General features: G+C 69.5%; 38 protein-coding genes, 1 tRNA gene and 1 pseudogene. 30 read left to right on the forward strand and 10 right to left on the reverse strand.

Annotated features, from left to right (window positions below; genetic code table 11):
* A partial coding sequence (locus ACRVYW_RS13455; protein ID WP_431805253.1) for a methionyl-tRNA formyltransferase occupies window positions 1–634 on the forward strand: 634 nt, incomplete at its 5' end.
* A gap of 101 nt (window positions 635–735) precedes the next feature.
* The gene (locus ACRVYW_RS13460; RefSeq protein WP_431805290.1) at window positions 736–2,046 is read left to right on the forward strand and encodes an RsmB/NOP family class I SAM-dependent RNA methyltransferase; all 1,311 of its coding nucleotides are present in this window, start codon (window positions 736–738) and stop codon (window positions 2,044–2,046) included.
* A 190-nt stretch (window positions 2,047–2,236) separates the two neighbouring features.
* On the opposite strand, the gene ACRVYW_RS13465 is transcribed toward ACRVYW_RS13460, so the two are convergent.
* Entirely contained in the window at window positions 2,237–3,718 is a 1,482-nt protein-coding gene (locus tag ACRVYW_RS13465) for a hypothetical protein (RefSeq protein ID WP_431805254.1), read from the reverse strand.
* A gap of 87 nt (window positions 3,719–3,805) precedes the next feature.
* Here ACRVYW_RS13465 and rpe point away from each other — a divergent pair, with 87 nt between their 5' ends.
* Complete coding sequence (rpe, locus tag ACRVYW_RS13470; RefSeq protein ID WP_431805255.1) at window positions 3,806–4,471, forward strand: ribulose-phosphate 3-epimerase; 666 nt, start codon at window positions 3,806–3,808, stop codon at window positions 4,469–4,471.
* A 17-nt stretch (window positions 4,472–4,488) separates the two neighbouring features.
* Here rpe and glsA read toward each other — a convergent pair whose 3' ends face one another.
* Window positions 4,489–5,652, reverse strand: coding sequence for a glutaminase A (gene glsA / locus ACRVYW_RS13475; RefSeq protein WP_431805256.1), 1,164 nt, complete (start codon window positions 5,650–5,652; stop codon window positions 4,489–4,491).
* A 103-nt stretch (window positions 5,653–5,755) separates the two neighbouring features.
* On the opposite strand from glsA, the gene ACRVYW_RS13480 reads away from it, so the two are divergent.
* The 5 genes from ACRVYW_RS13480 to ACRVYW_RS13500 are packed head-to-tail and all read left to right on the forward strand — an operon-like array spanning window position 5,756 to window position 8,680.
* Entirely contained in the window at window positions 5,756–6,019 is a 264-nt protein-coding gene (locus ACRVYW_RS13480; RefSeq protein ID WP_431805257.1) for a phosphoribosyl-ATP diphosphatase, read from the forward strand.
* Between the two features lie 43 nt (window positions 6,020–6,062).
* Window positions 6,063–6,905: an ATP phosphoribosyltransferase gene (gene hisG, locus ACRVYW_RS13485; RefSeq protein WP_431805258.1), complete on the forward strand. Its 843-nt coding sequence runs from the start codon at window positions 6,063–6,065 to the stop codon at window positions 6,903–6,905.
* A 1-nt stretch (window position 6,906) separates the two neighbouring features.
* Window positions 6,907–7,671, forward strand: coding sequence for an imidazole glycerol phosphate synthase subunit HisF (gene hisF, locus ACRVYW_RS13490; protein ID WP_431805259.1), 765 nt, complete (start codon window positions 6,907–6,909; stop codon window positions 7,669–7,671).
* Window positions 7,668–8,057 carry a phosphoribosyl-AMP cyclohydrolase gene (gene hisI / locus ACRVYW_RS13495; protein ID WP_431805260.1) on the forward strand — a complete coding sequence of 130 codons (390 nt, stop codon included), beginning with the start codon at window positions 7,668–7,670 and terminating at the stop codon, window positions 8,055–8,057. The genes hisF and hisI overlap by 4 nt, the downstream gene beginning before the upstream one ends.
* On the forward strand, window positions 8,054–8,680 hold the full coding sequence (locus tag ACRVYW_RS13500) for a Trp biosynthesis-associated membrane protein (RefSeq protein WP_431805261.1): 627 nt from the start codon (window positions 8,054–8,056) through the stop codon (window positions 8,678–8,680). The genes hisI and ACRVYW_RS13500 overlap by 4 nt, the downstream gene beginning before the upstream one ends.
* Window positions 8,681–8,707: 27 nt before the next feature.
* On the opposite strand, the gene ACRVYW_RS13505 is transcribed toward ACRVYW_RS13500, so the two are convergent.
* A complete protein-coding gene (locus ACRVYW_RS13505) occupies window positions 8,708–9,994 on the reverse strand; it encodes a lipase family protein (protein ID WP_431805262.1) in 1,287 nt (428 codons plus the stop codon).
* A gap of 171 nt (window positions 9,995–10,165) precedes the next feature.
* Between ACRVYW_RS13505 and ACRVYW_RS13510 the strand changes: the two genes are divergently transcribed.
* The 10 genes from ACRVYW_RS13510 to ACRVYW_RS13555 all read left to right on the forward strand — a co-directional run bounded on the left by ACRVYW_RS13510 (window position 10,166) and on the right by ACRVYW_RS13555 (window position 22,848).
* Window positions 10,166–10,396, forward strand: coding sequence for a DUF6704 family protein (locus ACRVYW_RS13510; RefSeq protein WP_431805263.1), 231 nt, complete (start codon window positions 10,166–10,168; stop codon window positions 10,394–10,396).
* A 2-nt stretch (window positions 10,397–10,398) separates the two neighbouring features.
* Window positions 10,399–11,169 (forward strand): indole-3-glycerol phosphate synthase TrpC, encoded by a 771-nt coding sequence (gene trpC, locus ACRVYW_RS13515; RefSeq protein WP_431805264.1) that lies wholly within the window; start codon window positions 10,399–10,401, stop codon window positions 11,167–11,169.
* Between the two features lie 2 nt (window positions 11,170–11,171).
* Window positions 11,172–12,464 carry a tryptophan synthase subunit beta gene (gene trpB, locus ACRVYW_RS13520; protein WP_431805265.1) on the forward strand — a complete coding sequence of 431 codons (1,293 nt, stop codon included), beginning with the start codon at window positions 11,172–11,174 and terminating at the stop codon, window positions 12,462–12,464.
* Window positions 12,461–13,243, forward strand: coding sequence for a tryptophan synthase subunit alpha (trpA, locus tag ACRVYW_RS13525; RefSeq protein WP_431805266.1), 783 nt, complete (start codon window positions 12,461–12,463; stop codon window positions 13,241–13,243). Before trpB ends, trpA begins: the two co-directional genes overlap by 4 nt.
* Before the next feature lie 97 nt (window positions 13,244–13,340).
* Window positions 13,341–13,640, forward strand: a complete 300-nt coding sequence (locus ACRVYW_RS13530; protein WP_431805267.1) for a GIY-YIG nuclease family protein — start codon at window positions 13,341–13,343, stop codon at window positions 13,638–13,640.
* Window positions 13,641–13,876: 236 nt separating this feature from the next.
* Window positions 13,877–14,845, forward strand: coding sequence for a prolipoprotein diacylglyceryl transferase (gene lgt, locus ACRVYW_RS13535; protein ID WP_431805268.1), 969 nt, complete (start codon window positions 13,877–13,879; stop codon window positions 14,843–14,845).
* A 92-nt stretch (window positions 14,846–14,937) separates the two neighbouring features.
* Window positions 14,938–19,509, forward strand: coding sequence for a glutamate synthase large subunit (gene gltB, locus ACRVYW_RS13540; RefSeq protein ID WP_431805269.1), 4,572 nt, complete (start codon window positions 14,938–14,940; stop codon window positions 19,507–19,509).
* Window positions 19,502–21,019, forward strand: a complete 1,518-nt coding sequence (locus ACRVYW_RS13545; protein WP_431805270.1) for a glutamate synthase subunit beta — start codon at window positions 19,502–19,504, stop codon at window positions 21,017–21,019. Before gltB ends, ACRVYW_RS13545 begins: the two co-directional genes overlap by 8 nt.
* Complete coding sequence (pyk, locus tag ACRVYW_RS13550; RefSeq protein ID WP_431805271.1) at window positions 21,016–22,458, forward strand: pyruvate kinase; 1,443 nt, start codon at window positions 21,016–21,018, stop codon at window positions 22,456–22,458. The genes ACRVYW_RS13545 and pyk overlap by 4 nt, the downstream gene beginning before the upstream one ends.
* 3 nt (window positions 22,459–22,461) lie before the next feature.
* Complete coding sequence (locus tag ACRVYW_RS13555; protein WP_431805272.1) at window positions 22,462–22,848, forward strand: hypothetical protein; 387 nt, start codon at window positions 22,462–22,464, stop codon at window positions 22,846–22,848.
* A gap of 10 nt (window positions 22,849–22,858) precedes the next feature.
* Here the strand turns inward: ACRVYW_RS13555 and ACRVYW_RS13560 are convergent.
* Window positions 22,859–22,939 (reverse strand) — tRNA-Leu (locus ACRVYW_RS13560).
* A gap of 57 nt (window positions 22,940–22,996) precedes the next feature.
* Here ACRVYW_RS13560 and ACRVYW_RS13565 point away from each other — a divergent pair.
* The gene (locus tag ACRVYW_RS13565; RefSeq protein WP_431805273.1) at window positions 22,997–23,626 is read left to right on the forward strand and encodes an ANTAR domain-containing response regulator; all 630 of its coding nucleotides are present in this window, start codon (window positions 22,997–22,999) and stop codon (window positions 23,624–23,626) included.
* Window positions 23,627–23,888: 262 nt separating this feature from the next.
* Here ACRVYW_RS13565 and ACRVYW_RS13570 read toward each other — a convergent pair whose 3' ends face one another.
* Complete coding sequence (locus ACRVYW_RS13570) at window positions 23,889–24,329, reverse strand: hotdog fold thioesterase (RefSeq protein WP_431805274.1); 441 nt, start codon at window positions 24,327–24,329, stop codon at window positions 23,889–23,891.
* 57 nt (window positions 24,330–24,386) lie between these two features.
* On the opposite strand from ACRVYW_RS13570, the gene polA reads away from it, so the two are divergent.
* From polA to ACRVYW_RS13595, 5 genes are all read left to right on the forward strand, one after another.
* Window positions 24,387–27,032: a DNA polymerase I gene (gene polA, locus ACRVYW_RS13575; RefSeq protein WP_431805275.1), complete on the forward strand. Its 2,646-nt coding sequence runs from the start codon at window positions 24,387–24,389 to the stop codon at window positions 27,030–27,032.
* 90 nt (window positions 27,033–27,122) lie between these two features.
* Window positions 27,123–28,796, forward strand: a complete 1,674-nt coding sequence (locus ACRVYW_RS13580) for a DUF885 domain-containing protein (protein WP_431805276.1) — start codon at window positions 27,123–27,125, stop codon at window positions 28,794–28,796.
* 81 nt (window positions 28,797–28,877) lie between these two features.
* Window positions 28,878–29,912, forward strand: a complete 1,035-nt coding sequence (locus ACRVYW_RS13585) for an LLM class flavin-dependent oxidoreductase (RefSeq protein ID WP_431805277.1) — start codon at window positions 28,878–28,880, stop codon at window positions 29,910–29,912.
* Window positions 29,913–29,947: 35 nt separating this feature from the next.
* A complete protein-coding gene (locus ACRVYW_RS13590) occupies window positions 29,948–31,414 on the forward strand; it encodes an MFS transporter (protein ID WP_431805278.1) in 1,467 nt (488 codons plus the stop codon).
* 68 nt (window positions 31,415–31,482) lie between these two features.
* On the forward strand, window positions 31,483–32,244 hold the full coding sequence (locus ACRVYW_RS13595; protein WP_431805279.1) for an SGNH/GDSL hydrolase family protein: 762 nt from the start codon (window positions 31,483–31,485) through the stop codon (window positions 32,242–32,244).
* Here the strand turns inward: ACRVYW_RS13595 and ACRVYW_RS13600 are convergent.
* Window positions 32,231–33,577: an MFS transporter gene (locus ACRVYW_RS13600; protein WP_431805280.1), complete on the reverse strand. Its 1,347-nt coding sequence runs from the start codon at window positions 33,575–33,577 to the stop codon at window positions 32,231–32,233. The genes ACRVYW_RS13595 and ACRVYW_RS13600 overlap by 14 nt on opposite strands.
* Before the next feature lie 122 nt (window positions 33,578–33,699).
* On the opposite strand from ACRVYW_RS13600, the gene ACRVYW_RS13605 reads away from it, so the two are divergent.
* On the forward strand, window positions 33,700–33,957 hold the full coding sequence (locus tag ACRVYW_RS13605; protein WP_431805281.1) for a DUF6458 family protein: 258 nt from the start codon (window positions 33,700–33,702) through the stop codon (window positions 33,955–33,957).
* Between the two features lie 134 nt (window positions 33,958–34,091).
* Here the strand turns inward: ACRVYW_RS13605 and ACRVYW_RS13610 are convergent, their stop codons facing one another.
* Together ACRVYW_RS13610 and dld are read right to left on the reverse strand one after the other, a co-directional pair.
* A complete protein-coding gene (locus tag ACRVYW_RS13610; protein ID WP_431805282.1) occupies window positions 34,092–34,532 on the reverse strand; it encodes an IS5 family transposase in 441 nt (146 codons plus the stop codon).
* A 113-nt stretch (window positions 34,533–34,645) separates the two neighbouring features.
* Window positions 34,646–36,361, reverse strand: a complete 1,716-nt coding sequence (gene dld, locus ACRVYW_RS13615; protein WP_431805283.1) for a D-lactate dehydrogenase — start codon at window positions 36,359–36,361, stop codon at window positions 34,646–34,648.
* A gap of 408 nt (window positions 36,362–36,769) precedes the next feature.
* On the opposite strand from dld, the pseudogene ACRVYW_RS13620 reads away from it, so the two are divergent.
* The 3 genes and pseudogenes from ACRVYW_RS13620 to ACRVYW_RS13630 form a co-directional block, all read left to right on the forward strand.
* Window positions 36,770–37,069: pseudogene (locus tag ACRVYW_RS13620) on the forward strand (ISL3 family transposase); the annotation flags it as partial.
* Between the two features lie 86 nt (window positions 37,070–37,155).
* Complete coding sequence (locus ACRVYW_RS13625) at window positions 37,156–37,806, forward strand: GntR family transcriptional regulator (RefSeq protein WP_431805284.1); 651 nt, start codon at window positions 37,156–37,158, stop codon at window positions 37,804–37,806.
* Window positions 37,803–39,038 (forward strand): MFS transporter, encoded by a 1,236-nt coding sequence (locus ACRVYW_RS13630; protein ID WP_431805285.1) that lies wholly within the window; start codon window positions 37,803–37,805, stop codon window positions 39,036–39,038. Before ACRVYW_RS13625 ends, ACRVYW_RS13630 begins: the two co-directional genes overlap by 4 nt.
* Before the next feature lie 93 nt (window positions 39,039–39,131).
* Here ACRVYW_RS13630 and ACRVYW_RS13635 read toward each other — a convergent pair whose 3' ends face one another.
* Window positions 39,132–39,914 carry an acetoin reductase gene (locus ACRVYW_RS13635; protein WP_431805286.1) on the reverse strand — a complete coding sequence of 261 codons (783 nt, stop codon included), beginning with the start codon at window positions 39,912–39,914 and terminating at the stop codon, window positions 39,132–39,134.
* 278 nt (window positions 39,915–40,192) lie between these two features.
* Here ACRVYW_RS13635 and ACRVYW_RS13640 point away from each other — a divergent pair, with 278 nt between their 5' ends.
* Complete coding sequence (locus ACRVYW_RS13640) at window positions 40,193–40,678, forward strand: hypothetical protein (protein ID WP_431805287.1); 486 nt, start codon at window positions 40,193–40,195, stop codon at window positions 40,676–40,678.
* Here the strand turns inward: ACRVYW_RS13640 and ACRVYW_RS13645 are convergent.
* Window positions 40,664–41,047, reverse strand: a complete 384-nt coding sequence (locus tag ACRVYW_RS13645; RefSeq protein WP_431805288.1) for a DUF6226 family protein — start codon at window positions 41,045–41,047, stop codon at window positions 40,664–40,666. The two genes, ACRVYW_RS13640 and ACRVYW_RS13645, sit on opposite strands and share 15 nt — an antisense overlap.
* A 40-nt stretch (window positions 41,048–41,087) precedes the next feature.
* Between ACRVYW_RS13645 and ACRVYW_RS13650 the strand changes: the two genes are divergently transcribed.
* Window positions 41,088–41,282 (forward strand): transposase (locus ACRVYW_RS13650; RefSeq protein ID WP_431805289.1); only part of this gene is annotated, 195 nt, incomplete at its 3' end.

Here is a 41,282-nt window from a genome sequence, read left to right on the forward strand (position 1 = left end):
CTCGCGTGGGCGCGGCGCCGCCCCGGTGCAGCACGCGCTCATCGCCGGTGACCGCGTGACCGGCGCGGCCGTGTTCCAGCTCGTGCCCGCCCTCGATGCCGGCGACGTCTACGGCGAGGTCCGCTACGACGTGCCGCGCGGGGCGACCGCGGGGGAGGTGCTCGCCAACCTCGCCGACGTCGGCGCGGCGCTCCTGACCGAGGTGGTCGACGCCATAGATGCGGGCACCGCCCGCGCCGCGGCACAGACGGGAGAGCCGACGCTCGCCCCGAAGCTGACCCTCGCCGACGGCGCGCTCGACCTCACGGCATCCGCCGACCGCGTGCTCGACCGCTACCGGGGCACGACGCCCGAGCCCGGGGCGTTCGTGACGATCGACGGGCAGCGCCTCAAGATCCTCGCCGCACTGCGTGGCCCCGACGGCGCGGCGGCAGCGGGCGAGTTCGCGCTCGTCGGGCGCGATGTGGTCATGGGCACAGGCGACGGCACGATCCTGCTGAAGAGGGTCCAGCCCGCCGGCAAGGCGGCGATGGGTGCCCCCGACTGGTGGCGGGGGCTCCGCGGCGCGACCCCGCGCGCCGACCTTCCACGCGAACACGACGACAGCGACGCCGCCGACGGGGGTGAGTCGTGAGCGCCCGCGACGCGTCGGGCGCCGAGGCGCACGCGCGCGGCCGCGCGCAGGAGGCATCCGGGCGGTCGCCGCGCTGGGTCGCCTATGACACGCTCCGCGCCGTGCACACCTCCGACGCCTACGCGAACCTGCTCCTGCCGCGGGCGATCGCCCGCGCGGGACTGAGCGGCGCCGACGCCGGGCTCGCGACCGAGCTGACCTACGGCACGCTCCGCCGCGAGGGCACGTACGACGCGATCATCGCGGATGCCGCAGGTCGCTCGGTCTCGGCCATCGACCCGGCCGTCCTCGACGCGCTGCGCCTCGGCACGCACCAGCTCCTGTCGATGCGCACGCCCTCGCACGCCGCGGTCAACGAGACGGTGCGCCAGGTGCGGCAGGCTGCGGGAAAGCCCGCGTCGGGCTTCGCGAACGCCGTGCTCCGGCGCGTGTCGGAGAGGTCGATCGACGAGTGGCTCGCTCGACTCGACGCAGCCGCCCGCTCGGAGGACGAGCGCCTGGGCCTGCGCTACGCGCACCCCGTCTGGGTGATCCGCGCGTTCCGCCGCGCCCTCGCCGCGGAGGGGCGCGCCGACGAACTCGAGTCACTTCTCGAGGCCGACAACGTCTCACCGGTCGTGACGATGAGCGCTCTCCCCGGGCTCGCCGATGTCCCCTCGGATGCCGAAGCCACCCCCTACTCGCCGATCGGCTTCCGCTCGCCCGGCGGCGACCCGGGCGCCCTCGTCGTCGCCTCGGAAGGGCGCGTGCGCGTGCAGGACGAGGGCTCGCAGCTCGCCGCACTCGCGCTCAGCCGGGTTGCGCCGGTGCGTGCGGGGGAGCGGTGGCTCGACCTGTGCGCCGCTCCCGGCGGCAAGACCGCGGTCCTCGCCGCGGAAGCGCTCGCGGGAGGCGCCCTGCTGGAAGCCAACGAACTGTCCCCGGCGCGCGCCGGTCTCGTCCGCGACTCGGTGGCCGGCGTGCCACTCGACGTGCCGGTCTCGGAAGAGGACGGACGCACGCGCGCGGGGAAGGGGCGGTACGACCGCATCCTCGTCGACGCGCCCTGCACCGGTCTCGGCGCGCTGAGGCGACGCCCCGAAGCGCGCTGGCGCAAATCGCCGGCCGATGTACCTGCTCTCGCCGCGCTCCAGTCGGAGCTGCTGGATGCCGCGCTCGCGGCGCTCGCGCCGGGAGGAATCGTCGCGTACGTCACCTGCTCGCCGCACCTCGCCGAGACGGCCGCAGTCGTGTCCGAGGCGCTTCGTCGTCACGGCGACGCGGTCGAGGAGCTCGACGCGCGGGCCGTCGTCGCGGAGATCTCCCGGCATCCGATCGACCTCCCGGAATCGGGGGGTAGCGGACGTGCCCAGCTCTGGCCGCACCGCCACGGCACCGACGCGATGTCAATCTCGCTCTTGCGGCGACGCTGACACTCCCGCCGACTCATCCGAACCCGAAGCGGAACGCGGTTCGCCGCGGGTCGGGTTCACGGGGCCGGGTTCACGGGGCCGGGTTCACGGGGCCGGGTTCACCGGGTCGGGTTCACGGGGCCGGCTTACGCGAACGGGCGCCGGGGCGCTCCGCGAAGGAGTGCCCCGGCGCCCGTCGGCGCGTGATGCGTCAGTCCCAGCGCACGGTGAGCGGCGTCGTCGTGAAGTCGACGAGCGGCGAGCCGATCGACGGTGTGAAGAAGAACTCGCACCCCGTCATCGTCTGGCCATCGACGATGCAGTCGGCCACGACATCGACCGAACCGATGTAAGGCCCGCTCACCTGCATCGGGTCGCCGTAGATCTCATCGGGCTGCAGGTTCGCGAGCTTCGCCTGGGCATCGGCGCTGAGCGTACGCGTCAGGGTGCCGTCAACGATCTGGGTGCCGTCACTGAGTGTTCCGGGAACGGTGAGCCCGCAACCCGCCTCGAGCGTCTTGGAGGCCACGCAGGCGTTGACCGAATCGTTGACTGCCGTACGGAAAGCGGTGAGGCCCGACTCGCTCAGGCCGACGGTCGCTTCGAGGTCTCCCTCCGTGTAGTCGGCGGGGTCGCTCACGACGGCCGACGTGGTCCCGCTGAGCGCGTAGTTCTCGTTCGAGACGGCCAGCTCGTACGTGCCCGGGAAGACGGTGACGCTCTCCGCGTCATCGATATCGATGCCGTTGATCGTGGAGCCGAGCCCCTTGTAGCGGTCGCCCAGGTAGATGTCGATCGTGCCGACGTAGATCTCCCACTCGCCCTTGCCCGAGTAGTCGGCCACCCGGAACGTGCCCGAGACCGGCTCGCCGCCGACCGTGAAAGACGCCTCGACATCAGCCGAATAGGAGTCCTTGTCGGTCTTCGGCGCGGTGACGTCGATGTCCGCGATCTCACCGAGCTCGTTCGACGCGGCGAGCGCCTCATCGGTGAGGAGCGTCGTATCGGACGGCTTGCTCTCCATGAGCCCGAGAGCCGTCTTCGCATCGCCGTCGGCGATCGCCTCGAGGTACGACGTGACCACTTGTTCGGGGCTGGACTTCTTCGTGTCGTCACCGCCGCCACCACCGGAGGGAGACGAGCCGCCCGCTGCGCCGACGAGTGCGACGATGCCGAGCACGATGAGCAGGAGGAGGACGACGCCACCGGCGATGATGCCGATGATCGCGCCTGTGCCGAGCTTCTTCTTGCTGGTGGTGTCGGTCTGCGTCGGGTACGCCTGCGAGCCGTACGGCTGGGCAGGGGATGCCTGCTGCTGGCCCGGGTAGGCCTGCTGCCCGGGGTAGGACTGCTGGCCCGGGTGGGCCTGCTGACCGGGGTAGGGCTGCTGACCCTGAGCGGGGTAGGCCTGCGGAGACGTCTGCTGACTCGCGTACGGCGTCGCCGGAGCCTCTGCGCCGGTCGTCGGCTGCGAGGGCGTCTGCGGCGTGGCGGGCGCCTCGGACTCCGCAGCGGGCGCCGCGTCGCTCGCGGGCGCGGCGTCGCTCGCGGGCGCCTGCGGCGCGGGCGGGGTCTGAGCGGCGGTGTCGCGCGCGACCCATTGGCCGCTCGCGGCATCCCACCGGTGATCTCCGGACACCCATTGTCCGGCCTCAGCGTCCCACTGCGGCTGCGGTGCGCCGTCGTTGCTCATGGCTCTCCTTCTCGATACCTGTGAGGACCCTATCGGTTTCGACGCGCCCACAACGCCGTTTCCCGCGGCGGTGTGGATAATGGGCGCGTGAGCGAGCCGCGCATCAACCCCAGCATCCTTTCCGCCGACTTCGTGAACATGCAGGCCGATCTGGAGCGGATCGCGAACGCCGATTTCGTGCACGTCGACGTCATGGACAACCACTTCGTGCCGAACCTCACCTTCGGCCCCCAGATGGTCCAGCGCATCCAGGAGACCAGCCCCGTCCCGCTCGATGTGCACCTCATGATCACCGACCCCGACACCTGGGCGCCGGGGTATGCGGAGCTCGGCGCGGCCTCGGTGACCTTCCACCTCGAGGCGGCCGCCGACCCGCTCACCCTCGCGCGCCGCCTCCGTCAGATCGGCGCGCGGGCGGGCGTGGCCGTCAAGCCGGCGACACCCGTCGAGGGGCTGTTCGAGGTGCTCGACGAGTTCGACCAGATCCTCGTGATGACCGTCGAGCCGGGCTTCGGCGGGCAGAGCTTCATGGCCGACCAGATGCCCAAGCTCGCGCTCCTGCGCGACGAAGCACGACGTCGCGGCTCGCAGGTGTGGCTGCAGGTCGACGGCGGCATCTCCGATTCGACGATCGCGCAGGCCGCCGAAGCCGGAGCCGACACGTTCGTCGCCGGGTCGGCCGTCTTCGGCGCCGACGACCCCGGGCGGGCGATCGAGGCGCTCCGCTCCGAGGCATCCGCGCATACCCACTGACGCAGACGGCCAGCCGGTCAGCCTTCGACGCGCACGCGTCTGTCCGAGTCGGATACCTGCCGGCGTAGCACGTCGATCGCCATCGGGTGCACCTGGGCGAGGCCTCCGGCGTCGATCACGATCGACCGACCCGGCAGGTCGATGTCCCTCAGGCGCGTGAGCACCCGCTCGACGCCGCTGAAGGAGAGCTCACCGCCGAGGATGACCCGCAGTTCGTCGCCGTCCTCCCGAATGGCGACCTCGGGCGTCGCAACGGCTTCGTGAGCCTCGAAGACGTGCATGCCGAATCGCTCCGACAGCTTCTCGAGGACCATCTGCCCGCGCACCGTGTTGCCGCGCGCGTTCAGACGCGGACTGAACACGCCGACACCGAACTGCGACGGCGAGATCGCGATCAGCCCGCCCGCGACGCCGCTCTTGGCCGGGAGGCCGACACGCAGCAGCCATTCGCCGGAGTTGTCGTACATGCCGCACGACGACATGACCGCGACGGTGTCACGCGCACTGCGCTCGCTCACCACCCGCTCCCCGGTGAGGGGGTTTCGGCCCCCGAAGGCGAGGGTTCCCGCCATGACGCAGAGGTCCTGCACCGTGACGAGGGCCGAGCACTGTCGGAAGTAGGTCTCGACGACGTCGTCCACCTCGTCGGTGAAGATCCCGTACGAGCGCAGCAGATGCCCGAGCGCACGATTGCGGTCACCCGTCGCCGACTCCGATCGGTACACGTCTTCGTCGACGGCCAGGTCGCGCCCCGCGAACGCCGAGAAGCCCGCGAGGATCGTCGCCGACCGCTCGACGATGTCTGCACCCGGGATGAGCGACGTGACGGCGAGCGCGCCCGCGTTGATGAGCGGGTTCGCGGGGCGCCCCGTGCCCTTCTCGAGGCTGATCGCGTTGAACGGCTCGCCGCTCGGTTCGACGTCGACCTTCTGCATCACGGCATCCGGACCCCACCGGTCGACGGCGAGCGCGAACACCATCGCCTTCGAGATCGACTGGATGGTGAACGCCGCGTCCGCGTCGCCGACGGCGCTGATGCCCGCGCGCGGGCCGATGATCGCCAGTCCGAGGCGGTCCGGATCGGCGGAGGCGAGCTGCGGGATGTAGTCGGCGACCGCGCCGGAGGCGTCGGGGCGGACCTCGTCGAGAACGTCGCAGAGCAGCTGACTGATGGCATCCATGTCTCGACCCTAGCCAGCGCCCCTGCGCGCGTGTCCCCGTGCCCGCGCCCCGCAGCGCACCGTCCGTGCGTCCGACCCGGGCGGGGACCGGTAGCCTGTCAGGGTGAAGACGTTCGAGGGCCTCTTCGCGGAACTGACCGCGACCGCAGCCTCCCGCCCCGAGGGCTCGGGCACCGTCGCGCAGCTCGACCGCGGCGTGCACGCGATCGGCAAGAAGATCGTCGAAGAGGCCGCCGAGGTCTGGATGGCCGCCGAGTACCAGACGGATGCCGAGACGGCCGAGGAGATCTCGCAGCTGCTCTACCACCTGCAGGTGCTGATGCTCGCCAAGGGCCTGTCACTCGAGGACGTCTACCGACATCTCTGAGCGCGCCTCGTCCTCCACACACTCCGACACGAAAGCTCCCGCCATGCTGCGCATCGCCGTGCCGAACAAGGGCTCCCTCGCCGACACCACCGCCGAGATGCTCGCCGAGGCCGGGTACACCGGTCGTCGCGACCCGAAGGACCTGCACGTCATCGACCCCGTGAACGAGGTCGAGTTCTTCTACCTGCGCCCGAAGGACATCGCCACCTACGTCGGCTCGGGCGCGCTCGACGTCGGCGTGACCGGTCGTGACCTACTGCTCGACGCACGGATGCCGGGCGCGCGGGAGATCGAGCAGCTCGGCTTCGGTGGCTCGACGTTCCGCTTCGCCGGCCCTCCCGGTCGGTTCCGCGACGTCACCGACCTCGAGGGGCTCCGCGTCGCGACGGCCTACCCGGGCCTGGTCGACGCATTCCTCGACGAGCAGGGCGTCGCCGTCGATCTCGTGCCGCTCGACGGCGCCGTCGAGTCGGCCGTCCAGCTCGGTGTGGCAGATGCCGTGGCCGACGTCGTCTCGACCGGGACGACCCTCAAGCAGGCGGGCCTCGAGATCTTCGGGCCCGTGCTCCTCGAATCCGAGGCCGTCCTCATCGGCGCACCCGTCGAGGCCGACGGCGTCGAGACGCTGCTGCGGCGCCTGCGCGGAGTCATGGTCGCGCGCCGCTACGTGCTGATCGACTACGACCTCCCCGCCGACCTCGTCGACGAGGCGGTCGTGCTCGCACCCGGTATCGAGTCGCCGACGATCTCTCCGCTGCGCGACCCCGCCTGGGTCGCTGTGCGCGTCATGAGCCCCCGGAAGACCGTCAACCAGGTCATGGACGCGCTGTACGCGATCGGCGCGCGGGCGATCCTCGTCACTCCCATCCACAACGCGAGGCTCTGAGATGAGTCTCGCGTGCCGGGTGATCCCGTGCCTCGATGTCGCCGCGGGCCGCGTCGTCAAGGGCGTCAACTTCGAGAACCTCCGCGACATGGGCGACCCGGTCGAACTCGCCGCGCTGTACTTCGCGCAGGGGGCCGACGAGCTGACCTTCCTCGACGTCACGGCGACGGTCGATGACCGTGCGACGACGTACGACGTCGTCCGCCGCACCGCGGAGGAGGTGTTCATCCCTCTGACCGTCGGCGGGGGAGTGCGCACCGCCGACGACGTGGCGCGCCTGCTCGCCGTCGGCGCGGACAAGATCGGCGTGAATTCCGCCGCGATCGCCCGCCCCGAGCTCGTCGGCGAGATCGCCGACCGCTTCGGCTCGCAGGTGCTCGTCCTCTCCCTCGACGTCAAGCGCGCCCCCGGCACCCGGTCGGGATTCGTCGTGACGACCCACGGCGGACGCACCCTGACCGACCTCGATGCGCTCGACTGGGCGAGCGAGGCGATCGACCGGGGCGCCGGCGAGCTGCTCGTGAACTCGATCGACGCCGACGGCACGAAGGACGGGTTCGATCTCGAGCTCACCTCCCTCATGCGGGAGATCTCTTCCGTACCCGTGATCGCGTCGGGTGGTGCGGGCGCGGTGGGCGATTTCGCCCCGGCCCTCCACGCGGGAGCCGACGCGGTGCTCGCGGCATCCGTCTTCCATTCCGGCGAGCTCACGATCGGCGAGGTCAAGAACGCGCTCGCCGCCGACGGGATCGAGGTGCGCCGATGAGCGACGTCGACGACCGCATCGCCCGGGTGGCCTTCAACGCCGATGGCCTGGCGCCCGCGATCATCCAGCAGCACGACACCGGCGAGGTGCTCATGCTGGGGTGGATGGATGCCGAAGCCTTGCGGCGCACGCTCACCGAAGGCCGCGTGACCTTCTGGTCGCGCTCACGTCAGGAGTACTGGCGGAAGGGCGACACCTCCGGCCACGCCCAGTACGTCAAGGGCGCGCGCCTCGACTGCGACGGCGACGCGCTGCTGATCGCCGTCGAGCAGATCGGTGCCGCGTGCCATACGGGCGACCGCACGTGCTTCGACGCCGACGATCTGCACCCGGTGGCTGGCGATCTGCACCCGGTCTCCGGCGACGAGCCCGAGGGCGTCTCGTGACGGCGAAAGGACGTCTGTACGCCGTTCTCACGATCGTCCTGGGCGGCGCGCTCGCGCTCATCGCGTCGACGCAGACGTGGCTGACCGTCACGCTGCAGGCGGGAACGGACGAGGCGCTCGAGGTCGCGGGTGCCGACGCGTTGCCCCTGCTCGCGCCCCTCGCCCTCGCCGCGCTCGCGCTCGGGCTCGCGCTCACGGTCGTCGGGCGCGTGCTGCGCTACGTGTTCGGCGTCCTCGCCGCGGTCATCGGCGGCACGATCCTCGTCGGCGCGCTCCGCATCGCCCTCGGCCATCCGCTCGACGCGGTCGCTCCGGCCGTCACCGCCGCGACCGGCCTCTCGGGAGGGCAGGCGATCGCCGACCTCGTGACCGCGATCGAGGGCACCGTGTGGCCCTTCGCCGCCGCGCTCGGCGGCCTCCTCATCGCGGCGGGGGGCGTGTTCACCCTCGCCACGGCGCACCGGTGGCGCAGCGGCGGGCGCCGCTACCGGCAAAGCGGCGAGTCCTCTCCCGGGCGAGGGCAGACGGCGAGCGCCGGCCCCCGCCCGTATGACTCGATCAGCGACCGCGCGATCGACTCGTGGGACGAGCTGTCGCACGGCGACGACCCGACGGCGCGCTGACCTCGACCGGCGTCATCGCGCGACCGATCACGGCAGCCAGCCGAGATGGCCGCAGTTGCCGAACGCGGGGAGGCCGACGAGCCGGTCGACCAGCCACTGCTGGCTCGGCAGCGCCCGCGTCACGGCCGGACCGAGGTGGTTGACCGATGTCTTCACCGGCTGGATCACCGGCACGTAGGTGACTTTCGCCCCGCGCGCGCACCAGTCCGCCGCGAGCTGCTTGGCCTGGGCGTGCTGGACGACGTCGTCCTTCGTGCCGGTGAGCACCTGCACGGGGGCGTTCGGAACACCGAGACCGATGCGCTGGTCGGCGATCGCCTGCTGAGCCGCCGGCGAGCGGCCGACGACCTGCGCGAACGACTCACCGGTCGTCGTCCACTGCGACGTCGTGACGCCGCGGTAGGTGAGGGCGGCGTCGACCGTGCACGCGCGGGAGAGTCCGTCGAGGGCCGCGCGCCCGGCGTCGTTCAACGCGCCGTCGAGCTCCGCCTTCGCCGCGGGGTAGTAGCTCAGGATGCCGTTGAACGCGTAGCCGACCGCCGCGGTCAGTCCGCCGTCCGCGGTCTGCAGCACGCCGAACAGGTCGGCGGGGGGAGCGCCGGCGAAGGTGCCCTTGATGTTGAGCTCTGGCGCGTAGGACGAGGCGAGCTCCGCCGCCGCGGCGACCGCGCCGCCGCCCTGCGAGTAGCCGTACAGCCCCACCGGCGAGGACGCGTTCACCGACGCACCCGGCACCGTGAGCGCGGCGCGCGCGGCATCCAGCACAGCGTGGGCGAGATCTAGCCGCACACCGTACGTGTGCACGCGGTCGGGCGTTCCGAGACCGACGTAATCGGTCACGACGACCGCGATGCCGCGGGCGAGGAACGCGTAGATGTTCGGGATCTCGTAGTTCAGGGAGATCTGCGTGTCGTCGACGACGATGAGCGACTCGAGCGACTTCGACGGCGCGCACGCGTCGCCCTGGCCCTGGGTGCCCGCGGCGAGGACGACGAGGGGGCGTTGCCCGTGCGCCCACGGGGCCGTCGGCTCGATGTACGCCCCCGTCACCGCGACGGGGGCGCCGAGGGCGTCCGTGGAGCGGTACGCGATGCGGGTCGCGGTGCCGGGGAGCGAGGTCGCGCCGCCGTTCTTGCGCACCTGGGCGAACAGGTTCATCGGTTCGGACTTCACGAGCGCGCCGTTGGCAGCGGGCAGCTGCGCCGGCGGGTCGTAGAAACCCGGCGTGGGCGCGGCGCTCGCGGGCGTCGCGAACAGGGCGGACAGGGACAGTGCCACGATCGCGGCAGCGGCGGACATCGTCGTTCGACGCATGCAGACCTCCATTGGTGTGCGGATTCGGCGTCACCCTAGCGCCACCCGGAGCGGCGCGCGCGGATTGTCCACAGCCGCACCCGAGACGGCGTCCCCCGCGTACCGGCCGCAGCGCGCCCGCCCGCTAGACTGGGCGCGACCCGCCCACGCCCGCCTTTCCAGAGGAGCATCATGAGCTACGACATCGAAGATCCCGGCCACGGACACTCGCCGGCCGCCTGGACCTCGGTGGTCATCATGCTCGTGGCGATCTCGCTGGGAACGCTCTTCTTCTTCCTCGACAAGCCCGCGCTCGTCTGGGCGTCGGTCGTCCTCCTCGTCATCGGCGCCGTCGTCGGCGTGCTGATGTCGAAGGCCGGCTACGGCGCGCACGGGCCCAAGTACACCCCGAAGCAGCACTGATCATGCTGGCAGGCCTCACCGCCGGTGCGGTGGAGGATGCCGAGGCCCGCGCCGTCGCCCGGCCGCTCGCCGATGTCGAGCGCGCCGCGCTCGCGCAGGCGCACGCGCGCGATGCCCTCGCCGCCCTCGCCCCGGCTGACCGCGTGAAGATCATCGCGGAGGTGAAGCGCGCGAGCCCCTCGCGGGGAGACCTCGCCGCCATCCCCGACCCCGCACGGCAGGCATCCCTGTACGAAGAAGGCGGCGCCTCGGCGATCTCCGTCCTCACCGAGGGACGGAAGTTCAAGGGCTCGCTGGCCGACCTCGAGGCCGTCAAGGAGCGCGTGTCGCTGCCGGTCCTGCGGAAGGACTTCATCGCGACGCCGTACCAGGTGCTCGAGGCCCGCGCGTCCGGCGCCGACCTCGTGCTCCTCATCGTCGCGGCGCTGGAGCAGCCGCTCCTCGGCGAGCTCCACGACCTCGTGCGCGAGCTCGGCATGACGCCGCTCGTCGAGACGCACTCACGTGACGAGCTCGACCGCGCCGCCGACATCGGCGCGCAGCTCATCGGCGTGAACGCGCGGAACCTCTCCACGTTCGAGCTCGACCGCGACCTGTTCGGATCCCTCGCCGAGCACTTCCCGGCGGATGCCGTGAAGATCGCCGAGTCCGCCGTCCTCACCCCCGCCGACGTCGCGCACTACCGCCGCGCGGGCGCCGACGTGGTCCTCGTCGGCGAAGCGCTCGTGACGAACGATCCCGTCTCGACCCTGCACGCGTTTCTGGAGGTATGAGCATGTCGACCAGCCCCGACGTTCAGAGTCCCGGCATCCAGAGTCTGCGGGACCAGCACGGCCCGTTCTTCGGCGAGTTCGGCGGGCGGTACATGCCCGAGTCCCTCATCGCCGCCATCGACGAGCTGACAGCCGTCTATGAGGCCGCCGTCGTCGACCCCGCCTTCCAGGCCGAGTTCGAGGGCCTGCTGCGCTCCTACGCGGGGCGGCCGTCGGCCCTCACCGAGGTGCCGCGCTTCGCCGAGCACGCCGGGGGGGCGCGCGTGTTCCTCAAGCGCGAAGACCTCAACCACACCGGCTCGCACAAGATCAACAACGTCATCGGGCAGGCCCTGCTCACGAAGCGCCTCGGCAAGACACGCGTCATCGCCGAGACCGGAGCCGGCCAGCACGGCGTCGCGACGGCGACCGCCGCAGCCCTCTTCGGCTTCGACTGCACGATCTACATGGGCGAGGTCGACACGGAACGCCAAGCGCTGAACGTCGCCCGCATGCGCCTGCTCGGCGCCGAGGTCATCCCGGTGACGACCGGATCGCGGACCCTCAAGGACGCGATCAACGAGGCGTACCGCGACTGGGTCGCCTCGGTGGAGACGACGAACTACATCTTCGGCACCGCGGCGGGCCCGCACCCGTTCCCCGCGATGGTGCGCGACTTCCAGAAGATCATCTCCGAAGAGGCGCGCGCGCAGCTGCTGGAGGAGACCGGCAAGCTGCCGGATGCCGTCGTCGCCTGCGTCGGCGGAGGCTCGAACGCGATCGGCATGTTCGACGCGTTCCTCGACGATGCCGGCGTGCGCCTGTACGGCGTCGAGGCGGCCGGCGACGGCGTCGACACGGATCAGCACGCGGCATCCATCGAGCGCGGCCGACCGGGGGTGCTGCACGGCGCGCGCACCTACGTGCTGCAGGACGAGGACGGGCAGACGATCGAGTCGCACTCGATCTCGGCGGGCCTGGACTACCCGGGCGTCGGCCCCGAGCACGCGTGGCTCGCCGACATCGGCCGGGCGAAGTACATCCCCGCGACCGATACCGAGGCGATGGAGGCGCTCCGGCTGCTTTCGCGCACCGAGGGGATCATCCCCGCGATCGAGTCGGCACACGCCCTCGCGGGCGCCCTTCGGATCGGACGCGAGCTGGGTCCGGATGCCGTCATCGCGGTCAGCCTGTCCGGCCGCGGCGACAAGGACATGGACACCGCCGCGCAGTGGTTCGGACTGTACGACGGGGAGAGCCCCGTCGAGGCGCCCGCTCCCGAAGAGGGCGCCAAGGGCGAGGGAGTCGAACTGTGAGCCGCGTCGCCGCCGCCATCGATGCGGCGCGCGCCGAGGGACGCGGCGCCTTCGTCGGGTACCTGCCGCTCGGGTACCCCGATCTCGAGACGTCGATCGAGGCCGCCGTCGCGCTGGCCGAGGCGGGCGCCGACATCCTCGAGCTCGGACCGCCCTACTCCGACCCCGTGATGGACGGCCCCGTCATCCAGGAGGCCACGCACGCGGCACTCGAGGCGGGATTCCGCCTGCGCGACACCTTCACCGCCGTCCGCGCGATCACCGAGCGGGTCGACGTGCCGGTGCTCGTCATGACGTACTGGAACCCTGTGCTGCAGTACGGCGTCGACCGCTATGCCGATGATCTCCTCGCCGCCGGGGGAGCGGGCCTCATCACGCCCGACATCACCCCGGACGCCGCCGCCGACTGGATCGCCGCATCGGAGCGCACGGGCCTCGACCGCGTGTTCCTCGCCACACCGACCTCGACCGACGAGCGCCTGCAGATGATCGCCGATTCCTCCACCGGTTTCGTCTACACGGTGTCGACGATGGGGACCACGGGCGAGCGGGCGGAGCTGGATGCCGCGGCGCGCACCCTCGTCGAACGGCTGCGGACGCACGGCGTCGACCGGGCGTGCGTCGGCATCGGGATCTCGACCCCCGAGCAGGTGCACGACGTCGTCGCCTACGCCGACGGCGCGATCGTCGGGACGGCGCTCGTCCGCGCGCTCCGCGACGGCGGTATCGAGGGGCTCACCGCCGAGGCGCGCGCCCTCGCCTCCGGCACCACCCGCTGACCCCCGGTCGTTGAGCGAGCCGCGCCAGCGGCGAGTCGAAACGCCGCCCTGTGGACAACGCCGACACCGCCAGGCATCCCACAGCTATGATCCCGACATGGCGTTCGTGTACATGCTGAGATGCGCCGACGGCACGCTCTACATCGGCAGCACGCTCGACCTCGAGCGTCGGCTGGCGCAGCATCAGGCGGGCGAGGGCGCCGAGTACACGCGACGGCGGCGCCCCGTGACCCTGCTGTGGTCGGAGCAGATGGACCGCATCGACGATGCGTTCGCCTGGGAGAAGCGCATGCAGGGGTGGAGCCACGCGAAACGCCTCGCGTACGCGGAAGGCGGTCTCAACGCGATCAAAGGCTGGAGCGCTCGCCACCACGGGCCTCCGACCCCCGGCCGTTGAGCGAGGGAGCACAGCGACCGAGTCGAAACGACGCACCGCCGGAGGGTCACCGCGTTTCCACTCGCTGCGCTCGGTCAACGACCGGAACCCCACCCCCGGTCGTTGAGCGACGCACCGCCGGAGGGTCACCGCGTTTCCACTCACTCCGCTCGGTCAACGACCGGGGCGGCTGCGCTCGGTCAAAGGCCGGGGCGGGCGGGCGGGGATGCTCTCACGGGAGAAGTAGACTGCCCCTCGTGCTTTCTTCCGCGCTCGTCGTCGCCTCGATTCCCAGCCCGCCGATCAGTTCGTTCCAAATCGGCCCGCTGACGATCCATTTCTACGCCCTGTGCATCCTCGCGGGCATCGTGGTCGCGGCGATCATGACGAACAGCCGCCTGACCAAGCGCGGCGCGGAGCCGTGGGTCGTCATCGACATCTGCCTGCTCGCAGTGCCGCTCGCGATCATCGGCGCGCGCATCTTCCACGTCGTCACCCATTGGGACTTCTACTTCGGTGAAGGCAAGGACATCTGGGCGATCTTCCGCATCTGGGAAGGCGGCATCGCGATCTTCGGCGCCCTCATCGGCGGCGCGTTCGGCGCGTGGCTCGGCTGCAAGTGGACCGGCATCCGCTTCTGGACCTTCGCGGACTGCCTCGCGCCGGGACTCCTCCTCGCGCAGGCGCTCGGCCGCTTCGGCAACTGGTTCAACCAGGAGCTCTACGGCCTGCCCACCGACCTCCCGTGGGGCCTCGAGATCGACTATCCGAACCCCGCGTGGCCCGTCGGCCTGCCCGAAGGGACCCTCTTCCACCCCACGTTCCTCTACGAGGTGATCTGGAACGTGATCGGCGTCATCTTCCTGCTCTGGGTCGGCAAGCGCTTCACCCTGCAGTGGGGGCGCCTGTTCGCCCTGTACCTCATCTGGTACAGCGCCGGCCGGATCGTGTGGGAGTCGATCCGCATCGATCCGAGCGAGGTCTTCTTCGGCCTCCGCACGAACGTCTGGGCGGCGATCATCGGCGTCATCGTCGGCATCGTGATCTTCGCCGTGCAGACGCGCCGTCACCCCGGCCTCGAGCCGTCGCCCTATGTGCCCGGCCGCGAGTGGGCTGGTGGGGTCGATGTACAATCGCAGAACAGCGACGAGTTCGTCGACGTCAGCGCACCCCCGACGTCCGACGCCGTCACGGACACCGCCACAAGCACAGTCGTCAGCAAGTAACACAGCAAGGGCCGACGTCGTCCCGATTCAGCACGATTTTGAGGACGGTAGGTATGGCTTCGAGCCCCCGTCGAGAACCGACCACGCGTGACATGTCGGGTTCCGCACCGGAGGTCCCGGTGGGATTCCCCGCCAAGCAGGGAATGTACAACCCGGCATTCGAGAAGGATGCCTGCGGCCTGGCGATGGTCGCGACGCTGCGCGGCGAGCCCGGGCACGACATCGTCTCCCTCGCTCTGACGGCCCTGCGGAACCTCGAGCACCGCGGCGCGATCGGGTCCGATGCGGGAACCGGCGACGGCGCCGGCATCCTCACGCAGATGCCCGACGCCTTCTTCCGTGAGGTCTCGGGTCTCGACCTTCCGCCCGTGGGCGAGTACGCCGCGGGCATGGCCTTCCTGCCGCGCGACGACGACGAGCGCGCCGCCGTCAAGGCGGGCGTCGAGAAGATCGCCGCGTCCGAGGGCCTCACGGTGCTCGGGTGGCGCACCGTCCCCACCGAGGAGGAGCACCTCGGCAAGCTCGCGCACGCCGCGCGCCCCGTCTTCGAGCAGCTCTTCGTCTCGCACCCCGCCGTCGGCGACGCGCCGGCCCTCCGCGGTATCGCGCTCGATCGTCGCGTCTACCGGCTGCGCAAGCGCGCCCGCCGCGAGCACGGCGCCTACTTCGTCTCGCTGAGCTCGCGCACCATCGGCTACAAGGGCATGGTCACGACGCTCCAGCTCGAGCCGTTCTACCCCGACCTGCAGGACGAGCGCTTCCAGTCCGAGCTCGCCGTCGTGCACTCGCGCTATTCGACCAACACGTTCCCGTCGTGGCCGCTCGCCCAGCCGCTGCGCATGCTCGCGCACAACGGCGAGATCAACACCGTCGGCGCGAACCGCAACTGGATGCGCGCCCGCCAGTCTCAGCTCGAATCGGAGCTCATCGGAGACATCAAGCCGCTGCTGCCCATCTGCACGAAGGGCGCGAGCGACTCGGCATCCTTCGACGAAGTGCTGGAGCTGCTCACCCTCACCGGGCGCAGCCTGCCGCACGCCGTCATGATGATGGTGCCCGAGGCCTACGAGAAGCAGGCCGACATCGATCCGGACCTCCGCGCCTTCTACGAGTACCACTCGATGCAGATGGAACCGTGGGACGGTCCGGCCGCCCTCATCTTCACCGACGGCACCCTGGTCGGCGCGACCCTCGACCGCAACGGTCTGCGCCCGGGCCGCTGGACTGAGACGACGGACGGCCTCGTCGTGATCGGCTCCGAGACGGGCGTCCTCGACTTCGAGCCCGAGCGCATCAAGCGGCGCGGGCGCCTGCGCCCCGGCCGGATGTTCGTCGTCGACACGGCGCAGCAGCGCATCATCGAGGACGACGAGGTCAAGCGCGAGCTCGCGACCCTGCACCCGTGGCAGGAGTGGCTGGATGCCGGGCGCGTGCGCCTCAAGGACCTGCCCGAGCGCGAGCACATCGTCCACCCGATCGCCTCGATCACGCGTCGTCAGCGCACCTTCGGCTACACCGAGGAGGAGGTCCGCATCCTCCTCACCCCGATGGGCCAGAACGGCGCCGAGCCGCTCGGGGCGATGGGGTCGGATGCCCCGATCGCCGTCCTCTCGGAGCGTCCGCGCCTGCTGTTCGATTATTTCGTGCAGCAGTTCGCGCAGGTGACGAATCCGCCGCTCGACTCGATCCGCGAAGAGGTGGTCACCTCTCTCTCGCTCGGCCTCGGCCCCGAGCGGAACCTCCTGGACTGGGGCCCCGACCACACCCGCACGATCACGCTCGATTTCCCCGTGATCGACAACGACGAGCTCGCCAAGCTCCAGAACATCGACAAGGCGCTCCCCGGGCGCCGGTCGGTCACGATCCGGGGCCTGTACCGCCTCGATCACGAGGAGAACGCCCTCGAGCAGCGGCTCGAGGAGATGTACGACGAGGTCGACGAGGCGATCGCGCAGGGCGCGGAGTTCGTCATCCTGAGCGACCGCGACTCGAACAAGGACCTCGTCCCGATCCCCTCGCTCCTCATGCTCTCGGCGGTGCACCACCACCTCATCCGCAAGCAGAACCGCATGAAGGTCGGTCTCGTGGTCGAGGCGGGCGACGTGCGTGAGGTCCACCACGTCGCGACCCTCATCGGCTACGGAGCCTCGGCGGTCAACCCCTACCTTGCGATGGAGACCGTCGAGTACCTCGTGCGCGCGGGCTTCATCACCGGCATCACGCCCGAGAAGGCTGTCAAGAACCTCATCTACGCCCTCGGCAAGGGCGTGCTCAAGATCATGTCCAAGATGGGCATCTCCACCGTGTCGTCGTACGCGGGGTCGCAGGTGTTCGAGGCTGTCGGTCTCTCGGAGGAGTTCGTCAAGCGCTACTTCACCGGCACCGAGACGAAGCTCGGCGGCATCGGCATCCGCGAGATCGCGATCGAGAACCAGGCGCGTCACGACTACGCCTACCCCGAGGACGAGGCCGCGCGCGCCCACGAGCGCCTGTGGACCGGCGGCGAGTACCAGTGGCGCCGCGACGGCGCCCCGCACCTGTTCAACCCCGACACCGTCTTCCGCCTGCAGCACGCGACGCGTACGCGGCGGTACGACATCTTCCGCGAGTACACGAAGCTCGTCGACGACCAGGCGAGTGAGCTGAAGACGCTCCGGGGCATGTTCCGCCTCAAGACGGGTGAGCGTCCGCCGGTGCCGATCGACGAGGTGGAGCCGGTGGCATCCATCGTCAAGCGCTTCTCCACCGGGGCGATGAGCTACGGCTCGATCTCCAAGGAGGCGCACGAGACGCTCGCGATCGCGATGAACTCGATCGGCGCGAAGTCGAACACCGGCGAGGGCGGCGAAGACGTCGAGCGCCTGCTCGACCCGACGCGCCGCAGCGCCATCAAGCAGGTCGCCTCGGGCCGCTTCGGCGTGACGAGCATGTACCTGACCCACGCCGACGACATCCAGATCAAGCTCGCCCAGGGCGCGAAGCCCGGCGAGGGCGGGCAGCTCCCGCCCGGCAAGGTCTACCCGTGGATCGCCCGCACCCGCGGCGGCACCCCCGGCGTCGGGCTCATCTCGCCGCCGCCGCATCACGACATCTACTCGATCGAGGACCTCAAGCAGCTGATCTTCGACCTGAAGCGGGCGAACCCCGCCGCCCGGGTGCACGTCAAGCTCGTGAGCCAGTCGGGCATCGGCGCGGTCGCCGCCGGCACCGCGAAGGCCCTGGCCGACGTCATCCTGGTGTCGGGGCATGACGGCGGCACCGGTGCGAGCCCGCTCAACTCCCTCAAGCACGCCGGCACGCCGTGGGAGCTCGGCCTCGCCGAGACCCAGCAGACACTCATGCTCAACGACATGCGCGACCGCGTCGTGGTGCAAGCCGACGGGCAGCTGAAGACGGGTCGCGACGTCATCGTCGCGGCGCTCCTCGGCGCCGAGGAGTTCGGCTTCGCGACGACGGCGCTCGTCGTGGAGGGCTGCGTCATGATGCGTGTCTGCCACCTCGACACCTGCCCCGTGGGCGTGGCGACGCAGAACCCCGTGCTGCGCAGCCGCTTCACCGGCAAGCCCGAGTTCGTCGTGAACTTCATGGAGTTCCTCGCCGAGGAGGTACGCGAGTACCTGGCCGAGCTCGGGTTCCGCTCGCTCGACGAGGCGATCGGGCGCAGCGACCTGCTCGACGTCAACGGTGCGATCGAGCACTGGAAGGCCGACGGACTCGACCTGCGTCCGATCCTCGAGGGGCCCGCGTTCGCTCCCGACGCTCCGCGTCGGCACCGCCGCGACCAGGACCACGAGCTCGACAAGCACTTCGACGTGCCGATCATCGAGCAGGCGCAGGACGTCATCGCGCACGGCGGTCACCTCTCCGTCGACCTCCCGATCCGCAACACCGAGCGCGCGGTCGGCACCATGCTCGGCAACCGCGTCACGCTCGCCCACGGCGAGCACGGCCTCCCCGCCGGCACGATCGAGGTGAACCTCACGGGGTCCGCCGGCCAGTCGTTCGGCGCGTTCCTTCCCGCGGGCATCACGCTGCGCCTCGAGGGCGACTCGAACGACTACGTCGGCAAGGGCCTGTCGGGCGGGCAGATCGTGGTGCGTCCGCCGCGGGATGCCGCATTCGACGCGTCTCGGAACGTCATCGCCGGCAACGTCATCGGCTACGGCGCGACGCAGGGCAGCATGTTCCTCCGCGGCGTCGTGGGGGAGCGGTTCCTCGTGCGGAACTCCGGCGCGACCGCCGTCGTCGAAGGCGTCGGCGATCACGCGCTCGAGTACATGACGGGCGGCCTCGCGGTGATCCTCGGCACGACCGGGCGGAACCTCGGAGCCGGCATGTCCGGCGGCGCGGCCTACGTCTACAAGCTCGATCGCGCGCTCGTCAACCGCGAGGCGCTCGCGAGCGGAGAGCTCGAGCTGCTCGACCTCGGCTCGGGCGACGTCGAGATCCTCCGCGACCTGCTCGAGCAGCACGTCGCCGAGACCGGATCGACCCTCGCCGCCGCTCTTCTGGACGACTTCGAGGCCGAGGCCGAGAACTTCGTCCGCGTCCTGCCGCGCGACTACGCCGCGGTGCTGCAGACCCGTCAAGACGCGGCCGCCGAGGGGCTCGACCCCGACGGCGACGTCGTCTGGACCCGCATCCTGGAGGTGACCGGTGGCTGACCCGAAGGGCTTCCTCAAGACCACCGAGCGCGAGCTCCCGGCGCGCCGGCCGGTTCCCGTGCGCATCATGGACTGGAAAGAGGTCTACGAGCCGGGAGACTCGGCGGTGCTGCGCCGGCAGGCGGGCCGCTGCATGGACTGCGGCATCCCGTTCTGCCACAAGGGATGCCCGCTCGGGAACCTCATCCCGGAGTGGAACGACCTCATGTGGCGCGGCGAGGGTCGCGCCGCGATCGAGCGTCTGCACGCGACGAACAACTTCCCCGAGTTCACCGGCCGCCTGTGCCCCGCGCCGTGCGAGAGCTCGTGCGTGCTCGGCATCAACCAGCCTGCCGTGACGATCAAGCAGATCGAGGTCGCGACGATCGACGACGCGTTCGCGAAGGGCTGGGTCGAGCCGGAGCCGCCCGCGCGCCTCACCGGCAAGACCGTCGCCGTCGTCGGTTCGGGCCCCGCGGGCCTCGCCGCCGCGCAGCAGCTGACCCGCGCGGGCCACACCGTCGCGGTGTTCGAACGCGACGACCGCATCGGCGGTCTGCTGCGCTACGGCATCCCCGACTTCAAGATGGAGAAGCGCCACCTCGAGGCGCGCCTGCGCCAGATGCAGGACGAAGGCACCCGCTTCCGCGCGGGCGTCGAGATCGGCGTCGACATCACGTGGGACGAGCTGCGCGCGCGGTACGACGCCGTCGTCGTCGCGACCGGCGCCACCGCGCCGCGCGACATTCCGATCCCGGGCCGCGACCTCGACGGCGTGCACTTCGCGATGGAGTACCTCGTCGAGTCGAACAAGGCCGTCGCAGGCGACCAGGTGCCGAACCAGATCCACGCCGAGGGCAAGCACGTGATCGTCATCGGCGGCGGCGACACCGGCGCCGACTGCATCGGCACGGCCCACCGCCAGGGCGCGTTGAGTGTCACGAACCTCGCCATCGGCAAGCAGCCGCCGTCCTCCCGCCCCGACCACCAGCCCTGGCCGACGATGCCGACGCTGTTCGAAGTGGCCTCGGCGCACGAGGAGGGCGGGGAGCGGACGTACCTGGCATCCACCGTCGAATTCCTCGGGAACGACGCGGGCGAAGTGCGGGCGCTGCGCCTGGCCGAGACCGAATACCTCCCCGACGGACGCCGCGTCCCCAAGAGCGGCACCGAGCGTGAGATCCCCGCCGACCTCGTCCTCATCGCGATGGGTTTCACCGGCCCGGAGCGCAGCACGCTCGAGGCGCAACTCGCTACCGTGTTCACCGGACGCGGCAACGTCGAGCGCGGTGAGGACTACCAGTCCACCGCTCCCGGCGTGTTCGTCGCTGGCGATGCCGGGCGCGGCCAGTCGCTGATCGTCTGGGCGATCGCGGAGGGTCGGGCGGCGGCGGCGGCCGTCGACGAGTACCTCATGGGACGCACCGCACTGCCGTCGCCGGTACGTCCGACAGACCTCGCCATCGGCTTGCAGCCCGCGTATTCTGGATCCACCCCACAACCGCACACAGACCGGAGATACAGCCAGTGAGACGCGCGAAGATCGTCGCCACCCTGGGCCCCGCCACCGAATCGTACGAGATGATCCGCGCGATCATCGACGCCGGTGTCGACGTCACCCGAATGAACCTGAGCCACGGCTCCTACGCCGAGCACGAGGTCCGCTTCGCCAATGTCCGCAAGGCGGCCGACGACTCCGGCCGCGCGGTCGCGATCCTCGTCGACCTGCAGGGGCCGAAGATCCGACTCGGCAAGTTCGTCGACGGCCCGCACGAGCTCGCCGAGGGCGACACGTTCAAGATCACCACCGAGGACATCCCCGGTACGAAGGAGATCGTCTCGACGACGTTCAAGGGCCTGCCCGACGACGTCAAGCCGGGCGACGACCTGCTCATCGACGACGGCAAGGTCCGCGTCCAGGTCGAGAGCGTCGACGGCCCCGTCGTCACCACGAAGGTCATCGTCCCCGGAGAGGTGTCCAACAACAAGGGCATCAACCTCCCGGGCGTCGCGGTGAGCGTCCCCGCCCTCTCCGAGAAGGACGAGGCCGACCTCCGCTGGGGCCTGAGCGCCGGCGCCGACATCATCGCGCTGTCGTTCGTGCGCGACGCCAGCGACATCACCCGCGTGCACGAGATCATGGCGGAGGAGGGCCGGAAGGTCCCTGTCATCGCCAAGATCGAGAAGCCGCAGGCCGTCGACAACCTCGAGGAGATCATCGACGCGTTCGACGGCATCATGGTCGCCCGCGGCGACCTCGCCGTCGAGCTGCCCCTCGAAGCCGTCCCGATCGTGCAGAAGCGCGCGGTGGAGCTCTGCCGTCGCATGGCGAAGCCCGTCATCGTCGCGACGCAGATGCTCGAGTCGATGACGCACGCGCCCGTCCCCACCCGCGCCGAGGCATCCGACGTCGCCAACGCCGTGCTCGACGGAGCCGACGCGGTCATGCTCTCGGGCGAGACGAGCGTGGGGGAGTACCCCGTCGTCACGGTGCAGACCATGGCGCGCATCGTCGAGTCGACCGAGGAGCACGGCCTGGAGCGGATCCGTCCGTTCTCGGCGAAGCCGCGCACGCAGGGCGGCATCCTCACGCTCGCCGCGAACGAGGTCGCGGAGTTCATCGAGGCGAAGTACATCTGCATCTTCACCGAGTCCGGCGACACCGCGCGTCGCATGTCGCGCCTGCGCCCGGGCATCCCGATGATGGCCTTCGCCGTCGACCCCGCGATCCGTCGCCGCATGGCGCTCACGTGGGGAGTGCAGTCGACGCTCGTCGAGCACGTCGCGCACACCGACCTCATGTTCATCCAGGTCGACGAGTTCTTCCTCGGCAAGGGACTCGCGAAGGAAGGGGACAAGGTCGTCGTGATCTCCGGTTCCCCTCCCGGCATCATCGGCTCGACCAACGACATCCGCATCCACAATATCGGCGACGCCGTCAACGGCAATGCCCCGATCTACCGCGAGTAAACGGTGACGGCGCCCGCGAACGTGGCGGCACCCGCACCCATCGCGACCTGGGTGCGGGTGCTGGCGATCGCGAACGCGGTCTTCCTGCTCCTCGCGATCGTCGGCCCCGTGCTCGCCGCTACGGAGAACTCAGCGGGATTTCTCATCTCGCTGACCTTCCCGCAGGTGGTGATGTGGGCGTTTCCTCCGGCGGTTCCCATTGGAGTGGTGTGCGTCCTCGTCGTCCTGGGTATCGGGGCGACCGGGCTGAGCGGCACCGGTGACGGCGCGCACCGACGACGGCGGGTCTTCACGCGCGTCACCGTGGCCGCCTTCGTGATGTTCGTCGTCACGGCCGTGTCGGTCGGTGCTCTCCTCATGGCGCTGCAGGGTTCTCTCGCATCGACCTGAGAGCGTGTCGTGCCGGTGGTGGGAGTCGAACCCACACGTCCGAAGACAACCGAGTTTGAGTCGGTCGCGTCTGCCATTCCGCCACACCGGCGCACGTGCAATCGACGATACCGCAGGCGCGGGCCCGTCCTGGCTCTAGGATGGACAGGTGACTGAGCAGGAACTGAGCACCCCCACCGGCCCCACGGCGTCCACCGCCCCGCGACGCGTCGTCGTCGCCGAGGACGAGTCGCTGATCCGCCTCGACATCGTGGAGATCCTCCGCGACAACGGCTTCGACGTCGTCGGTGAGGCGGGAGACGGTGAGACCGCCGTGCAGCTCGCGACCGAGCTCCGCCCCGACCTCGTCATCATGGACGTGAAGATGCCCGTCCTCGACGGCATCTCCGCGGCCGAGAAGCTCAGCAAGAATCACGTCGCTCCCGTCGTGCTGCTGACCGCGTTCAGCCAGAAGGAGCTCGTCGAGCGCGCGAGCGAGGCCGGTGCGCTCGCGTACGTCGTGAAGCCGTTCACGCCGAACGACCTGCTGCCGGCGATCGAGATCGCGCTGGCGCGTTACGAGCAGATCATCACGCTCGAGGCCGAGGTCGCCGACATGGTCGAGCGCTTCGAGACCCGCAAGCTCGTCGACCGCGCGAAGGGCCTGCTCAACGAGAAGATGGGGCTGTCTGAGCCCGAGGCGTTCCGCTGGATCCAGAAGGCGTCGATGGACCGCCGCCTCACGATGCAGGACGTCGCGAAGGCGATCATCGAGCAGCTCTCGCCCAAGAAGGCCTGACTCCCTCTTCGCTGGGTCGCGCGCGCGCCTGACGTTCCCGCGCCTGACGCTCCAGCGCCTGACGCTCGCGCGCTTGGCGGTCGCACGTCTAGGTACCGCGCGCCTGCTCCCGTGCGCCTGAATCCCGCGAGACCCGGTGTTCTCGACGAGACCCGGGGTTCGGCGGCCGGGTCTCGTCGAGAACACGCGGTCTCGGGGGCGGCGGCACCGGAGGGTGCCGGCGCGGGCCGGTGCGGTGGAGGGGACGAGCGTCGGGCGGGGGTCAGCGATCCTTGATCATGTTGGTGATGCGGATCGTCGAGCAGCGCCGCCCCTGATCGTCGCTCACGACGATCTCGTGCACGGTTAGTGAACGCCCGAAATGCACGGGCGTGCACACGCCCGTCACGACGCCGGACGTCGCCGAACGCGTGTGCGTCGCGTTGATGTCGACGCCGACCGCGAGGCGGTCGGGGCCCGCGTAGAGGTTCGCCGCCATGGAGCCGAGCGACTCACCGAGGACGACGTATGCCCCGCCGTGCATGAGACCGACGGGCTGCGTGTTCCCCTCCACCGGCATGGTGGCGACGGAGCGCTCGACCGAGAACTCGGTGAACTCCATCCCCATCTTCTCGGCGAGAGCGCCCATGCCGCGCTCGAGCGCCCATTCCAGGCCGTCGGGACCAGGGGCCGAGGCACCGGGGGTCGCAGAATCAGACGTCATCGTTCACCTTCGAGGTCGACCGGCAGGAGTGTCCGACCCGCTGACTACGCTGGAGGGGTGACGGACCCCGCAAAGCCTACCCTTCTCGTCGTCGACGGCCATTCGCTCGCCTACCGTGCGTTCTACGCCCTGCCGGTCGACAACTTCTCGACGAAGGACGGGCAGCACACGAACGGCATCTACGGGTTCCTGTCGATGTTCGTGAACCTCGTGAAGGCCGAGCAGCCCACGCATCTCGCGGTCGCGTTCGACACCTCGCGCCACTCGTTCCGCACCGATCAGTACCCCGAGTACAAGGCGAACCGGTCCGAGTCGCCGGCCGAGTTCAAAGGACAGATCCCCCTCCTGCAGGAGGCGCTGGCCGCGATGAACGTGCCGGTCCTGACGAAGGAGGGCGTGGAGGCCGACGACATCCTCGCGACACTCGCGACGCAAGGCGCCGCCGAAGGGTTCGACGTTCTCGTCTGCTCGGGCGATCGCGACACGATCCAGCTCGTCACCGACGATGTGACCCTGCTGTACCCGAGTGTGCAGGGCGTGTCGCAGCTCAAGCGCTACACTCCGGATGCCGTCGTGGAGAAGTACGGGCTGCCCCCCGCGAACTACCCCGACATCGCCGCGCTCGTCGGGGAGACGAGCGACAACCTGCCCGGTGTGCCGAAGGTGGGGGAGAAGACCGCCGTCAAGTGGCTCACCCAGTGGGGGACGCTGGATGCCCTGCTCGAGAACGCCGACAAGATCACGGGTGTCGTCGGCGGTAACCTGCGCGAGCACCTCGACGACGTGCGCCGCAACCGCTCCCTCAATGCGCTCGTCCGCGACGTCGAACTCGATGCGGCACCGACCGACCTCGCCGTGCAGCCGATCGACGCGCAGGCCGTCCGCGACATCTTCGCGCGCCTCGAGTTCCGCACCCTCCTGCCGCGCGTCTTCGAGGCGATGGGCGACGGCGACGATCCCGGCCACGCCGAGCCCTCCGTCACGGCGCCCGTCGCCGCAGAGCTCGACGCCGACGCCCTGGCCGCGTGGATCGCGGAGAGAACCGCGACCGGTGACGAGGAGCTCGCCCTCACGCTGACCGTCGAGGGTGGGTCGCCCGCGCGCGTCGGCGTGGCTACCGCGGATGCCGCCGTCGAGGCGACCTGGTCGGAAGCAGTGGCCGAGGCCCTGCGCCCGTGGCTCGAGAGCGACGCCCCGAAGGTGCTGACCGACGCGAAGCCGCAGGTGAAGGCGCTGCGCCGCGCCGGCATCCGCCTCAGCGGTCTCTCCTTCGACCCGATCCTCGCCGGATGGCTCCTGCGCCCGAGCTTCCCCGACAAGACGCTCGGCAACCTCGTCGAGCGGTACCTCGACGAGAAGCTCCCGGAGGCCGACCCCACCCAGCTCGTTCCCGAGACCGAGGGAGCCACTCCCGGGCAGCTCAGCTGGTACGCGCTGCGGGTGACCGACGAGATCCGTGAGGAGATGCCGGGGTCCGTGGCATCCGTCCTGTCCGACATCGAGCTGCCGACGCTCGACACGCTCGCCGACATGGAACTCGCCGGCGTCGCGATCTCGCACGACAAGCTCGCCGCGTTCTCCGCGGAGCTCGGCGCCCGCGCCGACGACGTCGCCCAGCGCGCGTACGCCGAGATCGGCCGCGAGGTGAACCTCGGGTCGCCCAAGCAGCTGCAGGAGGTGCTCTTCGAGCAGCTCGAGCTGCCAAAGACGCGGAAGACGAAGACGGGGTACTCGACGGATGCCGCGGTCCTCGCCGACCTGCAGGAGTCGAATCCCCATCCCTTCCTCGACCTGCTGCTGCAGCACCGCGAAGCGACGAAGCTCCGCCAGATCATCGAGAGCCTCGACGCATCGATCGGCGCCGAGGGGCGCACGCACACCACCTACCTCCAGACCGGCAGCCAGACCGGGCGTCTGTCGAGCACCGACCCGAACCTGCAGAACATCCCGATCCGTAACGAGGAGTCGCACCGCATCCGCGCGGCGTTCGAGGTCGGCGAAGGGTACGAGACGCTGCTGACCGCCGACTACTCGCAGATCGAGATGCGGATCATGGCGCACCTCTCCGGCGACGAGGGGCTGATCGAGGCGTTCAACACGGGCGAGGACCTGCACCGGTTCGTCGGCGCACGCGTGTTCGGCGTCGAACCCGCCGACGTGACACCGGCGATGCGCACGAAGGTCAAGGCGATGTCGTACGGCCTCGTCTACGGGCTCAGCGCCTTCGGGCTCTCCAAGCAGCTGCGCATCGACCAGTCCGAGGCGAAGCAGCTCATGACCGAGTACTTCGCCCGCTTCGGAGCCGTGCGTGACTACCTTCGCGAGTCCGTCGCGCAGGCCCGCGTCGACGGCTACACCGAGACGATCTTCGGCCGCCGTCGCCCGTTCCCCGATCTCACGAGCCCGAACCGGGTCCTCCGTGAGAACGCGGAACGCGCCGCGCTCAACGCCCCGATCCAGGGGAGCGCTGCCGACATCATGAAGATCGCGCTCTTCCACATCCACGACCAGCTCGTCCGCGATGAACTGCGCTCGCGGGTGCTCCTTCAGATCCACGACGAACTCGTCGTCGAGGTCGCCCCGGGGGAGTGGGATGCCGTGGAGCAGATCGTCCGGGAACGGATGGGCGACGCGGCCGACCTCACGGTACCGCTCGATGTGCAGATCGGTCGCGGAGCGAACTGGGACGTCGCCGGGCACTGAGCGCGCGCCCACGGACGCTGCACCGCCGGCGCGCACGGGACTCGATGTCGTCGCCGGTGAGACCGAGCCCGAGGGGATTAGGCTCGAGGGATGACTGACGCACTACGCACCACGACCCCGATCGATCAGATCGCGGACGCGTGGGTCGACCGGATCGCCGAACTCTCCCCGACGGCGGCCACCTACATCGGACGCTTCGAGCACAACGCCCGCCTCGACGACCTCTCACCCGCCGGTCACGCCGAGCGCTACGAGGCCGCGAAGGCGACGCTCGCCGCCCTCGACACGGCGGAGCCCGTCGACGACGTCGACATCGTCACGCAGGCCGACCTCTCCGGCGACCTGCGCCTGTTCATCGAGCTCTACGAGGCGGGGGCGCACCTGCGCGACCTCAACGTCATCGCCTCGCCCGCGCAGGAGCTGCGGAGCGTCTTCGACCTCATGCCGACCGACACGGTGGAGGACTGGACCGTCATCTCCGACCGCCTGGGAGCGATCCCCGCCGCGCTGAACGGCTACGTGCAGACGCTTCGTCTGGGCATCGAACGCGGCGTCGTGCCCGCCCGCCGCCAGGTCCGCGAGGTCATCACCCAGATCGCCCGCTACACCGCCGACTCGGGTTTCTTCGCCTCCTTCGCCCACGACGCCGGCCCTGCCGAGGGCCATCTTCCGGCATCCCTCGCCCGCGCCGTCTCCGAGCATGCCGGCGCCGCCCGCGTCGCGTACGACGAGCTCGCCGCGTTCCTCCGCGACGAACTCGACCCCGCGGCATCCGAGCAGGATGCCGTCGGACGCGAGCTCTACGCGCTGCACTCGCGCCGCTTCCTCGGCGCCGAGATCGACCTCGACGAGTCCTACGAATGGGGTCTCGAGGAGCTCGCCCGCATGGTCGCCGAGCAGGAGGCGATCGCGAACGAGATCCTTCCCGGCGCGAGCGTCGAAGAGGCCGTCGCGTTCCTCGAGCAGGACGAGAACCGTAAGCTCCACGGCACCGAGGCGCTCCAGAGCTGGATGCAGGAGACGAGCGACCGCGCCGTCGCAGAACTCGGCAAGACCCACTTCGACATCCCGGAGCCCATCCGCAAGCTCGAGTGCATGATCGCGCCGACCAACGAGGGCGGCATCTACTACACCGGTCCGACGGATGACTTCTCACGGCCCGGACGCATGTGGTGGTCGGTGCCCGAGGGCGTGGACTCGTTCGACACCTGGCGCGAGCTCACCACCGTGTACCACGAGGGTGTCCCGGGCCACCACCTGCAGATCGCGCAGGCGGTCTACAACCGCGCGGAGCTCAACTCATGGCGGCGCCTGCTCGCAGGTTCCAGCGGCCACGCGGAGGGGTGGGCGCTGTACGCCGAGCGCCTCATGGAGCAGCTCGGCTACCTCGACGACCCCGCGGACCGTCTCGGCATGCTCGACGGCCAGCGAATGCGCGCGGCGCGCGTCGTCCTCGACATCGGCGTGCACCTCGGCAAAGAGCGTCCCGACGGTCAGGGCGTGTGGGATGCCGACTACGCGCTGGAGTTCATGCGCCGGAACGTCAACATGTCCGACGAGTTCATCCAATTCGAGGTGAACCGCTACCTCGGCTGGCCGGGACAGGCCCCGTCGTACAAGGTCGGTCAGCGCATCTGGGAGCAGATCCGCGACGACGCCGCCCTGCGCGAAGGCGATGACTTCGACATCAAGGCGTTCCACATGAAGGCGCTGCGCCTGGGCGGCGTCGGTCTCGACACCCTCCGGATGGCGCTCGACCGCTGAGGTCGGCGCCGTCCGATCGCTGAAGGAGACCGGCGTGCGGCTTCCGGGAATGCCGGGCACCGCGCGCCGGTTCCTATTCACATGCATGAAGTGAAACTGGGCCTGGACACCTTCGGCGACGTCACGGTCGGTGACGACGGCACGCGCCTGAGCGACGCGCAGACGTTGCGGAACGTCGTCGACGAGGCGGTGCGCGCCGACGAGGTGGGCCTCGCGTTCTTCGGAGTGGGGGAGCATCACCGGCACGAGTTCGCCGTCTCGAGCCCCGAGCTCGTCCTCGCCGCCGCCGCCGGCCGCACGGAGAAGATCCATCTCGGCACGGCCGTGACGGTGCTCTCCAGCGACGACCCGGTGCGCGTCTACGAGCGGTTCGCGACGCTCGACGGCCTCTCGAACGGGCGCGCCGAGGTCATCCTCGGCCGCGGGTCCTTCATCGAGTCGTTCCCGCTGTTCGGGTACGACCTCGGCGACTACGAGGTGCTCTTCGAGGAGAAGCTCGACCTTTTCTCGCAGCTCCTCGCCGAGAAGCCGGTCACCTGGGAGGGAACGACCCGCGCGTCGCTTACCGACGCCGACGTCTACCCCAAGACCGAGAACGGCATCACCGCCTGGGTGGGCGTCGGGGGCTCGCCGGAGTCGGTCGTCCGCACCGCCCGCTACGGATACGGCCTCATGCTCGCGATCATCGGCGGGTCCGCCGAGCGGTTCCGCCCCTACGTCGACCTCTACCACCGCTCGCTCGACTCGTTCGGACGCGACCCTCTGCCCGTCGGCGTGCACTCGCCGGGGCACATCGCCGACACCGACGAGCAGGCCTGGGAGGAGCTCTACCCGGCGCTCGAGGCGAACCGCAACGCCATCGGCGCCGAGCGCGGCTGGCCGCCGTACAGCCGCCTGCAGTTCCAGCACGACATCGGTCCGGAGGGCGCCGTCTACGCCGGAGCGCCCGAGACGGTGGCGCGGAAGATCGCCGCGACCGTGAAGACGCTCGGGGCCGACCGGTTCGATCTGAAGTACGCGAACGGCACGCTGCCGCACGCCAAGATGCTGCACTCGATCGAGCTGTACGGCACGAAGGTCGCCCCCATCGTGCACGACATCCTCGCAGCCGGCTGAGCGCCGCAGGGCAGGCATCCCACTAGCATGCAGGCATGACCGATGCCCCCGCCCGCACCGACACCTCGGTCGCGGCCCGCCTCGACGCCCTGCCGTTCACCCGCGCCCATCTGAAGGTCCTCACCGGGTCGGGAATCGGGTGGGCCCTCGACGCGATGGACGTCGGTCTGGTGTCCTTCATCCTCGCCGCGCTGACGGCCGAGTGGGCGCTGAAGCCCGAGCAGGCGTCGTGGATCGCCTCGGCCGGGTTCGTCGGCATGGCGGTCGGCGCGAGCCTCGGCGGCCTTCTCGCCGACCGGTTCGGGCGGCGCTCGGTCTTCGCGGTCACGCTGCTCATCTACGGCCTCGCGACGGGAGCGAGCGCCCTCGTCGGGGGACTCGTCGCGCTCATCGTGCTGCGCCTGCTCGTCGGGCTCGGCCTCGGCGCAGAGCTCCCGGTCGCGAGCACCTACGTCAGCGAGTTCGCCCCCGCACGCATGCGCGGACGGCTCATCGTCATCCTCGAGGCGTTCTGGGCCGTCGGGTGGACCGCGGCGGCCCTCATCGGCTTCCTCGTCATCCCGAGCGTCGCCGACGGCTGGCGCTGGGCCTTCGCGATCGGCGCCGTCCCAGCGCTCTACGCACTGATCGTGCGGTGGGGACTCCCGGAATCGGCGCGCTGGCTGGAGAATCGCGGTCGCCACGGCGAAGCGGATGCCGTCGTCACGCGTTTCGAGCAGTCGCCGTCGCTCGACGGGTCGCGTCGGCGGCGCGTGGGCGGGGCGCCGACACCTGCGGCGTCGCCTGCGCCCGCGGCATCCGGCACCGCGTCGGCACTCGCCGCAGCCACCGCGCCCTCCGCTGCCACCTCGCGCTCCGCGGCCGCCCCCGCATCCTCCACCACCCCGGCGCAGCCGACGGCGTGGCAGCGGATGAGGGAGCTCTGGTCGGTCGAGTTCCGCGTCCGCACCGCGAGCCTGTGGCTCGTGTGGTTCTGCGTCAACTTCGCCTACTACGGCGCGTTCATCTGGATTCCCTCTCTCCTGTTCGCGCAGGGGTACGACCTCGTGAAGTCGTTCGGGTTCACGCTCATCATCACGCTCGCCCAGCTCCCGGGCTACGCCGTCGCCGCATGGCTCATCGAAGTGTGGGGGAGGCGCCTGACCCTGTCGGTCTTCCTCGTCGGCTCGGCCGTCTCGGCGCTCTGGTTCGGAACCGCCGGCACCGAGGGCGCGATCATCACGGCGGGGATGGCGCTGTCGTTCTTCAACCTCGGCGCGTGGGGCGCGCTCTACGCCGTCACCCCGGAGAACTACCCGACGTCCGTCCGCGCGACCGGGTCGGGCTGGGCCGCCGCGGTCGGGCGGATCGCGTCGATCATCGCCCCGCTCAGCGTGCCGTACCTGCTGAACCTCGGCGGCGTGCCGCTGCTGTTCACGGTGTTCGCCGCGTTCTTCGTGGTCGCCGCAGCCGCCACGTGGGGCCTCGCCGACCGAAAGGGCGCGGCGCTCGACGACCGCTGACCGCCCGCCGCCGACTCTCCGTCCGCTCTCGGTCCGGCCCGGGTGCCCACGGGTCGTAGGCTCGAGGGGTGGCATCCGTGCGTTTCGTCGCCATCGGCGACTCATTCACCGAAGGCGTCGGCGACGAACTCCCCGACGGCACCGTCCGCGGCTGGGCCGATCTCGTCGCGCAGGGGTGGGCCGACTCGCGCGGCGAGCCGATCGAATACGCGAACCTCGCGATCCGCGGCAAGCTGATCTGGCCGATCGTCGCCGAGCAGCTCGAGCCGGCAATCGCGCTGAAGCCGACGCACCTGAGCTTCAACGGCGGCGGCAACGACATGCTCCGCCCCCGCACGTCGATCTCGCACATCGCCGACGCGTTCAGCCAGGTGCTGCGCCGCTGCGACGAGGAGGGCGTGCAACTCGTGCTCCTCTCCGGCGCGAACCCCTCCGCGCAGCTGCCCCTCAGCCGCGTCATCCAGCGCCGCGGCGACCTGATGTCGGAGGCGGTCGTCGCACGCATCGCCGACCGCCCCGATGTCATCCGGGCCCTCAACTGGCCGGATGCCGCGCTCACCGACCCCTCGTTCTGGTCCGAGGACCGGCTGCACATGAACGCGCGCGGCCATCACCGCGTCGCAGCACGCGTCCTCGACGCCCTGGGCGAGACGGTGCCGAACGGCTGGTGGTCGCTGCCCGAGCTTCCCGAGTCGGTGCGCCTCGCCCGCGGAGAATATTTCCGCGAGCACCTCGGCCCCTGGGTGAAGCGCCGCCTGACCCGTACGTCGTCCGGCGACGGTCGCGAGCCGAAGTTCGGCGGCACCTGGGTCGACGTCACCCCCGCCTGAGGGCCCCGCGGCGGCGCTCTCGCGGCGGGTCCATCCCGAGGAGCACCCGCGTCTTGCGGCGCTCGACGACGATGAAGATCCACCCGAGCACCCAGAGCGGGATCTGGGTGAGGAAAGCGAGGCGGAAGGCATCCAGCCGGTAGGTCTCCGGCGTGCCGGCACCCTGCAGGTCGAGCGTGAGTCCGATCGCGAAGATCGCGACGAGGGCGGCGAGGAATCCGCCGACGTTCGTGATCCCGGTCGCGGTGCTGAGGCGGTGGGCGGGGTTGTGCGTGCGGGCGTGATCGAACGCGATCATCGATGCCGGGCCGCCCATCGCAAGTCCCAGGGCGAGCACGTACAGCAGCCAGAGCGGAGCCGGCCCGTTCCAGGCGATCACGGCGATCCAGGCGGTCATCTGCGCGGCGATCGCCGGGAGGACGAGAGCCCGCGACCGGCGATGCGGGATGCGGCGCGACAGGTCGCCCATCACCGGGCCGATGAGCATGCCGGCGATGACGCACGTCGACAGCACCGCCGCGGCCTGCCCGCGCGAGAGCCCCTCGCCGGCGGTGAGGAACGGCATGCCCCACAGCAGCACGAACGCCGAGCCGGCGAACGGGGTCGCGAAGTGCGACCAGAAGGCGAGCCGCGTGCCGGGGTGGGCCCAGGCGGCGCGGATGCCGACGCCCTTATCCATCGAGGACCGCACGATCTGCACCGCCCCGGTGTCGGTGTCGACGCTGACGTCGGCGGCGACCGTCGGCGGGTGGTTCCGGACGAGGGCGAACACGAGCACCGCGAACAGGATGCAGAGCGCGGCGATGCCGCCGAACACGATCTCCCAGCTCGTCGCATGCAGCACCGCCGCGAGGGGCGCGAGCGCGAGGAGTTGCCCCGACTGGCCGACGAGGCCGGTGAGCTGGCTCATGAGCGGTGCGCGCCGCGCCGGGAACCACGTCGCAATGAGGCGCAGCACCCCCGGGAAGATCGCGGCGTCACCCGCGCCGAGGAGGGTCCGTGCGAAGATCGCGACCCCGACGCTGGGGGAGAACGCGAGCGTCAGCTGCCCCACCGCCATGAGCACCATCCCGATCGCCATGATCGGGCGCGCGCCGTACCGGTCGAGCAGGAGCCCGACGGGGATCTGCATGCCGCCGTACACGGCGAGCTGGACGACGGCGAACATCGACAGCGTCGCCGCGTCGGCGCCGAAGCGCTCGGCCGTGTCGATACCGACGGCGGAGAGGGAGCTGCGGTTGACCACCGCCAGCATGTAGGCCGCGACGCCGACACCCCAGATGAGCCATGCCCGCCATCCCGGCCCGGTGGCGGGGCGGGTGAGAGCGGACATCACCTCCCACGTTACCCGCGATGGCGTTACAGGCCGCACGTGCGTCGCGTCAAGGGTCGCGCGCGAAGCTCCGATGTAGACCACAATGAGCGGATCAGACCCCCGACTGAAGGAACATTCCCATGAGCATCGGACTCGGCATCGCCCTCATCGCCATCGGCGCGATCCTCGTATACGCGATCAACGTCGACACCAGCCAGTTCGTTGACCTCGACATGATCGGCTACATCCTCATGGGCGCCGGCGCGGTCGTGTTCCTCCTCGGCATCGTGTTCCTGGTACGCCGCCGCTCGAGCGAGCAGGTCACGCGCACCGTCGACCCTTCCGGCGAGCGGGTCACGCACACCGAGTCGCGCGTCTCGGGCGACGGCACCGTCTGACCCCGCCTGGCCCGTGCCCGATGATGGGAGCATGACAAAGCTCCGCGTCCACGATCTCGCCGTCTCTCTGGATGGGTTCGCGACGGGGGAGGGGCAGTCTCTCGATGCTCCGTTCGGCCACGCCGGGGGCCGGCTCATGCAGTGGTTCTTCCCGACGCGCACGTTCGTCCGCACGTCCGGTCACGAGTCCGAGGCGGTGGGCGCGGGGACGCAGGGCGTCGACGACGCCTTCGCCGCGGCATCAGGGTCGCGCCGTGCTGATGCACACGAGCGATCGTGGAGTCGATCGAGACGACCCAGTCGATCTTCCCCGCGGCGTCGCCCTGCCTCTGCACCTCGGCCAGCAGCTTCTCCCAGGTGCCGTCCACGGCCCAACGGTTGAACCGCTTGTAGATCGAGTTCCACTTACCGAACCGCTCCGGCACATCCCGCCACGGAGCCCCGGTGCGGTACTTCCACGCCATACCCTCGACAGCCAACCGATGATCCGCCCACGGCCTCGACCTCCCGGACGCCGTCGGCATCAACGGCTCCATCACGGCCCACACCTCGTCAGAGATCTCCTGTCGCGTCACCGCTTAAGACTCACCCAGCCGGGAGCGAAACCTCTTGATCAACACGGCCTAGGTCCACCCGAGATGGATAAGACATCGCTCAGGCTCTCACGGCGTCGCGCTAGCTTGGGGACTTAGGCCCAGTCCTTGTGCGGCGACGTGCCGCCGATACCGGCGTTGAACGTATTCGTCGGATCGAGCTCCTTGAAGTGCTCTTCCATGGACTCCGGCAGCTTGTAGATGCGACCGTAGTTGTGCTCGGCGGGCAGCTTCGCGCCGCGCTCCTCCAGCAGGTGCTGGATGCGGTCGTGCAGCGCCTCGGGATCCACGCCCTGCTTGGCGACATAGTCCTGGTGCATCACATGGCAGAAGAAGTGCCCGTAATACGCCTTGACCTCAAGCTGGTCGTCGATCTCCTCCGGCAGCACCTCGAGCCAGTTCCAATCGTCGCGACGCAGGGCCACATCGATGGGGATGAGCCCTGCGATGTGCCGGCGCTTCAACGCGGCGTAGCGAGTGGCGGCACTGGCCGCGCCGAACCGGTTGAGCGACGCGCTCTTTTCTTCATCAGACGTGCAGATGAAGAACTCACCAGTGTGCTCGGGCTCTGCGAAGAACTCCTTGAGCAACTTCTCGCTCGCGGCCTTCTGCGACTCGCTGACGGTGAGCAGCAGGTGATGCTCGAAACGGTTGCCGTACTCCATCATGCGCTTGGGCAGCTGGTTGGGCAGCACGCTGAACATGGCTTGCGATACCGTGTCGGCGAAGGTCGGACCAATGCCGGGAATCTTGGAGAACAAGCCGTTGGCCCACGTCTTGAACGAGAACATGCGCGTCTGCAGCGCTGGACTCATGAACTTCAGGAAGACGAAGGTGTCTTTGCCGTACTTCTCGGCCAAGTCGAAGGCACTGCGGCCCATGTACTCACCAGAGATAGGCAGCGGCATGTCGGCTTCGAGGAACAACCGACGGATCTCTTCGAGCTCGTGCGTGTTGTTCGTGCCGATGTAAAACACGGTCGGGTGCACTTCGCGAGGGAAGGTGCGGGTGCGCACCGCGAACACCATCAGCTTGCCGGCCGGGCCGGATGCCTCGAACAGGTACTCGGGGTTCGCATTGTAGCGAGCAGGCGAAGGCACGATCTTGCGCAAGTGCTCGGCGTACTCGGTCTCGTTCGTGTCTTCGGGAGCTGGGGTGACATCCTCGGGAGACCACTCGCCGCGCTGTAGACGGTCGAGTGCGACCTCAGGGTCGTCTCCGAGCGAGATGCCCAGGTGATTGACCAGCTCGACCTTGCCGTCGTCGTTGACGCGGGCGAAGATCGCTTCGCGCGTGAATGCCGGACCCTTGCGAATCTGGCTGCCGCCCGAGTTGTTCGCGATGCCGCCGATGACCGAGGCGCCGATTGATGTCGACCCGATCACCGAGTGCGGCTCGCGCTGGTGCTTGGCGAGCGCGTCGGTCAGGTGTGTCAGCGGGGTGCCCGCGAGCGAGATCGCCTCGCGCGCGTCGTTGATGAGGTGCACCTCATCGATGCGGTGAGTCGAGATGATCACAATGGGGCGATCGTAGTCTTGGAAGCCGGGGCCGGATCCACCAGTCAGGCCCGTGTTCGATGCCTGCGGGATGACGATGAGGTTGTTGTCGACGGATACCTGCAGCGCCCGCCACATCTCGACCAGCGTGCCGGGGCGCACCACGGCGAAGACTGGTCCTCCGCCGAATCGATAGCCTTTGCTGAATGACATCGTGGCACGCTCAGAGGTCAGTACATGTTCGTCGCCGACGATTCTCTTGAACGCATCGATCGCTTCGTGCGAAGTCGTGGTGGTCTGTCCCGGTTGCGTCATCTCTAAGCTTCCTATATTCAGTGTGCATCACAAGCGCGTCATGATGCTGAGGGGATGTCGCCTTGATCCGAGCTAGTCCGCGGTCGTTCATTTTTTGATGGGCGGGGAAACGAGCCAGGGGGACGACGTCTGCGACCGTCTGCCCGGAAGCTCGCTACGGCGTCGAAGGAGTGTGCGTGTGCGTATGCATGTGCATACGCGCATCGGACCGCGGTACTTTCGGACTCCGGTAGGTTCGGACCGCGATAGTTCGGACCGCGATAGTTCGGACCGCGATAGTTCGGACCGCGATGTCGGCCACTGCCCTCACCCCATAGATCGACGCAGCAATCAGACTCGCCTAGCGCCGCTTGAACCGTCCCAGGTTTGGTGCCGCATCTTTTCGAGTTGAGAGGATGGCGTCATGCCGCGCAGCAACTGCGATCCGCCTACCACGCGAAGGATCTCGCCGAGGGCCGCCGAATCGCGGAGCGAGTCGCCGAGACATTCCACACCTGCCCGATCCCGGAGATCGCCCGCCTCGGTCGCACCCTGCGCCGGTGGCGGTCAGCGTTCCTCGCGTATTTCGCGACCGGGCGCGCGAACAACGGCGGCACCGAGGCGATCAACGGAATCATCGAGCTGCACCGGCGCCTCGCCCGCGGCTATCGCAACCGGCACAACTACCGCCTCCGCATGCTCCTCGCCGCCGGCGGCCTCACCCCATGACCCCCACCGAATGTCCGAAGAGCCACTTTGCACCGGACTGAGATGCAACTAGTATCTATCTTGTTCATCAGCACGGGGACGGGGTCATGGAGCATCAGGAGACGGAGGCATCCGCCGCGGATGCCGCGTACGCGAAGGTCAAGGAGCGGATCCTCGACGGCGATCTCGCCGGCGGGACGATGGTCAGCGAAGGAACGATCGCCGACGAACTCGGGATGAGCCGCACCCCCGTCCGCGAGGCGTTCCTGCGCTTGCAAGTCGAGGGGTGGATGCGGCTGTACCCCAAGCGCGGTGCGCTGATCCGCGATGTGACGCCGGGAGAGCTCGACGACGTCGTCGAGGCGCGAATCCTCATCGAGACCGATGCCGTGCGGCGGCTCGTCCGTGACTCCGAACGGGTGCAGGACGTCGTCGACGAGCTCTCCGACATCCTCGACGCGCAACGCCGCGCGTACGAGGCATCCGACCTCGCGCGGCTCGCCGAGGCAGACACGGCCTTCCACGCCCGGATCGTCGCGGCCGGCGGGAACGCCCTGCTCGCAGAGTTCTTCGCGACGCTGCGCGATCGGCAGAGGCGGATGCTCGCGTGGTCGCTCTGGCGACGCGACGACCGAGCCGAGCAGGTGCTCGACGATCACGGATTGCTCGTCCGCCTCATCGGCGATGGCGAGACCGCGGCGTTCGAGGTGGCACTCGGCCGTCACATCAAGAAGACCCACCGGGAGCTGCTGTCATGAGTGAGATGTCCTCCGAGGGAGCCGCCGCCGAAGAGCGGATCGCGATCGTCCCCTGGATGCGCGTGAGCGCTGCCCTGTTCGCTGTCGCGTGGGGTGGAAACGAGTTCACACCGCTGCTCGTGATGTACCGCCAGATCGACCAGATGAGCGCCTTCAGCGTGAATGTACTGCTCGGGGCATATGTCCTGGGCATCGTGCCCGCGCTCCTTCTCGGCGGCCCGCTGTCCGACCGGTACGGCCGCCGACCGCTGTTCGTCCCCGCCCCGATCATCGCGATTGCGGGCAGCACGCTCCTCGCCGTCGGGGCTTCCTCGATGCCGCTCCTGTTCGCCGGGCGGGTGCTGTCGGGTATCGCGCTGGGGCTCGTGATGGCAGTCGGCACGAGCTGGGTGAAAGAGCTCTCCGAGCCTCCGTTCACGACCCGCGCCGTCGACGGCCGTGGCGCCTCACGCGCTGCACTCGCACTGACGTCCGGGTTCGCGCTGGGCGCCGGATTCGCGGCGGCGCTCGGGCAGTTCGGCCCGATCCCCACCGCGTCGCCCTACCTCCTGCACATCGCTCTCACCCTCGTCGCGCTCGTGCTGCTGTGGGCGGCGCCGGAGAGCCGGCCGCGCCGAGACACCTCTGGGCCGCTCCTCGCCGACCTGCGCATCCCCACCGCGATGCACCGCCGGTTCCTCCTCGTCGTCGCCCCGATGGCGCCGTGGGTCTTCGGCACCGCCGCAAGCGCGTACGCGATCCTGCCGGGCCTCATGATGTCGCAGGCGCCGGGACTGCAGATCGGTGTGTCGGGTCTGCTGTGCGTCGTCGCGCTCGGCTGCGGTGTCGCGGTGCAGCGGTTCGCCGCGAAGGTCGACACCCCGCTGTCGGCCCGCGGCATCGGGATCGCGCTGACGGTCACCGTTCCCGCCATGATCCTGGCCGCCGTCGCGGTGAGCCTCAACTCGCTCGCCTGGGCGTTCGTGGCCGCCGCGGCACTCGGCGCAGCCTACGGCATGCTGCTCGTCGGGGGACTGCGCGAGATTCAGCGGATCGCCGGTCCGCGCGATCTTGCCGGACTCACCGCGGTGTACTACTCACTGACGTATCTCGGGTTCTTCATCCCGGCGATCCTCGCCGCGCTCGGCGCGTGGATCCCGTACACGACGATGTTCCTCGCCGGCGCGGTCCTGGCGGCGGTCAGCGTCGGGATCGTCGCGCTCAGCTGGCGCCGGCACCTGCCGGCGGCCTGATGAGGAACCGGCCGGGCGCGGCGTCCTCGCGAAGACCTCGCAAAAAAGGGGGCGCGGGAAGGACATGTCCTCCCCGCGCCCCCTTCGGATGCATCAGTTGTAGAGCATTCCGCCGTCCACGAGCAGCACCTGACCGGTCACGTAGTCGGCCTTCTCGCTTGCGAGGAACGACACGACGTTCGCGACGTCTTCGGGCGTCTCGATGCGGCCGAGGGCGATGCTCTCGACGTTCTCCTTGAGGTTCTGGCCCCGCGGCTTGCCGTTGATCTCCGACAGCTTCTCGTCGATGAGGTCCCACATGCCCGTGCCGACGATGCCGGGAGCGTACGCGTTGACGGTGATGCCCTTCGGGGCGAGCTCCTGCGCCGCGACCTGCGTGAGGCCGCGCACGGCGAACTTCGACGCCGAGTACGCGCCGAGGATCGGGAAGCCCTTGATCGACGCGATCGAGGCGGCGGAGATGATCTTGCCCTTCACACCGAGCTCGATGAACTTGTCGGCAGCGGCCTGGATGCCGAAGACCACGCTGTTCACGTTGATGGAGAAGATCTTGTCGAGCTCTTCCGCCGTCACTTCGAGGATCGGCTTGACCTGCGCGATGCCCGCGTTGTTCACGATGACGTCGAACCCGCCGAGCTGCGTGGCGGCTGCGTCCACAGCGGCGACGACGTCTTCCTTCTTCGACACGTCGGCAGCCACGAAGATCGCACGGCGGCCCAGCGCCTCGATCTCCGCGACGACGCCGCGCGCCTTCTCCTCCTGGAACGTGAGGTCTGCGACGGCGACGTCGAAGCCGTCCTTCGCGAGCTGGAGCGCGACTCCGCGACCGATTCCCTGACCTGCGCCCGAGACGAGAGCGACCTTGGCAGTGGACATTCCGACTACTCCTTCATGGTTCGATGAAGCGCTGTCGCGCTCCGAGAGAAGGTCGCCCGAAGGCACGTTGCTCGGCGCCGCACGACCCTCGACATCCTCGCAAAACTCATCGAGTCGGACGGAGATGGCAAGTATGCTCGCGAAGACCGCGTCCACGAGCTGCTTTTCCCCATGCGCAAGGACTCGAACGATGTCGGGGCCGATGCGTCGAACCTGTGGATTCTGGACGAGCGGCTCGTCTTCCACACTACCTCGCGTCCGACAAGACTCTCAAGAGCATGCCCGTCACGGACGACGCCTCGACGAACCGACCGGACATACTGGCGACACGCGTGCTCGAGGCGGACTCGCCCGTGCTCGCGACCGCGGGGCAGAAGTTGCCGCTGCAGTCGATCGTCGTCGTCGAGCTCAAGCGCCCCATGCGCAACGACGCGACGACGGAGGACAAGAACCCCATCGCGCAGTGCCTTGACTACGTCGCGCGGGTTCGCGAGGGCAAAGTAGCGACGGCAACCGGGCGGCTGATTCCGTCGAGCGCGCAGGAGCCGCCGGCCTTCTGCTACGTCATCGCCGACCTGACGCCAACGATGGAGCGCATGTGCAAGCTGTCGAACTTGACCAAGACGCATGACGGGCTCGGGTACTTCGGCTACGTCGAGCCGTACAAGGCGTGTGTCGAGGTCATCAGTTTCGACGGCCTCGTCAACGCGGCCACGGAGCGGAACAGGGCGTTCTTCGACAGGCTCGGCCTACCGTCGAGCTAGGCCGTGTTGATCAAGAGGCGGGGCCGGGCGCGGCCAGTGATTCCATCCGACGGGAAGGTCGCGGAGGACGGGCTTGGCGTCTTTGAGGCGCTGGGCAGGAAGATCTTGGGAGCGGGATTTCCCGGAGCTCGCGCCGTCGGGATAGGTGAAGGCGTAATCGACCCAGGGGCGAAGTCCGCGTTCGGTCGTCTCTCGGTAGTTGCCGCTGACGGTCGCGAACACTTGCTGCTCGAGTTCATCGGCTTCGGCCTCCCAGTTCGAGTCGCAAGCGTCGCAACCGCAGACTGGGTAGTGGAAGTCGTGCAATAGTCCCGCGTGCATGTAGATCCCCGGATAAGCGGTGGGGTCTGCCCCGAGTTTGGTTGACATCTGAACTGTGAGGATTCGTCCTCGCTGGAAGGATGTTTCTGTGGCAAAGCCCTATCCCCGAGAGTTCCGCGATGATGTCGTGGCCGTGGCCCGGAAGGGTCAAGCGCCGTTGGCGCAGATCGCGAAAGACTTCGGTATCTCCGAAGGCTCGCTGTCGAACTGGTTGAAGCAGGCCGACGTCGAGGACGGCAAACGTGCCGGCCTGACCGAGGACGAGCGTATGCAGCTGCGGGAG

The sequence above is a fragment of the Microbacterium sp. bgisy203 genome, from assembly GCF_965345155.1.
Taxonomy (GTDB): domain Bacteria; phylum Actinomycetota; class Actinomycetes; order Actinomycetales; family Microbacteriaceae; genus Microbacterium.

What these genes read in the sequence shown, in the direction of transcription:
- ACRVYW_RS13630 (WP_431805285.1), top strand. Translation starts at nt 37,803, where the DNA reads ATGAGTGAGATGTCCTCCGAGGGAGCCGCCGCCGAAGAGCGGATCGCG.
- ACRVYW_RS13505 (WP_431805262.1), bottom strand. Translation starts at nt 9,994, where the DNA reads ATGCGTCGAACGACGATGTCCGCCGCTGCCGCGATCGTGGCACTGTCC.
- hisI (WP_431805260.1), top strand. Translation starts at nt 7,668, where the DNA reads ATGAGCGACGTCGACGACCGCATCGCCCGGGTGGCCTTCAACGCCGAT.
- dld (WP_431805283.1), bottom strand. Translation starts at nt 36,361, where the DNA reads ATGACGCAACCGGGACAGACCACCACGACTTCGCACGAAGCGATCGAT.
- ACRVYW_RS13625 (WP_431805284.1), top strand. Translation starts at nt 37,156, where the DNA reads ATGGAGCATCAGGAGACGGAGGCATCCGCCGCGGATGCCGCGTACGCG.
- ACRVYW_RS13640 (WP_431805287.1), top strand. Translation starts at nt 40,193, where the DNA reads ATGCCCGTCACGGACGACGCCTCGACGAACCGACCGGACATACTGGCG.
- trpC (WP_431805264.1), top strand. Translation starts at nt 10,399, where the DNA reads ATGCTGGCAGGCCTCACCGCCGGTGCGGTGGAGGATGCCGAGGCCCGC.
- ACRVYW_RS13590 (WP_431805278.1), top strand. Translation starts at nt 29,948, where the DNA reads ATGACCGATGCCCCCGCCCGCACCGACACCTCGGTCGCGGCCCGCCTC.
- hisF (WP_431805259.1), top strand. Translation starts at nt 6,907, where the DNA reads ATGAGTCTCGCGTGCCGGGTGATCCCGTGCCTCGATGTCGCCGCGGGC.
- ACRVYW_RS13605 (WP_431805281.1), top strand. Translation starts at nt 33,700, where the DNA reads ATGAGCATCGGACTCGGCATCGCCCTCATCGCCATCGGCGCGATCCTC.
- ACRVYW_RS13645 (WP_431805288.1), bottom strand. Translation starts at nt 41,047, where the DNA reads ATGTCAACCAAACTCGGGGCAGACCCCACCGCTTATCCGGGGATCTAC.
- glsA (WP_431805256.1), bottom strand. Translation starts at nt 5,652, where the DNA reads ATGGATGCCATCAGTCAGCTGCTCTGCGACGTTCTCGACGAGGTCCGC.
- ACRVYW_RS13570 (WP_431805274.1), bottom strand. Translation starts at nt 24,329, where the DNA reads ATGACGTCTGATTCTGCGACCCCCGGTGCCTCGGCCCCTGGTCCCGAC.
- ACRVYW_RS13465 (WP_431805254.1), bottom strand. Translation starts at nt 3,718, where the DNA reads ATGAGCAACGACGGCGCACCGCAGCCGCAGTGGGACGCTGAGGCCGGA.
- ACRVYW_RS13530 (WP_431805267.1), top strand. Translation starts at nt 13,341, where the DNA reads ATGGCGTTCGTGTACATGCTGAGATGCGCCGACGGCACGCTCTACATC.
- ACRVYW_RS13510 (WP_431805263.1), top strand. Translation starts at nt 10,166, where the DNA reads ATGAGCTACGACATCGAAGATCCCGGCCACGGACACTCGCCGGCCGCC.
- ACRVYW_RS13635 (WP_431805286.1), bottom strand. Translation starts at nt 39,914, where the DNA reads ATGTCCACTGCCAAGGTCGCTCTCGTCTCGGGCGCAGGTCAGGGAATC.
- gltB (WP_431805269.1), top strand. Translation starts at nt 14,938, where the DNA reads ATGTCGGGTTCCGCACCGGAGGTCCCGGTGGGATTCCCCGCCAAGCAG.
- ACRVYW_RS13585 (WP_431805277.1), top strand. Translation starts at nt 28,878, where the DNA reads ATGCATGAAGTGAAACTGGGCCTGGACACCTTCGGCGACGTCACGGTC.
- trpB (WP_431805265.1), top strand. Translation starts at nt 11,172, where the DNA reads ATGTCGACCAGCCCCGACGTTCAGAGTCCCGGCATCCAGAGTCTGCGG.
- ACRVYW_RS13580 (WP_431805276.1), top strand. Translation starts at nt 27,123, where the DNA reads ATGACTGACGCACTACGCACCACGACCCCGATCGATCAGATCGCGGAC.
- ACRVYW_RS13600 (WP_431805280.1), bottom strand. Translation starts at nt 33,577, where the DNA reads ATGTCCGCTCTCACCCGCCCCGCCACCGGGCCGGGATGGCGGGCATGG.
- hisG (WP_431805258.1), top strand. Translation starts at nt 6,063, where the DNA reads ATGCTGCGCATCGCCGTGCCGAACAAGGGCTCCCTCGCCGACACCACC.